The organism is Paenibacillus piri (assembly GCF_004354045.1).
In the GTDB taxonomy this organism is placed as follows: domain Bacteria; phylum Bacillota; class Bacilli; order Paenibacillales; family NBRC-103111; genus Paenibacillus_S; species Paenibacillus_S piri.
In genome coordinates this window covers 57672-114711 of record NZ_SMRT01000002.1, presented here as the reverse complement: position 1 = coordinate 114711, position 57040 = coordinate 57672, and the positions used below count along the sequence as shown (strand labels likewise).

At 52.9% G+C, this 57040-nt stretch carries 62 protein-coding genes (2 of these 62 only partly in view); 9 read left to right on the top strand and 53 right to left on the bottom strand.

Features of this window, described 5'->3' with window-relative positions:
* The 4 genes from E1757_RS05320 to E1757_RS05305 all read right to left on the bottom strand — a co-directional run.
* Window positions 1-445: the start of a hypothetical protein gene (locus tag E1757_RS05320; protein WP_133225819.1), read on the bottom strand. It extends 740 nt beyond the left edge of the window; 445 of the gene's 1185 nt are visible here — the first part of the coding sequence; it begins with the start codon at window positions 443-445; its stop codon lies off the left edge, out of view.
* Window positions 446-465: 20 nt separating this feature from the next.
* Window positions 466-1341 (bottom strand): carbohydrate ABC transporter permease, encoded by an 876-nt coding sequence (locus tag E1757_RS05315; protein WP_246079032.1) that lies wholly within the window; start codon window positions 1339-1341, stop codon window positions 466-468.
* A gap of 32 nt (window positions 1342-1373) precedes the next feature.
* Entirely contained in the window at window positions 1374-2318 is a 945-nt protein-coding gene (locus E1757_RS05310; RefSeq protein WP_246079031.1) for an ABC transporter permease, read from the bottom strand.
* 91 nt (window positions 2319-2409) lie between these two features.
* Window positions 2410-4059: an extracellular solute-binding protein gene (locus E1757_RS05305; RefSeq protein WP_133225818.1), complete on the bottom strand. Its 1650-nt coding sequence runs from the start codon at window positions 4057-4059 to the stop codon at window positions 2410-2412.
* Window positions 4060-4315: 256 nt separating this feature from the next.
* Between E1757_RS05305 and E1757_RS05300 the strand changes: the two genes are divergently transcribed.
* Both E1757_RS05300 and corA read left to right on the top strand, forming a co-directional pair.
* Window positions 4316-5122, top strand: coding sequence for a helix-turn-helix transcriptional regulator (locus E1757_RS05300; RefSeq protein ID WP_133225817.1), 807 nt, complete (start codon window positions 4316-4318; stop codon window positions 5120-5122).
* A 26-nt stretch (window positions 5123-5148) separates the two neighbouring features.
* Entirely contained in the window at window positions 5149-6102 is a 954-nt protein-coding gene (gene corA, locus E1757_RS05295; protein WP_133225816.1) for a magnesium/cobalt transporter CorA, read from the top strand.
* Window positions 6103-6221: 119 nt separating this feature from the next.
* Here corA and E1757_RS05290 read toward each other — a convergent pair whose 3' ends face one another.
* The 8 genes from E1757_RS05290 to ald form a co-directional block, all read right to left on the bottom strand.
* A complete protein-coding gene (locus E1757_RS05290; RefSeq protein WP_133225815.1) occupies window positions 6222-6596 on the bottom strand; it encodes a cupredoxin domain-containing protein in 375 nt (124 codons plus the stop codon).
* A gap of 207 nt (window positions 6597-6803) precedes the next feature.
* Window positions 6804-7205: a flagellar protein gene (locus E1757_RS05285; protein ID WP_133225814.1), complete on the bottom strand. Its 402-nt coding sequence runs from the start codon at window positions 7203-7205 to the stop codon at window positions 6804-6806.
* A 571-nt stretch (window positions 7206-7776) separates the two neighbouring features.
* Entirely contained in the window at window positions 7777-8625 is an 849-nt protein-coding gene (locus tag E1757_RS05280) for a purine-nucleoside phosphorylase (protein ID WP_133225813.1), read from the bottom strand.
* A gap of 36 nt (window positions 8626-8661) precedes the next feature.
* Window positions 8662-9489, bottom strand: a complete 828-nt coding sequence (locus E1757_RS05275; RefSeq protein ID WP_133225812.1) for a purine-nucleoside phosphorylase — start codon at window positions 9487-9489, stop codon at window positions 8662-8664.
* Between the two features lie 49 nt (window positions 9490-9538).
* Window positions 9539-10711, bottom strand: a complete 1173-nt coding sequence (gene deoB / locus E1757_RS05270) for a phosphopentomutase (protein WP_133225811.1) — start codon at window positions 10709-10711, stop codon at window positions 9539-9541.
* Between the two features lie 204 nt (window positions 10712-10915).
* Complete coding sequence (gene xerD / locus E1757_RS05265; RefSeq protein ID WP_133225810.1) at window positions 10916-11815, bottom strand: site-specific tyrosine recombinase XerD; 900 nt, start codon at window positions 11813-11815, stop codon at window positions 10916-10918.
* A 112-nt stretch (window positions 11816-11927) separates the two neighbouring features.
* Window positions 11928-12161, bottom strand: a complete 234-nt coding sequence (locus E1757_RS05260; RefSeq protein WP_133225809.1) for a DUF4227 family protein — start codon at window positions 12159-12161, stop codon at window positions 11928-11930.
* Between the two features lie 454 nt (window positions 12162-12615).
* Window positions 12616-13749: an alanine dehydrogenase gene (gene ald / locus E1757_RS05255; protein WP_133225808.1), complete on the bottom strand. Its 1134-nt coding sequence runs from the start codon at window positions 13747-13749 to the stop codon at window positions 12616-12618.
* Between the two features lie 208 nt (window positions 13750-13957).
* Here ald and lepB point away from each other — a divergent pair, with 208 nt between their 5' ends.
* The gene (lepB, locus tag E1757_RS05250; protein ID WP_133225807.1) at window positions 13958-14512 is read left to right on the top strand and encodes a signal peptidase I; all 555 of its coding nucleotides are present in this window, start codon (window positions 13958-13960) and stop codon (window positions 14510-14512) included.
* 205 nt (window positions 14513-14717) lie between these two features.
* On the opposite strand, the gene fur is transcribed toward lepB, so the two are convergent.
* From fur to E1757_RS05230, 4 genes are all read right to left on the bottom strand, one after another.
* Window positions 14718-15167 carry a ferric iron uptake transcriptional regulator gene (gene fur / locus E1757_RS05245; RefSeq protein ID WP_133225806.1) on the bottom strand — a complete coding sequence of 150 codons (450 nt, stop codon included), beginning with the start codon at window positions 15165-15167 and terminating at the stop codon, window positions 14718-14720.
* A gap of 330 nt (window positions 15168-15497) precedes the next feature.
* Complete coding sequence (spoIIM, locus tag E1757_RS05240; protein WP_133225805.1) at window positions 15498-16139, bottom strand: stage II sporulation protein M; 642 nt, start codon at window positions 16137-16139, stop codon at window positions 15498-15500.
* 62 nt (window positions 16140-16201) lie between these two features.
* Window positions 16202-17389, bottom strand: coding sequence for an endonuclease Q family protein (locus E1757_RS05235; protein WP_133225804.1), 1188 nt, complete (start codon window positions 17387-17389; stop codon window positions 16202-16204).
* Between the two features lie 3 nt (window positions 17390-17392).
* Complete coding sequence (locus E1757_RS05230; RefSeq protein WP_133225803.1) at window positions 17393-17953, bottom strand: NUDIX hydrolase; 561 nt, start codon at window positions 17951-17953, stop codon at window positions 17393-17395.
* Between the two features lie 252 nt (window positions 17954-18205).
* Between E1757_RS05230 and mciZ the strand changes: the two genes are divergently transcribed.
* The gene (mciZ, locus tag E1757_RS05225) at window positions 18206-18493 is read left to right on the top strand and encodes a Z-ring formation inhibitor MciZ (protein ID WP_133225802.1); all 288 of its coding nucleotides are present in this window, start codon (window positions 18206-18208) and stop codon (window positions 18491-18493) included.
* Here the strand turns inward: mciZ and E1757_RS05220 are convergent.
* Both E1757_RS05220 and E1757_RS05215 read right to left on the bottom strand, forming a co-directional pair.
* Complete coding sequence (locus tag E1757_RS05220) at window positions 18390-19724, bottom strand: DUF3866 family protein (protein WP_133225801.1); 1335 nt, start codon at window positions 19722-19724, stop codon at window positions 18390-18392. The two genes, mciZ and E1757_RS05220, sit on opposite strands and share 104 nt — an antisense overlap.
* Window positions 19725-19917: 193 nt before the next feature.
* Window positions 19918-21051: a M20/M25/M40 family metallo-hydrolase gene (locus E1757_RS05215; RefSeq protein ID WP_133225800.1), complete on the bottom strand. Its 1134-nt coding sequence runs from the start codon at window positions 21049-21051 to the stop codon at window positions 19918-19920.
* Window positions 21052-21127: 76 nt separating this feature from the next.
* Between E1757_RS05215 and prli42 the strand changes: the two genes are divergently transcribed.
* The gene (gene prli42, locus E1757_RS35670; protein ID WP_165971970.1) at window positions 21128-21223 is read left to right on the top strand and encodes a stressosome-associated protein Prli42; all 96 of its coding nucleotides are present in this window, start codon (window positions 21128-21130) and stop codon (window positions 21221-21223) included.
* Between the two features lie 9 nt (window positions 21224-21232).
* Here prli42 and E1757_RS05210 read toward each other — a convergent pair whose 3' ends face one another.
* From E1757_RS05210 to lpdA, 4 genes are all read right to left on the bottom strand, one after another.
* Window positions 21233-22633 carry a dihydrolipoamide acetyltransferase family protein gene (locus tag E1757_RS05210; RefSeq protein ID WP_133225799.1) on the bottom strand — a complete coding sequence of 467 codons (1401 nt, stop codon included), beginning with the start codon at window positions 22631-22633 and terminating at the stop codon, window positions 21233-21235.
* Window positions 22634-22805: 172 nt separating this feature from the next.
* Complete coding sequence (locus tag E1757_RS05205; protein WP_133225798.1) at window positions 22806-23786, bottom strand: alpha-ketoacid dehydrogenase subunit beta; 981 nt, start codon at window positions 23784-23786, stop codon at window positions 22806-22808.
* Complete coding sequence (locus E1757_RS05200; protein ID WP_133225797.1) at window positions 23786-24799, bottom strand: thiamine pyrophosphate-dependent dehydrogenase E1 component subunit alpha; 1014 nt, start codon at window positions 24797-24799, stop codon at window positions 23786-23788. Before E1757_RS05200 ends, E1757_RS05205 begins: the two co-directional genes overlap by 1 nt.
* A 158-nt stretch (window positions 24800-24957) precedes the next feature.
* On the bottom strand, window positions 24958-26379 hold the full coding sequence (lpdA, locus tag E1757_RS05195; protein ID WP_133225796.1) for a dihydrolipoyl dehydrogenase: 1422 nt from the start codon (window positions 26377-26379) through the stop codon (window positions 24958-24960).
* Window positions 26380-26536: 157 nt separating this feature from the next.
* Between lpdA and E1757_RS05190 the strand changes: the two genes are divergently transcribed.
* Window positions 26537-26806, top strand: coding sequence for a DUF2627 domain-containing protein (locus E1757_RS05190; protein ID WP_133225795.1), 270 nt, complete (start codon window positions 26537-26539; stop codon window positions 26804-26806).
* A gap of 322 nt (window positions 26807-27128) precedes the next feature.
* Here the strand turns inward: E1757_RS05190 and E1757_RS05185 are convergent, their stop codons facing one another.
* The 30 genes from E1757_RS05185 to E1757_RS05040 form a co-directional block, all read right to left on the bottom strand.
* Window positions 27129-28055, bottom strand: a complete 927-nt coding sequence (locus E1757_RS05185) for a hypothetical protein (RefSeq protein ID WP_133225794.1) — start codon at window positions 28053-28055, stop codon at window positions 27129-27131.
* Window positions 28049-28744, bottom strand: coding sequence for a glycosyltransferase family 2 protein (locus E1757_RS05180; protein WP_133225793.1), 696 nt, complete (start codon window positions 28742-28744; stop codon window positions 28049-28051). The genes E1757_RS05185 and E1757_RS05180 overlap by 7 nt, the downstream gene beginning before the upstream one ends.
* Before the next feature lie 16 nt (window positions 28745-28760).
* Window positions 28761-29993, bottom strand: coding sequence for a putative cytokinetic ring protein SteA (gene steA / locus E1757_RS05175; RefSeq protein ID WP_133225792.1), 1233 nt, complete (start codon window positions 29991-29993; stop codon window positions 28761-28763).
* Between the two features lie 117 nt (window positions 29994-30110).
* Window positions 30111-30389: a hypothetical protein gene (locus tag E1757_RS05170; RefSeq protein WP_133225791.1), complete on the bottom strand. Its 279-nt coding sequence runs from the start codon at window positions 30387-30389 to the stop codon at window positions 30111-30113.
* Window positions 30390-30676: 287 nt separating this feature from the next.
* Entirely contained in the window at window positions 30677-31480 is an 804-nt protein-coding gene (spo0A, locus tag E1757_RS05165) for a sporulation transcription factor Spo0A (protein ID WP_133225790.1), read from the bottom strand.
* A 295-nt stretch (window positions 31481-31775) separates the two neighbouring features.
* Window positions 31776-33116, bottom strand: a complete 1341-nt coding sequence (gene spoIVB / locus E1757_RS05160; protein WP_133225789.1) for a SpoIVB peptidase — start codon at window positions 33114-33116, stop codon at window positions 31776-31778.
* 117 nt (window positions 33117-33233) lie between these two features.
* Complete coding sequence (gene recN, locus E1757_RS05155) at window positions 33234-34928, bottom strand: DNA repair protein RecN (RefSeq protein ID WP_133225788.1); 1695 nt, start codon at window positions 34926-34928, stop codon at window positions 33234-33236.
* Window positions 34929-34942: 14 nt separating this feature from the next.
* Complete coding sequence (gene ahrC / locus E1757_RS05150) at window positions 34943-35392, bottom strand: transcriptional regulator AhrC/ArgR (protein WP_133225787.1); 450 nt, start codon at window positions 35390-35392, stop codon at window positions 34943-34945.
* An 84-nt stretch (window positions 35393-35476) separates the two neighbouring features.
* Window positions 35477-35953 carry a hypothetical protein gene (locus tag E1757_RS05145; RefSeq protein ID WP_181956614.1) on the bottom strand — a complete coding sequence of 159 codons (477 nt, stop codon included), beginning with the start codon at window positions 35951-35953 and terminating at the stop codon, window positions 35477-35479.
* A gap of 102 nt (window positions 35954-36055) precedes the next feature.
* Complete coding sequence (locus E1757_RS05140) at window positions 36056-36889, bottom strand: TlyA family RNA methyltransferase (protein WP_133225786.1); 834 nt, start codon at window positions 36887-36889, stop codon at window positions 36056-36058.
* A 38-nt stretch (window positions 36890-36927) separates the two neighbouring features.
* Complete coding sequence (gene dxs / locus E1757_RS05135) at window positions 36928-38814, bottom strand: 1-deoxy-D-xylulose-5-phosphate synthase (RefSeq protein ID WP_133226570.1); 1887 nt, start codon at window positions 38812-38814, stop codon at window positions 36928-36930.
* Between the two features lie 259 nt (window positions 38815-39073).
* Entirely contained in the window at window positions 39074-39979 is a 906-nt protein-coding gene (locus E1757_RS05130) for a polyprenyl synthetase family protein (RefSeq protein ID WP_133225785.1), read from the bottom strand.
* Complete coding sequence (xseB, locus tag E1757_RS05125) at window positions 39976-40233, bottom strand: exodeoxyribonuclease VII small subunit (RefSeq protein ID WP_133225784.1); 258 nt, start codon at window positions 40231-40233, stop codon at window positions 39976-39978. The genes E1757_RS05130 and xseB overlap by 4 nt, the downstream gene beginning before the upstream one ends.
* The gene (gene xseA, locus E1757_RS05120; RefSeq protein WP_133225783.1) at window positions 40208-41584 is read right to left on the bottom strand and encodes an exodeoxyribonuclease VII large subunit; all 1377 of its coding nucleotides are present in this window, start codon (window positions 41582-41584) and stop codon (window positions 40208-40210) included. The genes xseB and xseA overlap by 26 nt, the downstream gene beginning before the upstream one ends.
* A 3-nt stretch (window positions 41585-41587) precedes the next feature.
* The gene (folD, locus tag E1757_RS05115) at window positions 41588-42463 is read right to left on the bottom strand and encodes a bifunctional methylenetetrahydrofolate dehydrogenase/methenyltetrahydrofolate cyclohydrolase FolD (protein WP_133225782.1); all 876 of its coding nucleotides are present in this window, start codon (window positions 42461-42463) and stop codon (window positions 41588-41590) included.
* Between the two features lie 20 nt (window positions 42464-42483).
* Complete coding sequence (gene nusB / locus E1757_RS05110) at window positions 42484-42939, bottom strand: transcription antitermination factor NusB (RefSeq protein WP_133225781.1); 456 nt, start codon at window positions 42937-42939, stop codon at window positions 42484-42486.
* A gap of 94 nt (window positions 42940-43033) precedes the next feature.
* Window positions 43034-43273 carry a DUF2273 domain-containing protein gene (locus E1757_RS05105; protein ID WP_133225780.1) on the bottom strand — a complete coding sequence of 80 codons (240 nt, stop codon included), beginning with the start codon at window positions 43271-43273 and terminating at the stop codon, window positions 43034-43036.
* Window positions 43274-43287: 14 nt separating this feature from the next.
* Entirely contained in the window at window positions 43288-43851 is a 564-nt protein-coding gene (gene amaP / locus E1757_RS05100) for an alkaline shock response membrane anchor protein AmaP (RefSeq protein ID WP_133225779.1), read from the bottom strand.
* 168 nt (window positions 43852-44019) lie between these two features.
* Window positions 44020-44433 (bottom strand): Asp23/Gls24 family envelope stress response protein, encoded by a 414-nt coding sequence (locus tag E1757_RS05095; protein ID WP_133225778.1) that lies wholly within the window; start codon window positions 44431-44433, stop codon window positions 44020-44022.
* Window positions 44434-44578: 145 nt separating this feature from the next.
* Window positions 44579-45937, bottom strand: coding sequence for an acetyl-CoA carboxylase biotin carboxylase subunit (gene accC, locus E1757_RS05090; protein ID WP_133225777.1), 1359 nt, complete (start codon window positions 45935-45937; stop codon window positions 44579-44581).
* Window positions 45938-46162: 225 nt separating this feature from the next.
* On the bottom strand, window positions 46163-46666 hold the full coding sequence (gene accB, locus E1757_RS05085) for an acetyl-CoA carboxylase biotin carboxyl carrier protein (protein WP_133225776.1): 504 nt from the start codon (window positions 46664-46666) through the stop codon (window positions 46163-46165).
* 122 nt (window positions 46667-46788) lie between these two features.
* Window positions 46789-47694 (bottom strand): SpoIIIAH-like family protein, encoded by a 906-nt coding sequence (locus E1757_RS05080; RefSeq protein WP_133225775.1) that lies wholly within the window; start codon window positions 47692-47694, stop codon window positions 46789-46791.
* 40 nt (window positions 47695-47734) lie between these two features.
* Window positions 47735-48367 (bottom strand): stage III sporulation protein AG, encoded by a 633-nt coding sequence (spoIIIAG, locus tag E1757_RS05075; protein WP_133225774.1) that lies wholly within the window; start codon window positions 48365-48367, stop codon window positions 47735-47737.
* A gap of 31 nt (window positions 48368-48398) precedes the next feature.
* On the bottom strand, window positions 48399-49181 hold the full coding sequence (gene spoIIIAF, locus E1757_RS05070) for a stage III sporulation protein AF (protein ID WP_133225773.1): 783 nt from the start codon (window positions 49179-49181) through the stop codon (window positions 48399-48401).
* Between the two features lie 57 nt (window positions 49182-49238).
* The gene (gene spoIIIAE, locus E1757_RS05065; protein WP_133226568.1) at window positions 49239-50420 is read right to left on the bottom strand and encodes a stage III sporulation protein AE; all 1182 of its coding nucleotides are present in this window, start codon (window positions 50418-50420) and stop codon (window positions 49239-49241) included.
* A 164-nt stretch (window positions 50421-50584) separates the two neighbouring features.
* A complete protein-coding gene (gene spoIIIAD / locus E1757_RS05060; protein WP_133226566.1) occupies window positions 50585-50974 on the bottom strand; it encodes a stage III sporulation protein AD in 390 nt (129 codons plus the stop codon).
* 153 nt (window positions 50975-51127) lie between these two features.
* Window positions 51128-51331, bottom strand: coding sequence for a stage III sporulation protein AC (gene spoIIIAC / locus E1757_RS05055; protein WP_133225772.1), 204 nt, complete (start codon window positions 51329-51331; stop codon window positions 51128-51130).
* A gap of 88 nt (window positions 51332-51419) precedes the next feature.
* On the bottom strand, window positions 51420-51938 hold the full coding sequence (gene spoIIIAB, locus E1757_RS05050; protein WP_133225771.1) for a stage III sporulation protein SpoIIIAB: 519 nt from the start codon (window positions 51936-51938) through the stop codon (window positions 51420-51422).
* Window positions 51935-53047, bottom strand: a complete 1113-nt coding sequence (gene spoIIIAA, locus E1757_RS05045; protein WP_133225770.1) for a stage III sporulation protein AA — start codon at window positions 53045-53047, stop codon at window positions 51935-51937. The genes spoIIIAB and spoIIIAA overlap by 4 nt, the downstream gene beginning before the upstream one ends.
* An 86-nt stretch (window positions 53048-53133) precedes the next feature.
* On the bottom strand, window positions 53134-53400 hold the full coding sequence (locus E1757_RS05040) for a YqhV family protein (protein WP_133225769.1): 267 nt from the start codon (window positions 53398-53400) through the stop codon (window positions 53134-53136).
* Between the two features lie 170 nt (window positions 53401-53570).
* Between E1757_RS05040 and comA the strand changes: the two genes are divergently transcribed.
* The 3 genes from comA (at window position 53571) to E1757_RS05025 (ending at window position 55759) form a co-directional block, all read left to right on the top strand.
* A complete protein-coding gene (gene comA, locus E1757_RS05035; RefSeq protein WP_133225768.1) occupies window positions 53571-54401 on the top strand; it encodes a phosphosulfolactate synthase in 831 nt (276 codons plus the stop codon).
* Window positions 54402-54489: 88 nt separating this feature from the next.
* Window positions 54490-55227 carry a 2-phosphosulfolactate phosphatase gene (locus E1757_RS05030; RefSeq protein WP_133225767.1) on the top strand — a complete coding sequence of 246 codons (738 nt, stop codon included), beginning with the start codon at window positions 54490-54492 and terminating at the stop codon, window positions 55225-55227.
* A gap of 67 nt (window positions 55228-55294) precedes the next feature.
* Window positions 55295-55759, top strand: a complete 465-nt coding sequence (locus E1757_RS05025) for a DUF441 domain-containing protein (protein ID WP_133225766.1) — start codon at window positions 55295-55297, stop codon at window positions 55757-55759.
* 28 nt (window positions 55760-55787) lie between these two features.
* On the opposite strand, the gene E1757_RS05020 is transcribed toward E1757_RS05025, so the two are convergent.
* A protein-coding gene (locus E1757_RS05020) for an aspartate kinase (protein WP_133225765.1) crosses the window boundary here: on the bottom strand, window positions 55788-57040 show its 3' portion. It continues 4 nt past the right edge of the window; 1253 of the gene's 1257 nt are visible here — the last part of the coding sequence; its start codon lies beyond the right edge, outside the window — the gene reads right to left on this strand; it ends in the stop codon at window positions 55788-55790.

Genomic DNA, 57040 nt, shown 5'->3' with positions numbered 1-57040 from the left:
GGAAATCGAACATTCGCGCAAAGTTGACGCTCAGCGCATAGCGCCCGGCAGGATCCACATTCACAACCGGCCGGTCCAGCAGCCGGCGCTCTTTCGTATGCACGTTCATGACGGCTCCGTGCCATTGCCCGCCGCTGCGTGTATTGAAAATAATTTCGCTATCGGGTGCAAGCGGATGCCACTGCAGCATCGCGCCCTGCTGAAAATTCCATGCCGCCGTCTCCGCGAGCGGGACGTATCGCTTCGTCGCGATGTCGATCATCCCCAGCTCCGCTGTATCTCCCGCTTCCTGCAGCCGATCCCAAAACTTCACTTTATGATACAAATGAAAGCGGTCGTTCCCGCTCCAGGCCGGATTGTCGTAATATCCGTAAAACTGGTGGCCGTCGCCGTCCGTCAGCCTTTCGATGTTCACGTTAACCTGTTTTGTTTGTATGATGCCCATGCTCTCCACAACTCCTTGGTCTATTCTTTTAAAGCGCCGATTAACACGCCCTTGACAAAAAACCGCTGCACGAACGGAAATATAATCAGGAGCGGCGCTACGGCGGCAACCATAATCGCAAACTTCAAGGTCAGCGCAACCAGCACCCGATGATCGCTGACGTCTCCCATCATCTCCGTGTTTTGATCCAAGATGAGCATTTCCCGTAAAAACACCTGCAGCGGATACAGGTCTCTTTGCCGGATATAAATCAACGCGTTAAAATACGCATTCCAATGGCCCGAACCGTAAAACAGCGCAATCACGGCGATAATCGGCTTCGATAGCGGGAGTGCGATTTTCGAGAAAAAGGTAAATTCCGACGCTCCGTCCATTTCCGCGGCATCCCGCAGCTCCTGAGGAATGTTCGATTCCAGATACGTCTTCGTGATGAGCAAATTCCAGGTCGTCACCGCGCCGGAGACGATCAATGCCCAGCGCGTGTCGAGCATGCCGAGCGATTTGACAATCAAATACGTAGGAATCATACCGCCGTTAAAAAACAGCGTAATGACGATAAAAAACAGTACGACGTTGCGGCCCGCCAGCTCGGAGCGAGATAAAGCGTAGGCGGCGAGCAATGTCACCGTCACGTTCAAGGAGGTTCCGCTGACTGTGTAAATCAGGCTGTTGTAGTAGCCGAGCCAAATCGTGCCCGTGGACAGCAGCAGCTTGTAGGCGCCGAGATTTGCATCGACGGGATATAACAGCATCGGGTACGTAATGACGGCGGCCGGATCGCTAAAGGAGGCCAGCACGATATAGTAGAACGGGTACACAAACAAGACGGCCGTCAGCATGAGAAGCGTGTAAATCGCATAATCGGCCGCGTTCATTTTAAGCGATGCGCGGTTCATTGTTCCAGATCACCCGCTTTCCATATATTCAGTCACCAGAGCGAATAGCCGCTGAGCCGGCGGGCCAATCGATTGAAGCCGACGATCATGACGAACGTCAGAACGGAGTTGAACAGGCCGACAGCGGAGGCGAAGCTGTACTGCTGCTGCACCAGCCCCGAACGGTAAACGTACGTGCTAAGCACATCGGCCGTCTCGTAGGTGGTTGAATTGTACAGCAGGAACACCTTCTCGAAGCCTACGTCCATCACCCGGCCCAGATCGAGCAGCAAAATCGTAATGATGGTCGGCTTGATGCCGGGCAGGCTGATATGCCATATTTTTTGCCAGCGGCTCGCTCCGTCCATTTCTGCGGCCTCATACAGGCTGGGACTGATGCCGGCCAATGCGGCAAAGTAAATGATCGAGCTCCAGCCCAACGTTTGCCATACGCCCGACGAAACATAGACGGTACGAAACCATCCCGGCTCGCGCAAAAAATCGATTTGGGATCCGCCGAAAAATTGAAGCAGTCCGTTAATAAATCCCGTCGACGGCGAAGTGAATGTAACAATCAGCCCGGCGACTACAACCGTCGAAATAAAATGCGGCAAATAGCTGACCGACTGGATCATTGTGCGGAGCTTGGCATGCTTCACCTCATGCAGCAGCAGAGCGAACAGGATCGGTATCGTAAAGCCGAACAAAATGCTGTAAGCTCCGATCAAAAACGTATTGCGGATGAGCCGGTAAAAATAGATCGAGTTGAAAAAGGCATCGAAATGCTTGAACCCGACCCATGGACTGCCGAGCATACCGCGAAACGGGTTATAGTCTTGAAATGCAATCAGCGTGCCGTACATCGGCGCGTAATGAAACAGCAAATAATAGACGGCGGCAGGCGCCAAAAATAAGTACAAGACGAGGTTGCGCTTCCATTTCATACGCAGCCCCCATTTCGCCTGCTTCGTTTGCGCTTGCGCAGCGATTTGTTGCATGGGATACCCTCCTCAGGGCTTTCCGTAAGGAAAGCCAGCTTCGTAAGCATCTGCTTTGGGCTTTCCGTAAGGAAAGCCGGCTTCGTAAGCGCTATTTCCCCTTCAATACCGCGTTGTACCGTTCATAGGCTTTACTGTACAGCTCGGTCAGCTTATCCGATCCGATTTTTTTAAGCCCCTGTTGGAAAGCGTCGTACTCGCCGAACGGTTTTTTACCGCGTATGAATGCGTTCATGTTTTCATCGATAAACGTATTGATATCTCGCTGCAGAGCCTGCACCTCATTCAATTCCTCCGGGGTGAAATGAAGCGCCGGAACCTTCTTCTTCCCGGCATATTGTACAGCCAGGGCGTTACCTTTCTTGCCTTCGTCGCTCAAGGTCGCCAAATAATGCTCGGGAATTTGTGCGGACGGCCAACCGCTGACAAAGCCGACATACGTGTTCAAATAGCCGAGAATATCGAGCTTAGGATCGTTCACCACTTTATCCGTATAGGTCGGCACCCCGTCTTTCATCGTATACGTGTCGCCCTCCAGTCCGAAATAAAGCAGCATCGCCCCGTCCTTCGAGTAAAAGTAATCCATCAGCTTCGTCAATTCCGCCGCATATTTGGTCGTGCTCGCTATCGATACGCCGCGGCCCGGGTCGATCTCGTTATGTTTGCCGATAATGTTTCGCTCGCCGGTCGGGCCTTTCGGAGGGGCAACCGCGATGAAGCCCGGATTTTTGCTCGCGCCCTTCAGCATCTTGTTGTATTTGGTCAAGTATCCTGCATTGGAGCCGTACATAAAACCGGACGTTTCCTGCATAATTCTCCCGTCGCGCACATCCGCCTTCATTTTTTCGTATTCGGGGTCCAGCAGCCCTTCGCTGTAAAGCTTGTTCAAATATTGCAAAGCATCCTTGTACCGGGAGTCGGTCGGGCCGTACTTGATTTTGCCGTCCTCGATAAAGAAGTCGTCGGTGCTGTTCGGGCCTCTGCTGCCTACGCCGAATGCCCATATAATCGGATTCGGATTATCGGTGAACGGGATTTCGTCCTGCTTCCCGTTTCCGTTCGGATCTTTTTCTTTAAACGCTTTCAAAACCTGGTACAGCTCATCGGTCGTATCCGGTGCCTTCATCCCTACCTTTTCCAGCCAATCCCCCCGTATCATGTAACCGGCGAAAGTTTGCGTGCGCGTATCGAGCAGCAGTCTCGGGAAAAAGTAAATATGTCCGTCGGGCGACGTAATCTGTCCTCGGACTGCGGGGTTGCCGTCCAAAATCTTTTGCAAGTTGGGCGCGTGTTTCTTGATCAAATCCTCAAGCGGCTGCAGCGCGCCTTGTCTGCCGTATTGATCGGCCAACAAAGGATCGATATGCCCGATCAAATCCGGCAGCTTCCCCGACGCCATAATAAGCCCGAGCTGCGACTTGAAATCATCCGAACCCGGTGCGGCTGTCGTCTCCCATTTTACGGAAATGTTCGTTCTTTTTTCGATTTCTTTCCACACGATCTGGTCGCTGTAGCTGGACACCCCCGATGAGCCGGTAGCCGGAATAAAATCGGTCCAGCCGTTGACCGTCAGCGGCTTTTCGGAAATTTTTGCGCCTGCCGCTACGGTTCCTTGGGGGTCCGCAGGTTTATCTGCAGCCGCGCTGCCGCCTCCCCCGCTGTCGGAAGTGCAGCCCGCCGTCACACTTGCGGCGATGAAAAGTACGGATAACGCCAAGGCGGATACGTTTCGTTTGGACATGGTCTTGCCTCCTTAAAAAGAGTAGTTGATAAAATATGATAACGTTTACATATAACTTTGAACGATTCCCTCCTTGTCCCAATTGACGGATAAGCGAACCTTGCCGCCCGTTAATTGTAATTTCTTTTCATCATTGGGCATTTTCGATTCGCTTGTTAATTTGATTATATTCAGCATTCATGCATTCAACCATTGACAATCCGACCAATTATTTGTATATTCTGCTCATAATCTGCTCGAACGGGGGGATACGGCGGTGATTAATGAAAGCGATACCGGATTGTTGACAACGTCTCTGCCTGAGCCCTATTATGAGGTTAACTTTTTCGAAAGACGCCAAAATTGGACGATGGATGCGCATCATCACCCTTACTACCAGTTCATTTTTATGCTCGAAGGCATTTTGCTGCTCACGATTAACGAAGAGGTTTATCCTTTAAAAAGGGGGCAATTATGCATCATCCCGCCGCTGCATGTCCATTCGCTGAAAAGCGTAACCGGCTATTATCAGTTCGGGATCAATCTTCAGCCGGAAAAAGACCGCAAAGGGCTCGTTTCGCTGCTGGAGGCGTATATTCACGACTTTACCGTCATTGAGCATAACGAGGCGCTGGACCATATGCCTGCCATTAAACAAGGCTGTATGGAACTGACCAAGCTTTCCAAAATCAGAACGTCCAACCGGATCGATGAATTTATTGCTTCCGCCGTCGAGAAAGCGATCCATGGCACCGGGCTTGATTTTAAAAATCATTTGTTGACTTATTTAAACAAAAGTTTAAGCCGGAAAATTACGCTAAGCGAAGTGGCGCGCGAGCTGACGATCAGCCCATCCCATCTGGAGCGTCTTGTAAACAAAGAATTCGGATGCGGTGTCATCGAGCTGTTTAATCATTTGAGAATCAACAAAGCGCGCTCGCTGCTGATTAATTCGAGCTACAGCATCGAGACGATTTCAGAGCATCTCGGCTTCTACGATACATCGCACTTCTCCCATTTTTTCAAGCAAAAAATTAATATGAATCCAACCCAATACAGAAAGCTTAAAAATTGGACAAAATGACGTGATGAACTCTAAGGAGGGACCCCATGATCCGAATCATGGCAATCAACGAACAATTTGAAATCATACCCGCTCCATCCCTCCGGGACTTAAAAGAGCTTCCGAATTTGCTGTGGTACTGGGTCGATTTCAGCGAGCCGACGGAGGAGGAGGCCGCACATTTGGAGAGTCATTTCCACTTCCACCCGCTGGCGATCGAGGACTGCTTTCATTTGCTGCAGAGGCCAAAGGTGGATCATTACGAGGATGTCCATTTTTTTGTGCTGCACGCGATGAACCCGGCCACATTAGCCGCCGAGGAGGTGGATATGTTCTGGGGCCGCAATTTCATCGTCACCTTCCATCTGTTCCCGTCCGGCGAAATTGACGAGGCCTGGAAACGGATGACGGACAGCCGCGACTACCGGGGAATTGGACATGTGTATGCGGCCTACCTGGTGATGGATACTCTCGTGGACGAATATTTTCCAAGCGTGTATCAGATTGAGGATCAGTTGAATGACTTCGACTCCAATGTTAAAGGGGATTCGATTCAAGAGCTGATGAACGAAATGTTTGAGATCCGTACCCGTCTGTTGAAGCTGCGCAAAACGATTGTACCGATGCGCGACCTGTTCTACCGAATCATCAGCACGGATAAAATCGAAGGCATCAAACAGCAAATGTTTTATTTTACGGACATTCACGACCATTTGCTCAAGCTTTCGGAAATTATTGAATCGAACCGCGAGATGACGGCCGACATACGGGACAGCTACATCTCATTGAACTCATACCGGATGAATAACATTATGAAGACATTGACGGTGATCACGACGATTTTCATGCCGCTCACCTTCCTGGCGGGGATCTATGGAATGAACTTTCATTTTATGCCGGAGCTGGAGTGGCGTTGGAGCTATTTTGTTTGCCTGCTGGTTATGTTTTTAATCGGATTCGGCATGTACAGGTGGTTCCGGAAAAACGGCTGGTTCGACTGACATGGGTTCCCCATTCGAATGGTGCGGCCGCCGTATCAAATAACATGAAAAAACTGTTGAGAGCAGCTCTCAACAGTTTTTCATTGTGCTCAGCCGTTTCCGGCTCTATTCAGATCGTATTATTGAACGACCAATTTCGATTTCATATCCGCATGCCCTGGTCCGCAAGGCAAAATGCAGTGAACCTCATACGTGCCCGGCTTATCGAAAGTAACCTCGGCCGATTTGGTGTTGTTGTCCAGCTTTACATTCAAACCTACGATTTCCAACGCGTGGAGGCCCTCTTTATTTTGAAGAGAGACGGTAAGCTTTTCGCCAGCTTTCACTGTATATTCAGGCTTGTCAAACTGAAAGTTCGAGGCCACGAATTTCAATTGCGGTCCGGCCTTGGCTTCTGCCGCTTGTTCGGCTTGGCGCTCCGAAATGTTCTGGAACAGCACTCCAGCACCTAACAAACAGGCTACGATAAACAAACTAAACATAATCCACTTCATTCGGAAAATCCCCCTAACTGTTTTGCACATCAGACGTATACCATTATTGTACATAATGAAACGGGCTTTACCTATTCCTTTTTGAGGGCTACAGGTGAAAAGTTTGTGACAGTTTCAGCCGCTTTTTCATTTCCTAAGCCATTTTATCACAGTTGCCGACAAAACCAAAATCCCCCCGCCAATTGAGCAGAGGGATACAATATTGCGTTATCGATGCCGCGGCGACAAGCTTCTGAACCCGCTTCCATCGGTCCGCCTCAATTCCTTATCCCGCATCTCCTGAATGTCTCTGGTTAATCGGTTCCGGCATGGCTGGCATAACGATTCTTGACGAATCGGGCCTCCGCAGCTGTTGCAGGGATAAGTCAGGTTAGGATAGTCGATAGCCGACAGCCTTCTGTCCTTGATCCAGGAAAAGATGGTTGATTCTGGCACTCCCGTCGCATGGCTGAGATCGGATGTCGCAGCTTTACGGTTGCTCAGCAAATAACGATAGCACGCTTCGTATTCGTGTTCAAGCTTCTTAACACAATCCATGCACAGATTTCGCAAGTTTTTTTGAAACACTTTGCCGCAACCCGGACAATTGGCTACCATCAAAGCGCACATGCCCATCACTTCCCAACCGCAAATATAGTCCGTTTGACCCAATTATACCATGCGATGATTTAGTTTAAAAGTCCTGTTATCCTTTTTATTGGAAATCCTTCTGCTGACGGCTCCATGCATATACCCGAAAACAGCTTGTCATACTAAAATAGCTTGAAAGCTTTGAGTTGACGCTCAGGAGGTGAGCCTACGATGTCGAAAAAGCAGCAGGGACACGCCAATCAAAACACGACGACCCGCACAAGCGACAAAGGCGCGAAGAAATCGAAATAAACGTTGAAAAACGAACGACGGTCTGCCCCTTCAATACCGGGACAGACCGTCATTGTATTTCGCGACAAGCAGCCTCCGCTTCAAATACAATCGCTTTTTACAGCTGCTCAAGAAAGCTTTGGATAACAAGGAACGGAATCGCGCCAATCGAGATAAAAGCGAAGAAGAAGCCTTTAAGAAAACTTTTGAAGCTATTCATACGGCCCACCACTCTCCCAACTTTTTGTCTAAACTGTGACTTTACGTTCATTATACGCCTCGACTTCTTGTCCATTATTAAAATCTTATGAATCTTACATTAAATCTTCACTTCTTTTACAAAATTCCGCACCAGTTCAATGAACATCGGCTTCGTTTTATTCGCAACCGCGACAACCTGCTCATGCGTCAGCGGCTCGAGCTCCTCGCCGATCGCCATGTCGGTGATGCAGGAAATGCCGAGCACATCAAGCCCGGCGTGTCGGGCTGCGATTACTTCGCCGACGGTGGACATGCCCACGGCGTCTCCGCCGAGCCGCGCCAGCATCGTAAGCTCCGCCGGAGGCAAATAGCTGGGACCGCTGATCCCGCTGTAGACGCCCTCCTGCAGCCGGATCGGCGTGCCGGCGCCGCGCATTTGCTCGGCGATGCGCTTCGCCAATACGCGGTAGCCGCGATTGTACGCTTCCGACATATCCGGGAAGCGTACCCCCAGCTCGGCGTGGTTAACGCCGATGAGCGGATTGCTGCCGGTCATGTTCAAATGATCGGAGATCAGCATCAGATCGCCCGCCTGAAAGCTGCGGTTCATCCCGCCCGCCGCGTTTGTAATGACCAGCGAGCGGACGCCCAGCGCCTTCATGACATAAACGGGAAATACGACCTTTTTCATGGAGTAGCCTTCATAGTAATGAAAGCGGCCCTGCATGACGATAACCGGCTTCCCTTCCAGCTTCCCGATAACGAATTGTCCGGCATGCCCTTCAACGGTCGATACCGGGAAATGAGGGATTTGATCGTAGGCAATCGTGATCGGATTGTCAACCTGCCCGGCCATATCGCCCAAGCCCGAGCCGAGGATCAGCCCGATCTGCGGTGTTGTATGCTGCAGCCGCTGCCGAATCCATTGCGCGGCTTCTTGAATATGTTGCAGGTAATTCGTTTCCAAAACGATTCGTCCCCTTCCGCTTACGGAATATGATGATCACAGCTTCGCGACAATGCCAACAATCAGCTTTAAAAATTTCGGCTTCACGCGTTCGGTCGTTTCCATCACTTCCGCATGGGATAACGGCTGATCGAGAATACCCGCCGCCATATTGCTAATGCAGGAGAAGCCGAGCACCTCGATGCCGGCATGCCGGGCTGCGATCACCTCTGCCACTGTCGACATGCCGACGGCGTCCGCTCCCAGCGTGCGAATCATCCGGATTTCGGCCGGCGTCTCATAAGATGGACCCAGCATGCCGAGGTAAACGCCCTCTTTAAGCTTGAGTCCTTGTCCGGATGCCACCTCATGCGCCGTTTGCCGCAGTCCGCGGTTATAAGCCTCGGACATGTCCGGGAAACGGACGCCCAGCTCGTTATGATTCGGCCCGATCAGCGGATTGCGGAACGTGAAATTAATGTGGTCCTTAATCAGCATCAGATCGCCCACTTCAAACGACGTATTGACGCCGCCGGCCGCATTCGTGACGATAAGCGTCTTGACGCCCAGCTCCTTCATAACGCGAACCGGAAACGATACGACATCCACTCCGTAGCCCTCGTACAGATGGAAGCGTCCTTTCATCAGCAGCACATGCTTGCCGCTTATCGTCCCCAGCAGCAGCTCGCCTGCATGCCCTTCGACAGTAGAAACGGGAAAATGGGGAATGTCCCGGTACGCAATCACCGTCGCCCGCTCGACCAGATCGGCGATAACGCCCAGCCCCGAGCCGAGAATCAGGCCGATTTCCGGCGCTTCCGCATATTGGCCGCGTATGTAGGCCGCCGCTTCTTTAATTTGTTGTAGAACCGATGTATCGTCCATCTTGCTTCCTCCTGTTCGAAATGTAAAGTTTAGAAGACTTCACCGGACTTTATAGCCGGCTTAAAAAACTGCTCCCAATGCCCGTACCCGCGACGCCGAAATTGTCGGCAACGGTAGCGCCGAGATCCGCGAACGTATCCCGGATGCCTATAAATTGGCCCTCCTTCAGACTCGGGCCGTACACGAGCAGCGGTACGTATTCCCGGGTATGATCCGTTCCGGGATGGATCGGATCATTGCCATGATCTGCCGTCAAAATCAACAGATCGTCCGGTCCGATTTCATCCATCATTCGCGGAAGCCATTCGTCGAACTGCCCAAGCGCCCCGGCATAGCCCTCCGGATCGCGGCGGTGGCCGTATAGCGAGTCGAAATCGACCAGATTCGTAAACAGCAGCCCGTGAAAAGGCTTTTTCAAATAATCGATGGTCGCCTGTATGCCGTCCAGATTGCTTTTCGTCGGGCGCGCCTCGGTTACCCCTTCGCCCGAAAAAATATCGTTGATTTTACCGACGGCAATACAATCCAGACCTGCGTCCTTCAAATAGTTCATGACCGTCGGCTCCGGCGGCTTCACCGCATAATCGTGACGGTTCGGCGTCCGCTTGAACGCCCCGGGCTGCCCGACATACGGCCTCGCTATAACCCTGCCGACCGCGTAAGGATCTTCGAGTGTCAGCCTGCGGGCAATTTCACAGCCGCGGTACAGCTCCTCCAGCGGGATAATTTCTTCATGCGCCGCCAACTGAAACACGCTGTCAGCCGATGTATACACGATCCAGGCGCCGGATTTCATCTGCTCCTCGCCAAGCTCATCCAATATTTCCGTGCCGGATGCCGGCTTATTGCCGATCACCTTGCGACCCGTCTCATGCTCGAAACGCTCAATGAGCTCCTGCGGAAAACCGTCCGGAAATACGTTGAACGGAATTGTAATGCGGAGTCCCATAATTTCCCAATGGCCGGTCATCGTATCTTTGCCGACCGAAGCCTCGGCCATTTTCCCATAGGCGGCGAGCGGCCTCTCAGCCGGTTCAATTCCGTTAAGCGGCGCGATATTCCCCAATCCCAGCCGCTGCATATTCGGCAGCGTAAATCCCGGCACGCGCTCGGCGATATGTCCCAGCGTATGCGAGCCGGCATCCCCGAACTTCGCCGCATCCGGAAGCTCTCCGATTCCCACACTATCCAAAACGATCAGGCATATACGACGAAAACCCATTCGAGCCACCTCCTGTCAGGTAATAGTTGTATTATCGCAAAACGCCCGCCCGTTTGCAAAACGATTTTCATAAATATGGAAGGATGTCCTCCATTCCGCGGCAGATCAGACAACTGGTATCGAGGCAATAAAAAGCCCGCTCCTTAAAGCAAAGGAACGAGCCTTCTGTATGCTTTTTACACTCCGAAACCATCGGGACAGATTCTACGGCCGCTTCGCTCTCGGGTGCGTCCGGTCGTACACTTCCTTCATTTTGCCGCGCGTGACCTGCGCATAGATTTGCGTCGTTGAAATATCCGCATGTCCCAGCATCTCCTGCACGGAGCGCAGATCGGCGCCGTTCTCCAGCAGATGGGCGGCAAAGGAATGACGCAGCGTATGCGGGGTAATTTCCTTGACGATGCGCGCTTCGGCCGCATAGCGTTTAATAATTTTCCAGAAGCCTTGGCGTGTGATCCGCGTACCCAAATGGTTGATGAACAACGCCTGCTCCGCCTCCGTCTGCTTCAACAGCCGGGGACGCATCGTTTTCTGATACGAGCCGACATACTCGGCCGCAAAGCCGCCCAGCGGAATGATCCGCTCCTTCAACGCCGTACCGACGCAGCGCACAAACCCCAGCTCCAGATTCACATTGTCGACGTTCAGCGAGATCAGCTCGGAAACGCGGATACCCGTCGCATACAGCACTTCAAGCATCGCTTTATCCCGCATGCCGATCGCTGTTTCCGTTCGCGGCGCTTCCAGCAAAGCCTCCACTTCGCCGATGGTCATTACGTTGGGCAGCTTTTTTTCCAGCTTGGGCGTCTCCATATGGAGGGTCGGATCATGCTCCATGACGCGTTCGCGAACCAAATACTGATAAAATGCCCGAATGGAAACGATATTGCGCGATTGCGTAGCCGCAGCTCTGCCCAACTGCTTCAATCGCATTAAATAGTTGGCGATCTGGTATGTATTCGTATCCTGGAGCGAGTGAATGTCATGCTCGCGCAAATATTCTAGATATTGATGAACATCCCTCTCGTAGGATTCCACCGTATTTTTGGCAAGCCCCCGCTCATCGGTCAAAAATTCGATGAATGATTGCAATTCGTTGTTCATGCTGATGTCCCTTCCAATGTAAATGCCAAGGATTATCGATTCAAGGTAATCCTTAAGTACATTCAACAAGAAAGGGCAGAATCCTCCTTGAGCGAGAAAGCTTATTCCTTTCTCATTCTCCCATCCAGTAAAACAGCTTTAACCGATCCGCCATAGAGCCTTGGTCGGAAATCGCACCATGGTCTTGAAATACTTTGACCGCACGCCCGACCGGTTCCTTGTAGCGCTGCGTCGGCTCCAGCCACTGGGCAACCGCCGACAAAATATGGTAGAGAACAAACGTGAACAAACAAAACATGAGTACAAATTTGCCTCGTTCCAGCCACTTGCGGACATGAAGGATCATGGCCTGTCCCCCTCGAGCGAATATCATTCCGGAAACCGGGCGATGCATGGGCAGGTTCACCCGATTGCCCCCATTTCTCCCGATTGCGGTGAAACATCTGTAATTGTCTGAAAAATATCCGGATAACCGCGAAGCGTTAATTTTTCCGGATCACGGATTGTCCATTGCGACAGCACGAGACCCGCGGCATGTACAAACGGCATACGCGCCCATAACCATGATATGACCGCGGAGCATGGATTATGATGGAGTCAGCCGGACAAATCATGCGTTGCAACAACAAAGTCCCCCAAAAGTGACGTGAAGCTCCGAAGCCAATTCCTATTACTTTTGGGGGAGCCCCCGGTTATCCTCAGAAATTTGCTGCGCATAATTTCCTAAACAACAAAAAAAGCTCCTGTACAAGCTTCGCAGCGAAGCTTGCGCAGGAGCCGGTGGTTCCGGCCAAAGCCATTCACAAAATCAACAGCTCCTCCAGCTTCCGGTAAGGCAAACCTACCGATTCGGCAACGGCTGCATGGGTAACATGGCCTTGGTACGTATTGACGCCTAGCCGCAGCTCCGCAAAGCTGCGGATGGCTGGCACAATGCCTTTGTCAGCCAGTTCCAAAGCGTAGGTTAGCGTAACATTCGTCAGCGCCAGCGTCGATGTGCGCGGAACCGCACCCGGCATGTTGGCGACGGCATAGTGAAGCACTCCGTGCTTTTCGTAAACCGGATTGCTGTGCGTCGTTACCCGGTCGATCGTAGCGATGGAGCCGCCCTGATCGACGGCCACATCGACGATGACCGAGCCCTGTTTCATCTGCTTCACCATGTCCTCCGTCACCAGCTTCGGCGCTCTTGCGCCGGGTATGAGCACGGCGCCGATCAACAGATCGGCACGCTGCACGGCGCTTGCGATATTGAACGGATTGGACATCAGCGTCCGGATTTGTCCGTGAAACACATCGTCCAAATAACGCAGTCTGTCCGCGCTCCGGTCGATGATCATCACGTTCGCGCCCAGCCCGAACGCCATCTTGGCCGCATTCGTTCCGACAATGCCTCCGCCCAAAATAATGACGTCCGCCGGCGGAACGCCCGGCACGCCGCCCAGCAAAATTCCCCGCCCGCCGTAAAATTTTTCGAGAAACTGCGCACCGACCTGCACCGACATACGGCCCGCCACCTCGCTCATCGGCGTCAGCAGCGGCAAGCTGCCGTTCGGGAGCTGAATCGTCTCATAGGCGATGCCGGTCACCTTACTGCGGACAAGCGCATGGGTCAGATCGCTCTCCGCCGCCAGGTGAAGATAAGTAAAAATCGTCAGATTTTCCCGGAAATAACCGTACTCGGACGGCAGCGGCTCCTTTACCTTCATGATCATATCGGCCCGCGCCCATACTTCAGCCGCTTTTTCCAGCACTGACGCGCCTTCCCCCGCATAATCGCTATCGGCAAAACCGCTTCCTTCCCCGGCTCCGGCCTCGACTATAACCTGATGTCCGTGCTGCCGCAGCAGTCCTGCGCCTCCGGGTGTAAGGGCAACCCGGTTCTCGTTGTTTTTCAACTCTTTAGGAACGCCGATTACAAACGGATTGGTCATAATGCGGTCCCCTTTCCTACATAATGTCCCTGCGGATAAAATTGCCGCACATCGCAACAATGGTAATTTTCCCAAAAGCGCTAACCATTAACCCGTCGGATCGATTGCAGCGCGGATCGCCGCCCGTTCTGCCCATCTTTTGAAAAGAACCGTCGGGACATGCTATACTTTGAAATGCAACGACCGCTTTAGGAATGGGGGAATTCGGATGAAAAAAATAGCTTCGGAAATCCGCAGCTGGGTAAGTTCTATCGGTGTCGCATTTATTTGCGCGCTGCTGATCGGGGTATTTATTATTCAGCCAACCAACGTGCTGGGGCATTCCATGGATCCGACTTTGCATGACGAGCAGCGCATTTTCGTATCCAAAATTCCCCATACGTTTCATATCGTGCCCAACTACGGAGATATCGTTATTATCGACAGCCGGGTCGACCGAAGCCGCGGCCTGCTCGACGATCTGCTCGAGCATCCGCTGATTACGCTGTTTACGAGCAAGGATGACCGCAGCTTCTATATCAAGCGCGTCATCGGCAAACCGGGCGATGTGCTCGAGTTTAAAGACCACCGGGTTGTGCGCAATGGCGATCCGCTGGAAGAGCCTTACTTGAGCGAGCAAATGAACTATACGTCCACGCAAAAAGTCACCGTTCCCGACGGGCATCTTTACGTGATGGGCGACAATCGGAACAACAGCAAAGACAGCCGCAATATCGGATTTATTCCATTGGATCATGTGCTCGGCGTTAAGATCGGCAAATAATGCCCCCGGATAGACTGCCAGGATAAAAGGCTTCGTCGTCCTTAGGGGACGAGCGTCTGCCAACCAAGGATAAACGGCTCCGCCGTCCTTAAAGGACAGGCGCGTTAGTCAAGGTTGTGAAAAGCAAAGTATAAAACTTATACTTTCTATTCAACTGACAAAAAACCTTCAAACTTGATGAAACAAGCTGAAGGTTTTGTTTGTTTTATGGTTTATTTTTGTCGATACAGCGATGGCAGATGCCTTGAAAATCAAGCCGGTGATCCAACACCTTGAAACGGTATTCCTTTTCCAACCGCTCCTCCAGGTCCCCCAGCCAATCTTCCATAATTTCATCCACCGCTCCGCACTGTACGCAGATCAAGTGATGATGATGATGATGAGTACTGTCATTCCGCAGATCGTAACGGGCCACGCCGTCTCCGAAATTCATCTTTTCCACGACATGAAGCTCGCTTAGCAGCTCCAGTGTCCGGTACACGGTGGCAAGACCGATCTCTGGAGCCTTGTCCTTTACCAGCATAAACACATCTTCCGCGCTTAAATGATCCTCTTCGTTCTCCAGCAGCACACGGACGGTAGCTTCGCGCTGAGGAGTCAATTTATAGCCCTGCGATTGAAGCTGCTGCTTTATTTTTTCGATGCGAGATTCCATGTTCCTCCCCCTACGGGTTTTGCGGTGAACAAAACCTGCTACGTAAGCCTATGCCCGAACGGCAATAAAAATCGAGACTAATTGCCGGGCTTCATCTTACATTATAGGTGGTGGTCGGCCGGAAAGTCAAACATAATCAGTTGAGGCGGTTGAATCAAAATGCTCATGTTTTTGCAGCCATGCTCATTTTTTCAGACAAGCAGAGGCGTTAGCACCGCAAGAAAACGCTTGTCGGCTGCCGGCTGCGGATGTGCGGCTTCCAAACGTACTTGGGCGACTGCATTTCATAATACAAACGCTCCAGCTGCGTACCGAGCCTTCATCTTCGGCTTATTGCGCCATCGTAATGAGCATGGGCGTGACCCATTTCATCATGACCGGCGACATGTACGCCTCGAACAACGCTACTCCCGCAAGCAAAGCGCCGGAGAGCAGTATAGTACCCGAATAGCGCATGAACGGCTCATAAAAAGCGCCTTTCCGCGTCATAAATCGATGTTTCACCAGATGAATCGAAAATGCCATCGCCGTTACACTGCATATGAGCAGCGCAGGAATGACGATCAAATTTTGCGGCACTATCGACACGAGTGCGAACAGCAGCCCTTTCCACGACAGCTGGCCTACCAGGTAGCCCACGCTGAATCCGATCAGCACTCCTTTTAGAAAATCGAGTATTAATATCAACGGAAGTCCGATAACCGACATGCCAAGCACCCAAATTATCAAAATCCATTTGATATGGAGCGCAAACGACTGCTGAAACGAAGCATTGACATCGGTGAAATCTCCCTGCTCGACCGATGAGAAAAAGTTGCCCAAGAAGCGCATAATCTCCTGCTTTTGCTCAAGCGATAATGCATTTACCATCACGGTGCCGAATACGACTCCAGTGACAAAAATAACCCCCACGAAAATGTACAGCGACAAATGCTCCTTCAAATAATTCTGCAGCGAACGGTTACGATTCATGACGGCGTCCTCCCTTGCACAATTAGTACAAGCATATGAGCCGTCCTGCCATAATATGACCGTTATTTGCCGGTTACTTTGCCGTATTTGCCGCCGGCGCCGACCGTCAGCGTCAGCTTGTCCTCACGGGCTTGCACGATATAAGCCGCAATCTCCGGCCCTGCGACCTGTTCGAGCTCCTCGTACGAGACGCGGTGCAGCAAATTCATTTCCGTGCCGAACCGGTCGAGCAGCATTTGCAGCTTCTTCGGCCCCAGGCCGGGTATATACTCGAGCGGAATCTGGAAATGATAGGTCGGCCTGTCCGCAGGCACATACGGCTGCCCGTGCGGCCTGTCCGCGATATCGCGAATGCGGTCCATGACGCCGCGGACAATTTTGGCGCTGCCGCAGTACGGGCACCGTTCGGCTGCCATCTCCCCGCTATCCGGAACGGAATCGCAATTCGCGCAATAGGTGCGGTGATATTTGCCGAGGCGCGGGTTCAGTCCGTAATTGGCAACGATTTCTCTGCCGTCCTGCTTCCCGAGCGCCTTGCGGAGCTCGGCAAAGCTGGGCTCGGCCAAATGAAGCTTATTGTACTCCCGGCCGATTTTCGCCAAGGAATGCGCGTCGGAGTTCGTCAGGAAGGCATAGCGGTCCAGCTCGGAAATATAACCGGCCATTTCCGAATCCGCGCTTAATCCCAGCTCGACGGCAGCGATTCGGTCAATATCGAGCAGCGATTCCATCCGGAACGCGGCACTGCCGTAGACGCTTTTATGCGGCGTAAAAATATGCGCCGGAATAAGCAGCCCGCCGCGGTCGGTCACCTCCTGCTGGAGCACTCTGGCCGGAACGTAGATGCGCTGCGAGCTGAGGCCGACATTTTTCATATGCTTGCCCAGCCAGCCGGTAAACTGCTGCATGGCGCTTAAATCGGGCATATAGGCCAGCAAATGGGCCGCCCCCATGCCCGGATCGCGAACCTCAATCTCGCTGCCCAATATGATCGTCGTCCGGTGGTAGCGGATGCCGCCGCCCGCAAGCTCCTCCATTTCGCCCTTGTCCAGGTAAACTTGCATCTCACGCTGCACGGCAGGAGACTGGCAATCGATAATTCCCACCATATCGATTCCTTTCCGTTCGGACGCTTCCTTGGCAATATGGTAAAACGTCAAATTTTGGGCGCCGCTTATTTTTACGGGTTGTCCTTGTTCGGTCCGTCCGATATGAATGTGCAGGTCTGCGTAAAACGGCCGCAGGTCCATCGTTTAAAAGCCCCCTGTCAGTTTGTAAAGCTGCCATGCATATACGGCCGTTATTGTTTTCGCATCGCCAATCCGCCCCTCGCGAATGTACTGCTGAGCCTGCTCCAGCGTAATGCTCATGCAATCGAGAAATTCATCCTCGTCCAGCTGAGCCCGGCCTTTTTCCAACTCGTCGGCGACGTAAATATACAGCAGCTCATCGGCGAAGCCCGGAGAAGTATAAAACGAACATAGCGGCTTCAGCGTTTTGCAGCGGTAGCCTGTTTCCTCCTCCAGCTCGCGTTGGGCCGCTTCCACCGGGTCCTCCCCCGGCTCCAGCTTCCCGGCCGGAATTTCGATCAATGTCTTGTCCATCGGCTTGCGGTATTGCTCCACGACCAGCAGGCGGTCGTCAACCAAGGCGAGCACCGCCACCGCTCCGGGATGCTTGACGATTTCACGGGTAGCCGTCTGCCCGTTCGGCAGCGTGACGGTATCGACCTGCAGCGAAATGACCTTCCCTTGAAAAATCGGTTGGCTGGACACGGTTGTTTCTGCATATTTGTCAGGAACGGATTTACTCATGTTGGATTCCTCCCAGAAATGTTTGCTATATAAGTTGAACCGATAAAGCATGTCCATTGCATTCCAAAAAGGATGTTCTTTGTTCAAATTATATAGAACGATGCTCCGATTGAAGCTCAGTTTATTTCGACGCGCTCTATTATATCATAAATGGTTCGATCGCTATTTTTATAGCGGGCTTGTCATAACTTTTTTACGCAGCGCATAGGGTGTATCAAAACAGATTGACACCGGAAAGAGGGAGAGCTGTCTATGAAAACGTATATGAGTGAAGAAGCCGTCCGGCTCGTAGGGCGCGTGTGGGAGATTCGCAGATTTTTAAAGCAGGCGCAGCAGCGCACGACGACCGATATCACCCTGCTTGAATATTTGTCCAAGCAAACCGGCTACAATCATGGCAGACAGCCGGCACACCGGTTTCAGCTTGACGGAGCGGCTACCGCTTATCCGTCAGCCAACGGCTCCAACCCGCCGACACCGCAGCTTCAATGCCCGCAAAAAACGCAGGATCGTCGCGTAATCCCCTTCCCATCGAAGTAATAGGCAGCGGGTATGTGTGAAATACCGTCTCCAGCTCGGCAGCGGAGCTTACCTTGATCCATTCCAGATGATGTCGGAGCGCGATTCCGCTCTGTTCCGCCTGAAGCCGCAAACGGTCGCCCGCTCCCCCTTCCAGCTCAGGCAACGGCGTCAATACGCCCGGCTGTGCGATCAGCCGCAGCACCGTCAATGTATGATGGCTAATACCAAAGTGCCGTTCCCGCCGTTCGGTCGTACTGAGCCGCGGTATGATGACGGGCTGACCTTGCAGCGCAATGACCGCGTTCAATATTTCGCCGGTCTCCAACCCGCTGAACCCAAGCCGCGTACTTGTCCCCACGCTGCCCGGTCCCATTGCGACGATCGTCATATCCGCATGCAGAATGTGCTTGGCGGCGAGCAGTGCCGTGTATTTATTTACGGTTTCCAGGTCGCCTCCATAAGCGTGACCATAAGTGATGGTGCCGGCCAGCCACCCGAGCTTGCCCAACGCTGCCGCATGCCTGCTGAATGCAATTGGCAGCGACCCGCCGTCGGACATCACATAGGCGATTCGGCACGGATGTTCCCGCCCGCTGCGCTCCTGTAGCCTCCTTATCATACATACTGCCGCAGGAAGCATACTGTGCAGCTCGCCGACGAATACCGGCATACCGTCCAAAGCTTGCGGTTCCGAGCGGAAAAATGCATGATGCGGGCTGACGGGTTCTTCGGCCGCCAGCACGGCTCTCTGCAGCGAAGTATATCGAAGCTTCATGATATGCCCTCCTTGCGGATCGATCCGCTGATTGACATGGATACGCTCGAGCGATTTTTGATATCCGCCGGAATTGTCGGGCACCGGCAAAACCGCATGCACAAAATGAACGCCGCCCGAGCCTAATCGGAGCGTTTCCGCTGTCGTATTGAGCATGACCCAATCGCCAGCTGCGAGGCAAGGGTATAGGTCCGTCTCATAAACGGCGGCGGCAGCGGAGCCGTCCGCAAGCTGCACATCCGCCCACCGCAGGCGGCCAGCCGCGCGTGCCCCATCTTCATGGCTGCCTTGCAAACGACTGACTTCTCCGTGACTCTCTCCCGTAATAACATCTTCCGCACAATCGCCTTCCGCGACACTCTCCCCTATAGGATCGCCATCCAAGCTGTTGGCCTCCGCTGATTCTGCTCCTCTAATATCGCTTTCCTCCGATTCCCGGATGCGCCGGACGACTCCAAGCTTCCATTCGATCATGTTTGTCCCCCATTCATCTTTCCGTTCTTTAACATGAATGTATGCGAGGAACTCCGGCTACTTTCCGATAAGTACAAAACGGTCGGCTGGCGTTAATCGTGGAGCGAAATGGAATCTGGAAAAAAGAATAAGTCCCGCTACGGGGACTTATTGCAGGGAGAGCTATTCGGGTGCGTTTCATCAGGATGCCCGATCAGGCTCCGGCAACTTCCTTGACGATTTGCACGACCGCCTCGGTCACTTTAACAAGGTCCTTTATGGCGATCTGCTCTTGAGTCGTATGAATATGCTCATAGCCGACAGCCAGATTAACGGTCGGAACGCCCATGCCGTTAAATACGTTGGCGTCGCTGCCGCCGCCGGAATGGAACGTTCTCGGCTTGCAGCCCAATTTGCTCAGCGCTTGGACAGCCAGCTTGACGACCGGCGCTTCCAGATCGTACATATAAGCCGGATAGATCACCTCGCTCTGGAAATCGACCTGCGCCCCCATTTCGGACGCCGCGGCCTGACATGCCTGACGCATCGATTCCACCTGGCGGTCCAGCTTATCCTGGGATATGCTTCTCGCTTCCGCTTCAAGCTCGACACGGTCGACCACGATATTCGTGGCGCCGTTGACGCCCCCTGCGAACCGGCCGATATTGGCCGTCGTTTCTTTGTCGATCCGTCCCAGCGACATACGGGAGATCGCTTTGCTCGCGACCGTAATCGCGCTCACTCCCGATTCCGGGTTCACTCCGGCATGCGCGGACCGGCCCGTGAATACGATATTGATTTTGGCTTGAGTTGGCGCCGCGACTGCGATATCGCCGATTTCGCCATTCGAATCGAGTGCGTAGCCGAAATCGGCTTGCAGCCGCTTGGCGTCCATCGCCCGCGAGCCTTTAAGTCCGGCTTCTTCGCCGGCAGTAATGACAAATTGAATTTGACCGTGCTTAATATTTTGTTCCTTCAATACGCGGATCGCTTCCAGCATAGCTGCCAATCCGGCTTTGTCGTCGCTGCCCAGAATGGTTGTGCCGTCGCTGCGAATGATGCCGTCGTCGCCGATAATCGGCATAATTCCTTTGCCGGGTGTCACCGTATCCATATGCGAGGTGAAAAAGAGCCGCGGTACCGGAGCTTTCGTGGTCGCCGCCAATGTACAAATCAGATTGCCGGAGCCGTGTCCGATTTTTTGCGCTGCATCGTCTTCCTCGACCGACAAGCCCAGTCCGCCAAACTTCTGCTTAAGCACCCTGCTGATTTCCTGCTCGTGACGGGTCTCGCTGTCCACCTGCACCAACTCGATAAATTCGCTTACCAATCGTTTTTCCTGTATCATCTCTTTCCTCCTATACCCGATTTAAGTTAAAATAGGAATACGTGAAACCGAAATGTTGTAAAGGGAGTTGAATTGAATGCGAAACAAGCTGATGTTTAAAATTATTATTTACACAATGATCGCTTCCATGCTGCTGTCCACCTTATTGTTTACCGTTAATTTATTTATGTGACACAGGCGTTTAATATAACTTCGTATCCATGCTGTAGGATTCCATATTTTCTTTGACGCGCTGCAGGAACCGCCCGCAGATGACGCCGTCCAAAATACGGTGATCCAAGGACAAGCAGAGGTTGGCCATCGAGCGGACCGCGATCATATCCTGGATTACAACCGGTTTTTTAACAATCGATTCGAAGGTTAATATCGCCGCCTGCGGGTAGTTGATAATCGGATACGAGGCAATCGAACCGAATGAACCGGTGTTGTTTACCGTAAAGGTTCCGCCCTGCATATCGGCAAGCGATAGCTTGCCGGCTCTCGCCTTCCGCGAATAGTCATCGATTTCCCGGGCGAGACCGGCGATATTTTTTTGATCCGCCCTCTTGATGACCGGCGTAATGACGGAATCCTCGGTACCTACCGCTAGCGATATATTGATATCCCGCTTCACGATAATTTTATCGACCGCCCAGACGGAGTTCATGATGGGATAATCTTTTATCGCGCTGACCACCGCTTTAAGCATAAACGACAAATACGTCAGGTTTACGCCTTCCTCGCGCCGGAAATCATCCTTCAGCTTGTTGCGGAGCAGAACCATATTCGTTACGTCCACCTCGATCATCGTCCAGGCATGAGGGATTTCCGTTACGCTCTGGCGCATTCTGCTGGCGATCGCATTGCGGATCGGGGTTACGTCGATCAAATATTCGCCGCGTCCTTCAAGCGGCTGCCCTTCCACATCGATTTTCGGCAGCGGCGGATTTTCCGACAAGTGAATACCTGTCGATCTTACAGGGCCTTTCGGCTGGCTCGGGATAAACATTCCCCCGCTGTCGGAAACCATCGCGCCGCGCGATAGTTCAGCCGCCGATGGGGCGGCCGGTGAAGGAGCGGCAGTCGGTGCCGCCGCATACTTATCGTTATTCCCTGCTCCCGCCTGACTGCCGGCAGCGACGAACGCCTCGACATCTTTGCGGGTAATCCGTCCTCCCAGACCGCTGCCACGCACATCCTCCAGCCGGATGCCGCGCTCGGCCGCCAGCTTCAACACCGATGGCGAATAACGGTTGCGCATGCTCTCGTCAGCACCCGCTTGCGATGAAGAGCCGTCCGCATGGTTTCTCAATGCGGGTGCATCTGGCGCATCCCCCGTCATGCTGCCAACCGCCACTTCAATGATGCAAATCGCCTCGCCGACCGCAGCGGTGACGCCTTCATCGACCAGCAGCCGGGTCAGCCTGCCGGCAACCGGGGATGGCATCTCCGTCGTCACCTTGTCCGTAATCAGCTCGCATATTGCATCATATTCCTCTATATAATCGCCAGGCTGCTTAAGCCACTTGCCTATCGTCGCCGAGACGAGGCTTTCCGCCAAATGCGGTACGGTCACTTCCGTTTCCCGTATATTTCGCGTCATTTGATTTCCTCCTTTTTCCACGTCGAAACTGTCTTGGCCCGCGCGGCCTCAATCCAGTTTCGGCGAATGCTCAGTCAGCTTCACCTGGAACGATTACCTGTCCGAAAATCCGGTGAATAGCTGCCGGTATGCGGACGGATCCCGCCCGCTTCGCTTCTTAATTTTCAGACTTCTAAAATTCCGCCAGCTCGCGCATCGCATCCCGAATTTTGTCCGGACTCAGCAGGAAAAACTTCTCCATCGGCGGATTCATCCCTACAGCCGGCACATCGGGAGCGCACAGCCTGCGGATGGGCGCATCGAGCTCGAACAGCAGCTCTTCGGCAATAATGGCCGACACTTCGCCGCCGACGCCGCCGGTCTTGTTATCCTCGTGAACAATGAGCACTTTGCCGGTTTTGGCGGCCGCCTCAAGAATCGCTTCCTTGTCAAGCGGCTGAATCGTGCGCAAATCCAAAATATGCGCGCTAATTCCCTCTTTCGCCAACGCTTCGGCCGCTTGTAAAGCATACTGTACCGTAATCCCATAGGAAATAACGGTTATATCCGTCCCTTCCCGCTTTACATCGGCTTTGCCAATCTCGATCACGTAATCATCCTCGGGCACCTCGCCGCTTATGCCGAGATAACATTTTTTATGCTCAAAATAAAGCACCGGGTCTGCGTCGCGGATTGCCGCCTTCATTAAGCCTTTGGCATCGTACGGGTTGGAAGGCGCGACCAGCTTCAAGCCCGGCGTTCCGAAAAATACCGATTCCGGACATTGGGAATGATATAACGCTCCTCCCCCGGTCGCGCCGTACGGAGCCCGGACGACGATCGGGCAGCTCCAGTCGTTGTTGGAGCGGTAGCGGACGCGCGCCGCCTCGCTAATGATCTGGTTGGTCGCCGGAAAAATAAAATCGGCAAATTGCATTTCCGCGATCGGCTTCATGCCGTACATCGCCGCGCCGATGGCAACCCCGGCGATGGCCGATTCGGCCAAAGGCGTATCCATGACCCGGGCTTCGCCGAATTTGTCACGCAATCCTTTGGTCGCGTTCAACACGCCGCCCTTGCCGACATCCTCGCCCAGCACGAATACATTCTCGTCCCTTTCCATCTCTTCATACATGGCGGAACGGATAGCTTCCAAATATGTAATGACCGCCATTAGCGCACCTCCCCGTCTTCGGCGAACACATGTCTGAGCGTATCTTCCGGCAGCGGAAACGGTGCCTGATCCGCATACTGGGTAGCTTCATTAATTTCCTGCTTCAGCCGCTCTTCCAGCTCGGCCTCCTGCTCGTCGCTCCATAAACCGCAGTCGATTAAATATTGACGATATTTCGGCAGTCCGTCTTTGGAACGGTTCGCGTCCACTTCTTCCTTTGTCCGGTACAGCATATCGTTGTCTGAAGTAGAATGCGGCGAAATCCGGTACATGACGGCTTCGATCAGCGTCGGCCCGTCGCCGCGGACGGCGCGTTCGCGCGCTTCCTTCATCACGCGGTAAACTTCCAGGACATCGTTGCCGTCAACCTTGATTCCCGGGAAGCCGTAACCGGCCGCGCGCTCGGCGATGCTGCCGGCGATCTGCTTGTGCAGCGGAACGGAAATCGCATACTGGTTATTTTCACACATGAAAATGGCGGGCAGTTGATGCACGCCGGCAAAATTGCAGCCCTCATGGAAATCGCCCTGGTTGCTCGAGCCTTCACCGAATGTTGCAAAGGCAACGAAATCCTGCCGTTTCAGCTTCGCCGCCAAGGCAAAGCCGACGGCATGCGGCACCTGCGTGGTGACCGGAGAGGACCCCGTCACAATATGATGTTTTTTATGACTGAAGTGGCCGGGCATTTGGCGCCCCCCGCTGTTCGGATCTTCAGCCTTGGCGAATACCGACAGCATCAAATCTGTGATCGTCATGCCTACGGAAAGTACAAAACCGTAATCGCGGTAATAGGGTAAAAAATAGTCCTTGCCTTTCTCCAAAGCAAAGGCGGCGGCGACCTGAGCAGCCTCCTGTCCGATGCCGGAAACGTGGAATGCAATTTTTCCGGCACGCTGCAGCAAAAAGCAGCGCTCGTCAAACTTCCGGGCTTTCTGCATCGTTTTATACATGTCAACGGCTTGCTCATCCGACAACCCAAGCTTGCGGTGCTTCATCATTTGTCCAATAGACATGGGTGCAGCCCCTTTCGGCTTTCGAAATTATTACTAGGTACTAATACTAGCCCCTATAAGTATATTATAAACGGTTTCAATTATGAACACAATTATTGCCCGCAAAAAATTCCGGGCGCATCATTTCAGCCGAAACATGCACCCGTATCTCTCTTCTCTTATATGCCAATCGCGCGTCCGTCGACCGCCAGCATCGCTTCTCCCAACGCCTCCGAAAGCGTCGGATGCGGATGAATCGTTTGCCCGACCTCCCATGGAGTCGCATCCAGCAGCTGAGCCAAAGCCGCTTCGGATATGTAATCCGTCACATGAGCTCCAATCATATGTACGCCAAGAATATCGTTCGTTTGCTTATCGGCAATGACCTTGACAAATCCGCCGGCATCCCCGTTCACAAGCGCTTTGCCCAGTGCGGAAAACGGAAACCGGCCCACCTTGACCTCGTGTCCGCGGTCTGCCGCCTGCTGCTGTGTCCAGCCGATGGATGCAGCTTCCGGCCGGGAATAAGTGCAGCGTGGAACTTGATGCGCCCCGAATGAATGCGGCTTTAAGCCGCAGGCATGCTCGACGGCGACAATCCCTTCATGGCCCGCAACATGGGCTAGCTGCAGCCCGCCGTTTACATCGCCGATTGCGTAAATATGCGATTCGCTCGTTTGCATGAATTCGTTAACGCGAATCGCTCCTTGTTCCAGCTGAATATCGGTGCTTTCGATGCCTATGCCCTCCACATTCGCCTGGCGGCCGACGCACACCATCACCTTTTCCGCTTGGAGCTGCTGTCGCTCTCCTTTGCGCTCCACTTGAACGGTCACCTGGCCGGCTTCCGCACGCACCGCTTCCGGTAAGACCTTGGCGTCGGTCAACACTTGAACACCGCGTTTCTTAAGCGCGCGCTCCATCTCCCTGGAAATATCGGCGTCCTCCGTCGGCAGCAGTCGGGAAGCAAACTCGACGACCGTCACTTTGACGCCAAAATCGCAAAGCATCGACGCCCATTCGACGCCGATCACGCCGCCGCCGACAATGATCATCGACTCCGGCAGCGCTTCAAGCTCCAACGCTTCGTCGCTGCTGATGATGGATTGGCCGTCTTGCTTCAAGCCCGGCAGCTGCTTGGGCCGCGATCCGGTAGCAATGATCAGCTTGTCCGGGACAAGCGTAATAATGTCTCCGTCCTCCTGTTCCACGGAAACCGAGCCGCTGCGGGGCGAAAAGATCGAAGGGCCGATAATGCGGCCGTTGCCGTAAAAAACTTGTATTTTATGCTTGCTCATCAAATATTGAACGCCTTTGTACAGCTGTTCGACGATGCCAAGCTTGCGGGCTTGCACTTTCGTAAAATTCAGTTGCACGGAGGCCGTCTCGATCCCGTACTGCTCGCTTTCCAGCATGTCGGCGTACAGCTCGGCACTGCGCAGCAAAGCCTTGCTCGGAATGCAGCCGCGGTGCAGGCATGTCCCTCCCAGCTTCGAGCGCTCCACGACGGCGACCGACTTGCCCAGCTGCGCTGCCCGGACGGCTGCAATATACCCGCCTGTGCCTCCGCCGAGGATGACTATATCAAAAGCTTGCGTCATGTTAGTTCAACCTCCTAAAAAACTATGATTCTCCTATTGTAACCTTAATTGTTGTGATAAATATAGTACAATTTGCGAAAGATGCATGAAAATCGGGCGATAATATGGTACTTTAAGAAATGGAGTTTTACAGAACGTATGAGAAGAGGAGCAAGCAATGAAAGATACGCTCACACGATTTTTAGCCGTCATGCTGCTGGTCATTCCCGGGGTCATGGCGACATACGGATTTTTGGCCATGAAGGACGCCTGGTTCGCCCAATTCGGCGCAGCCGAGACGGATCCGCACGTCCAGTGGGGAAAGCTCGTTATCGGGCTTGTATTATTTCTGGCCGGCGTCGCATTCATCGGCGGGTGGATTTTTTTCCGCGACCGCAAGCGCAATTATGTCGCTCCCCGCTTCAAGGCAAAGCGCAAAAAGCAATAGGAGCCAGTCCGGAAACGGAGCGGCTCCTTTTTTAGTTGAAAGTATAAGTTTATACTTTGCTTTGCTTTGCACAACCTTGACAAACGCGCCCGTCCTTTTAGGACGGCGGAGCCGTTTGTCCTTGGTTGAAGTATAAAATGCTATACTTTGCTTCGCACCAACTTGATAAACGCGCTCGTCACCTAAGGAGGCGGAGCCGTTTATCCTTGACGATAACCCATTTATACATTTTCAACGGGGCGCAGCAAATTTTAATCCTTTAATACCAAAAATATCTGCTTAACCGCAATCATCCCCGCAAGATTCGAGCGAAGTTTTTTTATTATGTCCCTTTCCCCCGGCCCAGCAGGTCGAACCATAACAGCATCCGGTTGCGTTCAATCAGCCGGCTGAGCGAAGAACGCCAAGATATCAGATGAAGCGCTGCCGTCAACAGCAGCAGCACGGATTGCACCAGCCATCCGGTGGTGACGATCAGCCAACAGCCCAAGGCAAAGCCGAGCAGATTCGCCCCCGTATCTCCGAGCATCAGCTCCCCCCGCAAATCCGCACCGAACAACAAACAAGCCCCTGTAAGAACGGGGATCGCCATCGGGAGCAGCTTGGAGTCGAGTAAAAAAACCGGAGCTTCGTTTTCCATCATCACTGCCATATACAAAGCTTCCGTCAAAAGCCATAGGAGAACGATTGAGAAAAAGCTTTTCAACGCCCGGCCCGGACGCAAATCCAATAAATTGAACGTGTTCGTCAGCAGCATCAGCAGCAATATTTGGCAGCAGCCTTGAGCCAACGACTGATCTTCTTGCCGGAGCACGAACACGGCGGCCGCGACGGCCGTTCCCGACGCTTTGACCAGCCCTGTGCTGAGGAGCCGTTGTTCCTTCCATTGCTTCCAATGTCCGCTCAGCCCCTTAATATGCTTCTGCCCGGCCGCATCGTCGATAAAGCCGAGCAGCGCGACTGCGCCCAGGCTCACCGAATAGCTCATGAACAGGGCGGAATACGGATGCGCAACGCCGAAGCCCGCACCGGTTAAGGCCGGCCAGCCGATCTTGTCGGTCAACGCAACCGCCATGTTCTCCAGCAGCACCAGCAGCCACAGCAGCAGGCCGCAGGCGGTCGGAATCGTCTCGCCGCGATAATTGCGGTCGCATAACCGATGGGCGGCAAGAAATTGAAGCATTTGCGGCAGCAGCCAGCGTCCTGCCGCGAACAGCAGGGCGGCGTGCAGCAGAGCGATCGTCAGCATATCGGCCGCACCCAGCGGCGCCATAGCGCTGCGCTGACCGCGCACAGCTGCCGGAAGCGGTGCAGCCAGCTTTGCAGGTCTCTCCCGCTCTCTCTATGAGCGAACGGAACCTCCACTTCCTGCACCCTGTAGCCCAGCTTGACCGCATCAATCGTCAGGCCGACCTCGACGCCGAAGCCGTCGGCAATACGGCCGATCCGCTCCAGCACCTCCCGCCGTACCGCCCGCTGGCCAGACAGCGGAGCGGCGCAGCGAAAGCCGGTCAAGCGAATGATGCCTTGCCCGGCCAGCAGCTTCACGAGCCCGAAGCCGCCCGGTCTGACTGCCGCCGGCAAGCGGGCGACCGTCATATCGGCCTTTCCTTCGTCAAGCGGCTTCAGCAGCGAAAGAAACGATTGCGCCGTCACACCCAGATCGGCATCGAGAAAAACGAGCGCTTGGCCTTGCGATACGATTTTGCCCGTCTGCATGGCCGCTCCTTTACCGCGGCGGACCGGATGGCGGACAATGCTATCCGCCCATGGGACGGCCAACGCATAGGTGGCGTCATCGCTGCCGTCATCGACGACGATCAGCTCGATCGCATATTTGTCCGCCGCGGCTTGACGAACGGCCTGCAGCGTGCCGGCAATGAACGCCGCTTCATTCCAGGCCGGAATTATGACCGATACTTCCGGAATTTGTTTCATCTCACAGCCCTTCCCTTCAATGCATATTCGCCAACGTTCGCAACGCTCTTCCAACGCGGCCAATCAGCCTTCCTCCCAAGGCGCTCCAGTCAAAGCCTCGATTTCCGGCCTCCGCTTGAACATTCGGAACTGAACTGCTCGGAACGCCCGCCAGTTTGGCAAAGCCTTTGGCGTCGATCAGCTTGTCGCCCACTTTCATTAAGACCAGCTGCGTGCTGCCCATCCCCTGTCTGCCTTTTTCCAAAAAATCGTACATATGGGTGTGCAGTCCGACGGTTACGATTTGTTTGCATTGATGATCATGCGCCAGCAAGAGCGCCATGTCCTCGCTCGTGCCGCAGGCCGCCAGAACGATCGCCTTGAGCCCCAGCGAACGGAGCCTGTCCAATCCCGGAGCAGAGCCGTTATGGTAAGCGTGCACAATCAGCTCGGCTCCGCAGTGCAGCGCCGTATCCGACACGCTGTCCATATCGCCGACGATCAAATCCGGCGTATAGCCGAATTCCAGCAGCGCGTCCGCTCCCCCGTCCACGCCGACCAGCACGGGTCTGCAGCGCCTTATATAGCTTTCGAGCGCGGCCAAATCCTGCTTATACGCGTTGCCGCGCACCACAATCAAAACATGGCGCCCTTCTATTACGGTTTTCATTTTATCGCATCTCAGCGGTTGAAGAATCGCGTCCTGCTCCGCCTGTGCAAACGTCAGCGTATTGGCGATAAACGCTTTAAGCTGTTCATGAAGCGAATGCTTCGCAAGCTGATGAAGCTCGAGCCAGCTTTGCGCGGTAAACGCGCGGCAAGGAATGACAAGACCTTCATCGGCTATAATTCGATCGTCCGTTATTCGCAGCTCCTTGGCGTGCTGCAGCGACGGAAACCAGACCGGATCGATCTCCACAATTGGAATGCCGTACTCCAGCAGCAGAAGCGGTCCACGACCAGGTATTTTTCCCGTCATCGTCCGTCCTGCGTTGATCACGGCCCGTACGCCGGCTTGCATTAATCCTTCCGCCGCCAATTCATCCATATCATCATGATCAATGACGGCAATACTGCCCGGCAATATGCGCCGAATCAGCCTTTTGGTTACCCGGTCCGCTTGGACCCGTCCTTCCGCAACGGTATGCTGAGCTGATCGCTCCTTGTTTTTGCTTACAGCCATCGATGAGCACTTCGCTTTCTTCTGCCGTTCCGCCCCGGAATCTGTGCACCAAGCCTGACCGGCTTCCACGAATTGCGGCACTGGCACTAATATGACTCTTCTTTATCTTCTGTTTCGATTGAACATCTCATGCATCAACCAATCGTTTTAATCACAAAAAAAAGCAACCGGAGGCCGTTCACGCCGCGATTGCTGTGACTTGCTTCAGACTATTCTTAACTCGCCCTCGTACCAACCGGCATACGCCGACGAAGGTATAACCTCTGCCGCATACGCCAGGACCGCTTCGGCCTCTTCGGCTTTAAACGTATAGCTGCAATCATGCCCGTTAAAATAAAGCGTAAGCTTCCGAACAGTTCCGTCCTGGAGCGTGTTCAGATGGATCACATACAGCTCGTCGGGTTCATCCTCAAACCGGCAGCCTGTTATAACGGTCAGACGGCCTTCCTCCGTTTTTTCGAATTCGCAATAATCAAAAATCATCCTGTCACCCTACAATCGTGATCGATTCCGCAAACAATAAAAAGGTCACTTTATACCACCAATTATTGTTGGCTATAATTAATATATCTTAGTGCATGGAGCAGGGTCAATGCCAAACAGATGATCAAAAAATAGTCCTTGTTCAGAATGGCCGGATCATGCTGCCCTAAGCGGCAAGCGCATATTCCTACAGTTCCTGATTAACTGAAACAGCGCAGACATCGTGGTCTGCGCTGTTTTGCCGCTGCATATTCAGTTTGGTGCAGGATTCAGTTTGGCGAATCCTTTCACGACACTTTATGCTCGATTCTCAGCTTATCCGCCACCATCGCGATAAATTCGCTATTCGTCGGCTTCGCTTTCGATATATTAATCGTGTAGCCGAACAGATGGCTGATGCTGTCGATGTTGCCGCGCGTCCAAGCGACTTCGATCGCATGGCGGATCGCACGTTCGACGCGGCTCGGAGTTGTTTTGTATTTTTCGGCAATGGCCGGATACAAGGTTTTGGTTATGGCGCCGAGAATTTCGATATTGTTATACACCATTGTTATCGCTTCGCGCAAATATTGATAACCTTTAATATGCGCCGGAACGCCGATTTCATGAATAATTGTCGTAATGTTGGCATCCAGATTTTTACCTTTTGGCAGCTGTACGATGTTCGCTCTAGAAAAGGTGGAGGACGACATCAAGGAATTGGTTTGATTATTGGATACCAGTTGACGAATCCGGTTCGTTAATATTTCCATATCAAACGGTTTCAAAATATAGTAGGAAGCTCCGAGCTGAACCGCTTTTTGCGTAATGTTTTCTTGACCGAATGCAGTCAGCATAATGATTTTGGGCTGCGGGTTCAGATCCATTTCCCTTAGTTTTTCCAGCACGCCCAGACCGTCCAAATGCGGCATAATAATGTCGAGTATCAAAACATCGGGAACGCGGTTGCTTTGCTCGATCAAGCGAAGCACATCGTTACCGTTATAAGCTACTCCAGCGACATGCATGTCATCTTGTTCATCAATAAATTCGGAAAGCAGGTTCGTAAATTCTCGGTTATCATCGGCTAATAAAACTTCAATCATTTGCAACGTTTCTTCCTCCTTCAGATGGCAACAAAATAGGATTAAGCATGTTTCCTTATAGTATAATTTCGACACGCTCCATAAAATTCCTTCTGTCGAAAATTATTTTTATGGATTTTTTTTTATTTTTATTTTATAATAATAATTTTAATTCAAATAATTACATTTTTCGACAAAACCAGTGATAAATTAACATTTTTGTATTATCTCGACTGCCTTGATCCTTGGATAATCGGCTTCGCCGTCCTTCAAGAACGAGCTCATTTATCAAGATTGGTACAGCAAAAAAAGAGCCGGGCAATTAGCTTGCCTTCAGCTCTTCGTTTTTTGCGGATGGCGATGGACGGAGCATGATGCCCGCATCCTGCAGCATCCATTCGATATAGCATCCATAGCCGCTCGCAGGATCATTAACGAACACATGCGTTACGGCGCCTATTACTTTACCGTTTTGTATAATCGGACTGCCGCTCATTCCTTGAACGATTCCTCCGGTTTTGTCCAGCAAGCGCGGGTCGGTTATTTTTATGACCATTCCTTTGGTCGCCGGAAAATCTTGCTTCGCTACATGAACCACTTCAATATCGAACTTTTCAACCTTTTGACCGTTCACTACCGTATAAATTTGCGCAGGCCCCTGCTTCACTTCCTCTGCAAACGCGACAGGCAATGCTTCCTTCGTTATGCCATGGTCGGGCAACTGGCTCATTTTGCCGAAAATGCCAAAGGGTGTGTTTTTTTCAATATTGCCGAGAATTTTGCTTTCTTTTGAAAATTGAGCTCTTTTTTCACCGGGCTCTCCGTTTTGGCTTTTCGAAATCGAGGTGACATTGGAGTGCACAATTTCGCCGGAGCCTACCGTAATCGGTGTTTGGGTGTCCATATCCGTTATAACATGACCTAACGCTCCGTAAACCCCTTGGTCGGGTGCGTAGAAGGTCAGCGTTCCTACTCCCGCGGCAGAATCCCGGATGTACAGACCCAGACGATACGTTTTATCCACGACATCGTAAGTCGGCTGAATTTGAAGCTCGATATTTTCATTGTTGCGGGTAATCGTCAATGTCAGCGGCTTGTTGCTTTCACCCGCCGACGCCACGAGCTCGGATACTTTGGATACATCGGTTAGCGGCTTTCCGTTAATTTTGACAATCAGATCGCCGAGGTGAATTTTGGCGTCCTCGCCGGGAGAAATTTTTTTGTCTCCGGCAATCGTCACGAGATGATGACCGACAACGAGCACGCCCGCCGACTTTAATTTGACGCCGATCGTATGACCGCCAGGTATAACTTTTAAATCGGGAACTACATTCACCTTGACTGTTTTCAGAGGAATTGCACCAAAGAGTTTAAGTTTCATTTCAGCTTGACCGGCTTTGTAGGATTCCAAAGAAATCGGATTATGGAGATCTACTTGAAATGAGTGCTTGGCAGAGCCGTTAACTTTTACAATTTCCGGATCGTTCACCGTCACTTGGGCGCTGACAGGCATAGCCAGCTGAAGACTTGCTTGTTGACCGGTGAACAGCCGCAGTTCTTCGGGAAATGAAGCAAAGCTTTGGAAAGGTGTGGATAAGCTTCCCAGACAAACGAAGAAGACGAGCATCAAGCCAATCAATTTCTTTCTATGGTTGGAACTCATGGTGTCACGCTCCCTTGCTTCCTTTGCTACCACGGCAGTGCGTTTTGCCGTTTTGCGTACCTTTAAGGTATCCCCACACCATTCGTTTTATAACTGAAAATGATGCCACACCTGACTTTACATCCTTGATTTCTTGTCATTTGCCAAATCGAGCATTTCTTGCGCATGCTGCAATGTGGTGCCCGTCACTTCCACGCCTCCCAGCATACGGGCAAGCTCATGAATTCGTCCGTCCGCATTCAAATCGTCAACCTGCGTATAGGTTCGTTCGCCGTCGGTCGTTTTGTGAATCCGGTAATGCGCGTCGGCCATGCAGGCCACTTGTGGCAGATGGGTAATCGAAAATACTTGGCAGCCGCGCGACAGCCGGGACATCTTCTCGGCAATCGCCTGCGCGGCCCGGCCGCTCACTCCGGTATCCACCTCGTCAAATACAAGCACCGGAATGCGGTCGACGCGAGCGAATATCGATTTTAAAGCCAGCATCACCCTTGAAATTTCCCCGCCCGAAGCGATTTTGCTCAATGCTCGGAGCGGCTCGCCGGGATTGGCGGAAATCAAGAACTCGACCTGATCCGCGCCGTCCGAACCCCATGCGTCGTCATGGAATGAGATTTGCACTTTAAATTGTGTTTTTTCCATATGTAAATCGCGGAGCTCGGCAACAATTTCACCGGCCAACCGTTCGGCAACCTGCTGCCTGCAGTCCGATAATTGTCGCGCCAGCAAGCGGACCCGGGACAGCGCGGCCTGTTCCTGCTTTTGCAGCTCCTGCAGCTTTTCGTCCTTGTTTTCAATCAAGTCCAGCTCCTGCTGAATTTGCGTCACATAATTTAAAATATCGGCGACAGTCTCCCCGTATTTTCTGCGCAGCGAAGCGATTGTATCCAGCCGCTGCTCGATAAAATCGAGGCGGGCCGGATTGAATTCGATATCGTCGCGGTAATCGCGGATTTGATAGGCGGCATCTTCCAGCTGGTAAAATGCATTTTGCGCCTGCTCCCAGATCGGCTGCAGCTTGTCCGGATCAAGCGGCAAAATGTCCTGAAGCTTTTGCACCGCTTTACCGATCGAATCCAATCCCTTACTGCTGCCGTACACCAAATCGTAAGCGTCGGCGGAATGCTGAAACAATTTTTCCGCATTGGCTAGTTTGCGCTTTTCTTCTAATAATGATTCATCTTCGCCCGATTTTAATTGCGCCGAGGTGATTTCCTCGACCTGAAAACGGTACAGATCGAGCATTTGCAGCGATTGCTTGCTTGTTTCCTCCAGCTCTTTGACACTTTTGCGAATCCGCGTATACGCTTGGAAAGCTTGCTCGTATTCGCGTTTGACCGGACCGATCTCCGTTTCGCCGAACAAATCGAGCCAGCGGATATGCTCGTCCACATGGAACAACGATTGATGCTCGTGCTGACCGTGAATGTTAACCAGCCACTCCCCGACCGACTTCAGACCGGATAAATTTACAAGCTGGCCGTTTATTCGACTGGTGCTTTTCCCTTGCGAAGTTATTTCGCGACGGATAATGAGATGCTCCTCCGGATCGGCTTCGATCCCAAGCTCCTCCAGCGAGCTCCATACCGGATGCCCCGCTTCGATCTGAAACAACGCTTCGATGGAAGCTTTCTCGCTTCCGTACCGGACCAGCTCGGCCGAGCTTCTGCCGCCTGCCACAAGGGTCAGGGCATCGATAATAATCGATTTCCCGGCTCCGGTTTCCCCTGTAAGCACATGAAACCCTTTTCGAAAATGCAGATGAACCGACTCAATAACCGCTAAATTGCGTATCGACATTTCAAGCAGCATCGTAATCTCTCCCGTTAACTTAACATGGATAAAATCTGATTAACCACCATCGCGCTCTGGTCTTTGCTCCGGCATATAATTAATATCGTATCGTCCCCGCAAATAGTTCCCATAATTTCGTTCCACTCCAAGCTGTCGATCAAGGCGCCGATTGCATTGGCCGTTCCCGGCAAGCTTTTCATCACGACCAGGTTGTCGGTATAGTCAATGTGAACGAAATGGTCGTTTAGCGCGCGCTTCAAACGGTGCATCGGATTGTAGCGCTGATCCGCCGGCACCGAATACTTGTATCGCCCGTCATCCAGCGGCACTTTGATCAGATGCAGTTCTTTGATGTCGCGCGATATTGTAGCCTGCGTGACCGGAAAACCGGCCGTGCGGAGCTGGTCTACCAGCTCGTCCTGCGTTTCAATCTCGTTATTCGTAATAATCTCGCGAATTTTTATATGCCTCTGGCCTTTCATCGCTTACCTCCTGGAAGTCCGATAGTTACGGTCCGCTTCGGCAGACAGATTCTTCGTCAAGCCGATAGCATGAAGACGTCCCGGTCATCCGGCGTCTTCGTCGATATCCAGCTCAAATACGATTAAGCTGACTTTGTGCAGCCCGGGCTCCACATACAGCACGCCCGACGTTTGCGGATAGACGAGCTGATATACAAGCAGCCGGTCCCGCACCGCACTGCCTCTCATTTCGAGCGGCTTGCGGTCCTTGGCTAATTTTACCGTGTAGTAATGACCGTCTTTTTCCGCAAAATAATCAATATACAGCCTGCTCTGCAAAGGCTCTTCCTCATCGTTGACCAAAATTTGAATCGGTATGCGCTGTTTGCCGCTGACAATGGCATAGCCTTCTTCGGCAAGCAGTCGGGTTACCTCATCCTCCGACACCGGCTCGTCATCCTCCGGAATCGGAATATGTCCGGGCCGCACAGTCATTTTCATCCGGCTGCGAACGTACACATAAAGCCATGTTCCCAACGCCAATAAAATCAGGAAAAGAATCCAACCGTCTCCGCTTTTCATCTACGCTTCACCTCGACATTTGATGCGTATTTCAGCATATTTATCTAAAGTATTCGCGACAGCGGAATCATTTCCTCCAGGCGAAGCAAACAAAAAAACTCATCATCCCGATGAGTTTTGAAGCTTTCCGGCATCGTCAACCGCCAGCCGGATCCATTCCTCCGTCTGCTCCTGGGAAGGTGCGGTCTGATCCGTATTGCAGACCATATAGGCTAAAAACTCCACATTGCCTTCTCCGCCGCGGATCGGCGAATGGGTCAATCCTTTCAATACAAACCCGGCCTCCGCCGCAAAGCTCAACGTCGTTTGGAGCACATCCGTATGTACGGCCGGCTCGCGCACTACGCCGGTTTTGGGCACCTTTTCCCGTCCGGCCTCAAATTGCGGCTTGATCAGCGCAACGACTTCCCCTTCATTCGCAAGCAGCCCTTTCAATGGCGGCAAAATGAGCTTCAGCGAAATAAACGAAACGTCAATCGATGCGAATGCAGGCGTAGGCCCCTGCAAGTCGTTCGGCTGCATAAAGCGGAAATTGGTCCGCTCCATCACATGCACCCGCGGGTCGTTGCGCAGCGACCAATCGAGCTGATTGTAACCGACGTCGATCGCATATACATAAGCCGCGCCGTTTTGCAGCGCACAGTCGGTAAACCCGCCTGTCGAAGCCCCGATATCCAGCATCGTTACACCTTTTACGTCGATGTTAAAGTAGTGCAACGCTTTCTCCAGCTTCAAGCCGCCACGGCTCACATACGGATGAATCGCCCCTTTGACATGAATCTTGGCCGTTCTCGAAATTTTCGTGCCCGCCTTATCGACAGGCTCGTCATCGACCAGCACCAGTCCGGCCATGATGGAAGCTTTCGCTTTCTCGCGGGTTTCAAAGAAGCCCTGCTCCAGCAATAAAATATCCAATCGTTCTTTATCGGCTGCCATTGTTTGTTATTGCTCCTATAGTCATCTGCGAAAACGGGTTACGCATGCTGCCGTTTCCGCGGCATCAATGCTTTAACCTCGGCCATCAGCCGCTCCGCCGTCAAACCCGTTTCTTTGCGCTGCTCCGGCACCGAGCCATGCTCGACAAAGTAATCCGGAATTCCGAGTATTTTGATCTGCAGACCATGCATGTCATGTGAGGCAAAATACTCCAGCACGCTGCCGCCGAAGCCGCCCGCCTGGGCGCCTTCTTCCATTGTAATGATCGGGACGTTCTCCTTCGCCAGCTGCTGCAGCATCGCCTCATCCAGCGGTTTGATGAATCTGGCGTTTACGACACGCAGCTGCAGGCCTTCCTTGGCCAGCTGCTCCGCAGCTTCCATCGCCTCCTGAACCATCGGCCCGACGGCAAGCACGACGGCGCTGTCCCCTGACCGCAGCACTTCCCAGGTGCCAATCGGGATGGCGCGGTACGGCTCTTCCATGGAAACCCCGAGACCGCTGATCCGCGGATAGCGGACGGCAATCGGCCCCGCGTCATAGTCGACGGCCGTTTTCATCATATGGCGCAGCTCGTTCTCATCCTTCGGCATCATCAGCACCATATTGGGAATGCTGCGCAGGAAGGCGATATCGTATACGCCCTGATGCGTTTCGCCGTCCGGACCGACATAGCCTGCGCGGTCGATGGCGAAGATCACATTCAGGTTAGCGCGGCAAATGTCGTGCACAACCTGGTCGTATGCCCGCTGTAAAAATGTGGAATATACCGCATAAACCGGTTTAAGGCCTTCGCCGGCCAGCGCCGCGCATAATGTAGCCGCATGCTGCTCGGCGATGCCGACATCGAACATGCGGTCCGGAAATTCGGCGGCAAATTTCAAGAGCCCCGAGCCGCCGGGCATCGCCGGCGTAATCGCAACAATCCGCGAATCTTCCCGGGCCAGCTCGATCAGCGATTTGCCGAACACTTCGGTGTACATCGGAGGCCCGACCGCCTTGAGCATTTGGCCGGACTCGATTTTATAAGGGCTTGCTCCATGCCATGCATGGGAATCCGCTTCGGCCGGCGAGTAGCCTTTTCCCTTCAACGTAACGACATGAAGCATTACCGGTCCTTCTATCTTCTCCGCCTGCTTGATCGTTTCCAGCAGCAGCGGCAGATTGTGGCCGTCAACCGGCCCCAGGTACGTGAAGCCGAGCTCTTCGAATAAAACACCCGGAACAACCATATATTTCAAGCTGTCTTTCAGCTTTTCAATCGTTTTGGCAAGCGTTCCGCCGATGGCGGGAATTTTTTTGATCAAGTACTCGACTTCTTCCTTGACCTTCACATAATGTTTATCCGAGCGAATTTTGCCCAAATAATTATGAAGCGCTCCGACGTTCGGTGCAATGGACATTTCGTTGTCGTTAAGAATAACCATCAAATTCTTTTTTTCATGGCCGATATGGTTCATCGCTTCCAGCGCCATGCCGCCGGTTAATGCGCCGTCGCCGATAATCGCTACGACCCGGTTATGCTCGCCCTTCAAATCCCGGGCAATCGCCATGCCCATGGCAGCCGACAAAGAGGTGCTGCTGTGCCCGGCTTCCCATACATCGTGCTCGCTTTCCGATCGTTTCACGAATCCGCACAGGCCTTTATATTTGCGCAGCGTGTCGAACTTATCCATACGCCCGGTAAACATCTTGTGCACGTACGACTGATGACCTACGTCAAAAATGAATTTATCGTAGGGACTATTGAACAAATAATGAAGCGCAATGGTCAGCTCAACAACACCAAGGTTAGACGAGAGGTGTCCGCCGGTGATCGAAAGCTTTTCAACAAGAAACTGCCGGGTTTCCGTAGCCAGTTGTTCCAGTTGCTCTATGGACAGTTGTTTCAAGTCTTTGGGCTGTTTGATATGTTCGAGCAGCACGCTTGTTTCCCCGCTTTCCTTGTTGGGATAAAAGAAAACTCCATTATCATGGAGTGTTTGGCCGATGTTTTCATCGTTATTCGACAAAAGACCTACGTATCCCATTAAACTTGCACCCATTATAGCATAGTGAAGGAGGTCGCTCAATCTTATGTTCGATACAAAACTGAACAATCCTCTAAAAAGTGAAGCCGTTTCCTTGAAGCTTATTCCGATTGCTTCGGAAGGGAGCCTCCGGTTTTTACTATAATGATACTGTTTACCGGTCTCTTTGCGTTAAAAAATCGGCCAGCTCAAGCAGCCTGTCCGAGTACGGAAAATGCGCGTCGATAATGGCCCGCTTGCCTTGCTCGGTCAGCTCGCGCACCTTGTCCTTCGAAGCCTCGATACCTAGAAAATAAGGATAGGTCACCTTCTGCTGCTTTTCATCGCTTTTGACCGGCTTGCCTAGGACGCTTTCATCCCCGATGACATCGAGAATATCGTCCTGAATTTGAAAGGCGAGACCGATCTTATAGCCGAACTTCTCCAGCGCCTGCTGCTGCTTCGCGGTCGCGCCGGCCAAATGGCCGCCAGCCTTCAGTGAAAATACGACCAAATCGCTCGTCTTGTGAAGGTGGATATATTCCAGCTCCTCGAGCTTTGTGATGCCCTGCTCGCCCTGCATGTCGGCCGCCTGGCCGCCGACCATGCCGGATGCGCCTGCAAGCCTGGACAGATCCTCGATGATGTCGACAATCCGCTCGGCCGGAACCTCGTAAGCTCGGTATGCCTGCACGATCGAGTAGAAGGCATGCGTCAGCAGCGCATCGCCGGCCAAAATCGCCATTGCTTCGCCATACACCTTATGATTCGTCAGCTTGCCGCGGCGGTAATCGTCGTTATCCATCGCCGGCAGGTCGTCGTGAATGAGCGAATACGTGTGGATCATTTCGATCGCGCAGGCGACCGGCATCGCCGCCTCCGTGCTGCCTCTCAGCGCTTCCACCGTTGCCAGCACCAGCATCGGACGCAGCCGCTTGCCGCCGGCCATCAAGGAATACATCATCGATTCCCTTAACGTTTCCGGGATGCCCCAAATGCCCGGCAGCGATTCCAGCAGTTCCGCTTCGATTCTCGCCGCATTTTCCTCTATGTAGTGTTTGATTGTCAGCCCGGCATTCATTTAGCCTCACCTTTCTCGTCGGTTGCGGGGTTGAACGGCTTCTTGACAAGTCCGCCCTCTTGCTCCATTAAAATTTCGATTTTGCGTTCGACCTGCTCGAGCTTTTGGCCGCACAGCTGGGACAGCCTCATCCCTTCCTGAAACAGCTCAATTGCCTGCTCCAACGGGACGTCCCCGCTTTCCAGCTGCGCCACGATTTGCTCCAGCTTGTCCATCGCCTGCTCAAAGCTAGGCGTCGCTTCCTGTTTTGTCATTTTGCTTCTCCTCCATTGACCACACATGACAATCCACATTGCCGTCGATTAACCTAAGCTTCAATACATCTCCGAGCTGAACCTGCCCGATCGACTTGATCAGCTGTTTTTCCTTTTCGTCGTAGACGAGGCTGTAGCCCCGCTGCATCACCTTCAAAGGGCTGAGCGCATCCAACTGGCGAATGGCGGCGAGCATATGCTGCTGCTTGTCCTTCTTCGCCGTCTGCATCGCCTGCTGCAGCTGACGTACAGCCGTTCCGAGCCGGCGCCTGGCGAAAGCCGCCTGATCCTTCGGGTTAAACGAAGAGATTCTGCGGTCGAGCCGCATCCGGCGCTCCTGCAGCTTGGCGAGCCGTCCGCGCAGCCTGTAGGCGAGCTGCTCCTTCGTCCGGTCCAGACGCTCCATCGGCTGGACCAGCAGCTGCCGGCGAGGGTTGGTCAGCACCGGCGATCTTTGCGCCCGGCGCAGCCGTTCGCGGCTTCTGTCCAGTTGATTGGACAGTCCGGAGTAAAGCTGCTGCTTCAAGTAGCCGAGCTGCTGCTTCAGCTCCTGGAAATGCGGAACCGCAAGCTCGGCCGCCGCTGTCGGCGTCGCCGCTCGCAGGTCGGCGACAAAGTCGGCGATCGTAAAGTCGGTTTCGTGGCCGACGGCGGAAATGACCGGGATGCCCGAGGCAAATATGGAACGGGCAACCGCCTCCTCATTGAATGCCCATAGCTCTTCCAGGGAGCCGCCGCCCCGGCCGACGATGAGCACATCGACCTCGTTCATCGTATTCATCGTTTCGATCGCTTTGACGATCGAAGGAGCCGCTTGCGTTCCCTGAACGAGCACCGGATACAGCAGCACCGGAACGAGCGGGTAACGGCGCTGCAGCGTTATGATAATGTCCCGCACAGCCGCACCTGTCGGCGAGGTGATGACGCCGATCGCCTTCGGATAACGGGGGATCGGCTTTTTGCGGGCGGGAGCGAACAAGCCCTCGCCTTCCAGCTTTTTTTTCAGCTGCTCGAATGCGAGGTACAGACTGCCTATCCCGTCAGGCTGCATCTGCGTCGCGTAAAACTGGTACTGCCCGTCCCGTTCATAGACGGAAATATTGCCGCAGGCCAGCACCTTCGTTCCCTCTTTCGGGATAAAGCCGAGACGCTGATTATAGGAAGCGAACATAATGCATTTCAATCGGCTGTCCGCATCCTTCAGCGTAAAATACATATGTCCGCTTGAATGATGGGTAAAATTCGATATTTCCCCGCGCACCCATACGTCCTGAAGCACGTTGTCGGTCTCCAGGCGCATTTTGATATACCGGTTGATATCTTTGATCGAAAAAATACGCTGCTCCTTCATGGCTTATCGGTTCGAAGCGGACTGCTGCATTGCCGCCGTTCGCTTCGCCGCCTCAAGCGTGTTTCTCAGCAGCACGGTAATCGTCATCGGGCCGACGCAGCCTGGAACCGGTGTAATATAGCCGGCAACGTCCAGCACATCGTCAAAATCGACGTCGCCGGCCAGCTTGCCGGTATCGAGCCGGTTGATGCCGACATCCACCACGACCGCGCCGGGCTTCACATGCTCGCGCTTGATCATTTTCGGCTTGCCGACAGCCGCGATCAATATATCGGCCTGGCGTGTTATTTCCGCCATATTCGCCGTCCGCGAATGGCACACCGTAACAGTCGCGTTCTCGCGCAGCAGCAGGATCGCCATCGGCTTGCCGACGATGTTGCTGCGTCCGACCACAACGGCGTGCTTGCCGGCGATGTTCACGCCGACCTTCTTCAGAATGTCGATAACACCCGCGGGCGTACATGGAGCGGGACCGTCCTTGCCGATCATCAGGTTGCCGACATTGACCGGGTGGAAGCAATCCGCGTCCTTCTTCACGGCAATCGCTTCAACGATTTTTTCTTCGGAAATGTGCTTGGGCAGAGGCGATTGAACCAAAATGCCGTGGATTTTAGGATCGTTGTTCAAACGATCGATCAATTCCAGCACTTCGTCTTCCGAGGTGGCGGCTTCCAGCGTATGCACCTCGGAATAAATGCCGGCTTCTCCGCACGCTTTCGCCTTATTGCGGACATAAACCTGGGAAGCCGGGTCATCGCCAACGAGAACAACGGCCAATCCGGGCTGGACGCCTTGACGAGTCAAATTTTCGACTTCTTCCTTAATTCGGGCGCGGTAGGCGCTGACAATTTCTTTTCCGTTGATAACTTGAGCTGGCATGAATAGATCCCCTTTCCGTTCTATTGAACGCTTTTGTTTTTAATCGATTCGAGCTCCTTAATCATTTTGCCGAGAACGCCGTTGACGAATTTGCCCGATTCCTCCGTTCCGAAGTGCTTCGCCAGTTCGATTGCTTCGTTCACGACAACCTTGGGCGGCACATCGTCGCGGTATACCATTTCATAAGCCGCCAGCCGCAGCACTTCGCGGTCGACTCTCGACAGCCTGTCCATCTGCCACCCTTTTAAATAATCCGAAAGCAGGTCGTCGATTTTCGCTTTATTCGCTGCCGTGCCTTCGACAAGCTCGCGGATTTCCTCCGGTGCGATCGTGTCCTTCTTATGGATCAATTGAGCTTCATCGTCAGTCTGCGCTTCTTCCACGACGGCAGCGATGGCTACCCCCGCGTCCGCACCGTTCATTTCCATCTGGTACAGACTTTGAACCGCCAGTTCCCTTGCCAATCTTCTTCTCATTCGCTAACGTTTCCTCCTAGTTACTTACAGGGATCCCCTGCCGCACATCATTTCCTAAAAACAATAAAAAAATCCTTGGTTCGAACCAGGGATTTCATCTAAACAATCTCCATTTGTCCATGAACCAACGCCATACCTGTTCAATGGGAAAAGGGGTATCCCCGCGTTCGACTCGTTTCCCTATATAATAACAAGTATATACGATAAGGGCAAAAATTAACATATCCCAGAAGCCGCAAATCAAATAGAGGATTCCAAGCAGAACACCCGCGGCGCCGCCCAACGTTTTGCCCCTGTGCCGTTCCCATAGATGTTCCCACAGCCGATTCCACATGTTGGAGCTCACCTCTATTCCACTCGACTTTTAAAGGTTGGGGCAGCTTGCTGATGAATATTGGCGACGAATACCGTAACTACCGCAACCGGAATGCCGGTAATTTCTTCAATATGGCTTTTTACGCCGGATTGCATCTCTTCGGTAAGCTGCGGGATCGGAATGTCGCCGTCGACGATCACCCGGATTATAATTTCCAAGCCAGCGGGACTTACACGCACGCGAGCTTTCAAATCTTTTACGCCGCGAGTTCGTCTGGCCGCCTTCAACGACAGGTTCTCGACCGTCTCCATTGAAATTCGGATGTCCCCGTAGTCGGTGCGCTGATCGATGGAAGGCACGCTGGATTTGCCTCTCCGGACGGATATGTACAATAAGCGGATGCTGATTAATGCAGCGATGGCCGTAATCGAAATGAACGGAATGGCCGTATGCATATCAAAATAAACATGCTGGGCGAAATTGCCCGCCCGATCTATCGAAATCCAGCCGAATGCGCAAACTAACAAAACGCAAGCGGCTATCAAAACAACGAGACTCAAAATAAACAGCAGCAATCTGTCTACGACTTTTACCACGAAACCGGACTCCTTCCTAATTAGAGGAAACCCCCTTGCGTTGAAGGGGGTTAGCCAAACATGTATTTAGCTGATAAGAAGGCAGCCTCCATGTGCACTTTCTTCACATCAACCATGACTAGCGCTCACGCTTTGGAATAAAGACACCGCCCCGCGTTACCGTTGCATCTACTTCACCCGATTGGGCGCCGTTTCGGCAGGTTCCTCCACTTTTTCAGCCGCTTTAAAGATTACATCATGAATATGCACATTGACTTGAACGACATGAAGTCCCGTCATCGATTCGATGGCATGCTTCACATTGGCCTGCACTCCGGATGCGACCTCCGGAATTCGGGTGCCGAATTCAATCACAATCGAAACATCGATTGACGCTTCGCGCTGTCCGACGTCTACCTTGACGCCTTTGGACATGTTCTTGCGTCCGAGCAGTTCAGCTATACCGCCGGCGAAACCGCCGCTCATCCCGGCTACGCCCGGTACTTCAATGGTAGCCATTCCTGCAATGATCTCGATGACTTCGGGCGCAATCTGAATCGTTCCGATGTCCGTTTTCTCATAATCCGCAGCAATGATCGTCATAATTGGAGCCTCCTTGGAAGTTTTACGACCGCAAAGCATAGTTTCTTATACATCGTCTGTCACTATTATGCATATGCGCGAGTCACGTAAAACTTGTCTTAGTCTATACTATATCACTATCATAAAATGTTGACAAATTGCCGGATTACGAGTTTGGATCGTTCACGTCATGCTCTTCGAGAAACTTAATGTCAAAGTCGCCGGCTACAAATTTTTTATGCTCCAGCAGCTTCAAGTGGAACGGAATGGTAGAAAAGATGCCGTCGATGGCAAATTCGGCCAGCGCGCGCTTCATCCGCTCAATCGCATCACCGCGGTCTTTGCCCCAGACGATCAGCTTGGCGATCATTGAATCGTAATGCGGCGAAATCGTATAGCCCGGATAGGCCGCGCTGTCCACCCGTACGCCAAACCCGCCCGGCGGCAGGTAAAATTGGATTTGGCCTGCGGACGGCATAAAATTGCGGTCAGGGTCTTCGGCGTTGATTCTGCACTCGATCGCCCATCCGTCAATCCGGACATCCTCCTGACGGAACGAAAGCGGATCGCCCTCGGCAATGCGAATCATTTCTTTGATAATATCGATTCCCGTAACCAGCTCCGTAACCGGGTGCTCAACCTGAATCCGGGTGTTCATTTCCATAAAATAAAACTGTCCGTCCGAACCGAGCAAAAATTCCAGCGTACCGGCTCCCGAATAATTGACCGCTTTCGCCGCGCGAACCGCAGCTTCGCCCATGCGCGTCCGGATCTCCTGCGTTAAAATCGGACAAGGCGCTTCTTCCACCAGCTTTTGGCGTCTGCGCTGCACCGAGCAGTCCCGCTCTCCCAGGTGAACGACATTGCCGTGCTTGTCGGCCAGTATTTGAATTTCCACGTGCTTCATGCCCGTCAAATATTTTTCCAGATAAACGCCTGCGTTGCCGAAGGCGTTTTGCGCTTCCTGCTGGGCGGTCGTAATTTGCTGGATCAGCATCTCTTCGTTTTCGGCGATCCGGATTCCTTTGCCGCCGCCGCCGGCGGTCGCTTTAATAATAAGCGGATAGCCGATTTCCCGTCCGAGACGGACCGCATCTTCCATATCTTCGACAAGCCCGTCCGAGCCCGGAATAACGGGAACGTTCGCTTCCTGCATCGTCTGTTTCGCTACCGACTTGTCCCCCATGCGGCTGATCGCATCCGGCGACGGTCCGATGAACGTTATATTGCAGCTCTCGCAGATTTCCGCGAAATCGGCGTTTTCGGCCAAAAATCCGTAGCCGGGATGAATCGCGTCCGTATCCGTTAATGTCGCGACGCTCATAATATTCGTCAAATTCAAATAGCTGTCTTTGGATGAGGTCGGGCCGATACAATAAGCTTCGTCGGCCAGGCGCACATGGAGCGCTTCTCTATCGGCTTCCGAATATATCGCAACGGTGGAAATGCCTAATTCGCGGCATGCGCGAATGATTCGTACGGCGATCTCACCGCGGTTGGCTATCAGAACTTTTTGAAACTTCAATGGGTATTCCTCCTAAAAGTTTTCGCGTTAGCGAAAACTGACTTCGTAAGCGCAGACCGGATTTTCGCGTTAGCGAAAACTGGCTTCGTAAGCGCAGACCGGATTTTCGCGTTAGCGAAAACTGGCTTCGATAAGCGTAAACCGAGTTTTTGCGATGGAAAAAACTGGCATTTCATGCATAACCGAGTTTTTGCGATAGCAAAAACTGACTTCGTTATACGGGCATTACTCAGGCTTTACCAGAAACAGCGGCTGGCCGTATTCAACCAGCTGGCCGTTTTCTACCAGCACTTCAACGATTTCGCCCTTGATTTCGGCTTCGATCTCATTCATCAGCTTCATGGCTTCGATGATGCAAACGACTGATTTCTCTTTCACGCTGCTTCCGCTGGAAACAAAGGACGGGGCGCCTGGCGACGGAGCTTCATAGAAAGTTCCTACCATAGGTGATACGATTCTATGTAAGTTGGCATCCTGATCGGACGGCTTGTCACCGGCCGCCAATGCCGGGGCGGACTGTAATGCTTGTCCTGCTGCCGGTATGGCTGCAGGCTGGGAAACGACCGATTGAAACGCGTTTTGCTGAGGCGCAGCGCTGACAACGACCGTTTCCGTTTTATTAGGTTTGCGGATCGCAAGACGCGAGCCTTCGCTCTCAATTTCCAACTCTTGCAAAGAGGTTTGATCCACTAATTTAATTAATTCCTTGATTTCGCTAAGTTTAAACACATGATTCACTCCTTCAACGATGGTGAAACAATAACGTTGTTATTATATCACATAGATAAGAAATGGAAAGAGTCCAGTTGACCCGGACTCTTTTTTTCTGCTTTCGTATTTAGCTGTTCGGTTTAAGGCACATATTGGACGACAATTTTTTCGGGACCGACGCTCATTTCGTTCATCACTTTTTCGACGATGCTGACAGCCTGGCTTTTTTCGAGCTTATTGCTTTGCACAGTAATTCTCCACTTGCTCGAATCCTCCGTAATGACGGCTTGCGGGAACTCTTTCATCAGCGTTTCTTCCAGGCTGCTAACTTTCGCTTCGTTATCCTGGATTTTTCTAAGCTCGGCTTCCGCATTGGCGGCAGCCTCCGGCGTTTGCTTCGTATCGGAGATGATGGTCATCAGCTTTTCCGTTTTCTTCGCCAAGTCTTCATTGCGCTTCAAGCCTAGCGCCGTAAAATAATCGGTTCCGGATTTGGCTTGTGTCGAAACCTGTTGCAACACCTTTGCGTCCGCTGCGCTTACCTGGCTGTCTGCTTTGGCATCCGGCTGCGTCGTTTTGGCGTCGGCCGCCGCAGTGCTTTTCCCATCCGTTGGCGATTTCTTCGCATCGGCCGCCGCACTCCCTTTGGCGTCGGGCTGGGCTGCTTTGGCATCGGTTTTGGCACCCGGTTGGGATGCGTTGGACTGCTCGTTTGCCGCACCGGGCGTTTTGGTGCTGCTTTCCTTTTGCTCGGGCTTCGATTTGTCCGCAGCAGGCTGCTTCCCTTCAGGCGTTGCGGCCGCACTCGTTTTTTTGTCGGTTGGAGCGCTTGCCGGAGGAACGACATTCAGGTCGTTGGTGTTGACGACGACTTCTTTCACATTGGTGCCTGTCGTGCCTGTGCCGGATGTGCCGTTAGCCGGGCTGGCGCCGGTTGAAGTAAACTTCAGATTATTCACATCCTCGGTAAAGAGGTAGTAGGCGGACAGCACAACCATCAGACTAAGCATGGAAACCAGCCAAATTGTTTGTCTTTTCGAATTCATGATTTCATTTCCTCCTTGAATTTGGATTTATATGGTTGACTTATTGTTTTCGCGGAAGGATGGAGATCCGGTTCGCCGGTACATCCAAGCCGCGTTCAACCGCTTCGGTGATCATCTTTTTGACTGTCAGGTTCTCAGCACCTTTCGCAACAACTAGAACCCCCCTGATTTTCGGCTTGATCGTCTTCAGCACCAAAGGCTGCTTGCCTCCCGATACTTCATACAACACAACCTCCCCGCTCCGTGAAACGTCCGTAATATGGCGGGTTGCCCCATGCTGGTCTTTTTCATTGGTTACTTGCTGCGTATCCTTCGTGTTATGTTCCACCATAATTTCTTCCGTCGATTCAATCGTAACCAGTACTTCCACCTCGCCGACGCCGACGATTTTCGTTAAAATCTCTTTCAGCTGCGTCTGATACGCTTCTTCGTATTCCTTAAAGGCATGCTGCTCCTTGCTGATCGAACCGCCGATTGCCGGTTTGGCTTCCGGAGGGGACGCTCTTCCCTCGCCGATGGGGTCAACATCCTTCACGGTCACATAGGAGTTGAGTATCATAATCACTGCGCCTGCCAGCCCGAGCAGCAGCAGCCAGCGAAACGTCGCCACGCGCTTCGTTCCGTTCTGCCCTCCACCCAGCCATGATTCCAGCCATTTCATCAAACCGCCCATCAGTTCACCTCCCCGCATCAAATATGGCGATCTAAAATTGCATTTTATCGTCTATCGCAGCTACCTCCACTGAAATACGCTCGACAGGAATTTGCCACTCCTTGTTCAACAGCATCTTGATTTGCGTTTGCAGCTGGGCGGCCGCTGGATCAGTCTGGTTGCCGGATCCGCGTTCTTTCGTTCCGCCGGCGGACATGTCAAGCTTGTCGGCCTTGTCCTGCGAGCCGCCGAAGACGGCTTCAGATTTGGGCGCGATCGTAATAGTTACCGGTTTGACCGGCTCTACCGTCATCGGTTTGACGGAGCCGGACTTTTCCTTATCGAGCTTTTCCGGCGGGACTGCGGCGGCTTGCACGTTGACTTTGCCAATCTGCAGCTGACCGTTGGCGTCCTTGGCCGTTTCTACTTGAATGCCCGTAACTTTCGTCGCGGTGGATTGCTCGATGCTTCGCTGCATCAAATCGCCGACCTGCTGCCGGACCAGCCGTTCGGACTGCTCGGCTTGACGGCTTTTCAGCTGCTCCGCCTGCTGTTCGATGCTGCCGAGCGTCTGCATCGCAGCCGCCCCTCCTTGTTGGGCGCCCAAGCCGGGAGAACCGGAGAACATGGTGTTCGCATCGGCCAGCAGCCGGTCGACCGAGACGTTTTTTTGAAACAGGGAAAATAGCGGTTGAAGCAGGGTCAGCATTATAAACAGGCTCATAACGGTTTTTACATAACGCTGCATCGTTTGATTCGGCAGCAGGATGTCCACAAACGTCGCAAGCAAAATGACAAGGATGATCGATCTCAGCCATTCGCCCAACCAGTCCACTTGTCAACGCTCCTTTCCGTCTGCCCGCTGAGCGTTATCGCCCGCATCGCCTGCAGTTCAACGCATCATGACTGAAAGATTGCCGGCTGTAATCAGGATCGTAATAGCCAGGAAAAACATCAGTCCGACCACGGCCAATGCCGCGAATACGTAGATTAAGCTTTTTCCTATCGTTTCCAGGCAGGCGATCATCGGATTGTCGCCGAGCGGCTGCATGATCGCGGCGGACAAATTATATATCAAGGCCAGCGCCATTATTTTCAAAGCAGGAAATGCGCAAAGCACGATGATGATGACAACGCCGGCCAAGCCAATCGCGTTCTTTACCAGCAAGGATGCCCCGATGACCGTTTCGGACGCATCCGAGAACATTCGCCCCACAACGGGAACGAAATTTCCGGCTATATATTTGGCTGTTCGGATCGTAACTCCGTCGACGACGGCGCTTCCGACTCCCCTGACCGAGATGACGCCGAGAAATACCGTAACGAAAATGCCGAGACAGCCTACGCTTACCGTTCGAAGCAGATTAGCGAGCTGAGTCACCTTGTATTTATCCGATAAGGCGCTGACGATATGGAGCACGGCCGAAAAGAACAGGAGCGGAAACACAATCAAGTAAATCGCAGTCCCGACGGCGTGAATCATGAACACGATCAAGGGGTGGAGCACCGAGACCGATACGACATTGCCCATCGAGGCAAGCAGCGTCAGCAGCAATGGAATGACGGCCACCATGAAATGAATCATGTCCGAAATTGCCGCATTGGCGTAGCTGATCGCCACGCTGAAGCTGTTGATCGCCATAATCATCAGCACCATAAATGCGATTGCATAGGCGACCTTGCTGACCGTATTTTTCTCAAACGAGCTTTGCATCGTTTCCAGCAGCATGCTGAATATCGTCAGGATGACGATGGAAGCGAGCAGTTTGCCGTTATAGAGCAGCTCGTGAAAAAAATAGCGGAATATGCCGGTAAAGATCGAGCTTAGTTTGAACTGCTTGGCTCCCGTCAACAGCTCCATGAAGGTCGGCGTTTTACTGTCGGGAAAATACCCCCCGTACTTCTGCATCAGCTGATTCCAATATTGCTCGACCGGATCGGTCTTGAGCCGTTCGGCCTGCTCCTTGATGATTTGTTCAACCGGAGTTGAGGCGTAAGCCGGGGCGACCGCACCCCCGAATGCATCGCCCGTGCCAAGGCCAAACCCGTATACGGTAAACATCATCAGCAGCATCAGCAATTTCAAGGCATTGTGCCTGGGAGGCTGCGCCGGCACAATCCTTCCCGCCTCTCGGGAAGACGGACGAAAAAGCTTAACGATATTCAGCGGCTTATACGGCATCATAGCGTCATCTCCCGGGTTCCTCCGTCTGCTTCTCTGTACGCCCTGCCTTAGCCTTATGCCGGCAGAAGCTTGACCACCGTTTCGATTATGACCGTGACAATCGGGATCGCCATTACCATAATGAGAATTTTACCGGAGAGCTCGATCTTGGCGGCAATGGACTCCTGTCCGGCGTCCCTGACAATCTGTGCGCCGAATTCGGCAATGTAGGCGATACCGATAATTTTCAAAATCGTTTTCAAAAAAATCATGTTGATGTTGGCCTTGACCGCCAAGTCTTCCAATATTTGAATGACGGCCGAAATTTTACCGATGAGAAACAAAAATATCGTGATGCCTGTAAAAGCTGCGAGCAGGAAGGCGAAGATCGGCTTCTGCTCTTTGATGATCAGAATCAGTATCGTTGCAAGAAGGCCCAAGCCTACAATTTGGATCATTTCCAAGACGATCACCTCTCCTGTAAATACGCAGAATTTACAGGTAATCCGCTGCCCGCGAAACAGATGGACGATCATATTTTTCCTGTACATTCGCTTCGACGATCTTCTGGCTGCCGGCACCCGGAAGCCCGGGCGAACGGTCGCTGCAAGCAGCTGCTACTGGAATAAAAAAATCGTTTTGATTTCCTTGAACAAATTGTCCAGCAGTCTGACGACCATGAACAATACGATGACAAACCCGATCACCGTTACCCAGTGCGCCATATCCTCTTTGCCCATTTGCTTCAGGACGGTATGAATCATCGCGATAATGATGCCAATTCCGGCGATCTGAAATATCGCGTTCACATCTACATTCATTCGCGGCACCTCACCTCCAGCCTCAAAAGCCATTAACCCGCCTGCAGTCGAACCCGGATACCCGCCGCCTTGCAGCATGCGCGAATCGCTAATACATCAGGATGACGATTAGCGCTCCCATCAGCAGTCCCAGGCTTCTCCACATACTCTCGTACCGCTTGCGCTCCTCCTGGGCACTTTCCAGCTCGCCCTGCAGCTGCTGTACAGCCAGCCGCAAATGCTTCACCTGGTCCGCACCGTCCGATAAACCCAACGTATGCCCAAGCTGACGGACGATGTGCTGCTCGTTCGGCTTCATGGAAGTCAGCTTCCAATCGTCCGTAACGACCTGCCGCCATATGTGCTGCACCGAGCGGCCGGCCTCCTTCAGCAATTCCTCGGCCGTATGGCGGAATACCCAATGAACGGGTGCCGGGCAAGCAAGGGCAACCCGCAGCAGCGCGTCCGGCAGCGGTGTCGAGCCGTATACGATTTCCGTTTCCAGTCTCTGCAGCGCCCGGATCAAATCGGCGATCTGTTTCGGACGGCGCGAGTACTGCTGCGCCTGATAGAAGCCGAATAAGGTGGCCGACAGCAGAATGAGCAGCGCACCGAGAAGCTTCATCATGATGTTCCCCTTCCCGGAGCGGATGGCCGCCCCTGATACAGCGCCGGATTTCCCGTCCAATCGATGATATGAGATGAGGGGCTGCCCCGTTCCTCTCTCCAGGCCGCTTGGCCTGCGGCGCTTAAAACCGGTTCGGCGGGAAGCATTACCCGCTTGCCCAGCGCATCGTAAACCCCTTCCAGCGTACCCGCTCCGCCCCGCTGACTTAATACGACAATCCGGTTAAAGACGCGCTCGGCCAGCAGCTCCCTCAGCACCGGCCGCTGTTTGACATCGTCATGGTTCAAGCCGTGCGCGGTCGCAATGACGCGTATGCCCGCATGAACCGCTTCGTGAATCGCCGCCGCATCCTCCGCTCGGCCGATTTCATCGACGATGAGTATTTCCGGAGACATGGAACGGATCAGCATCATCATGCCTTCCGCTTTCGGGCAGGCATCAAGCACGTCCGTGCGGGGACCGAGCTCGAAGCGGGGCACCCCTTTGACGCAGGCGGCGATTTCCGACCGTTCATCTACAATGCCTACCTTGTAGCCGCGCTCCAGACAGCGGCCGCCACTGTCCGCCGGACCGCTGCTGACGATCCGCGCCAAATCGCGGATCAAGGTTGTTTTGCCCTGCAGAGGCGGCGAGACGACCAACGTGTGATGAAGGCTTGCGGCGCCCTGCTTCATGTCCAACAAATAAGGAAGCACTTTGGCGGCCGCGCCTTTGCGCTCCTTGGCGATGCGAATATTGAAGCCGGCAATGTCTTTCAGAAGCTTGACCTTCCCATGCTCAAGCACGGCTCTCCCCGACAGGCCTACCCGGTGTCCGCCTTCCACGGTGATGTAGCCCCGTCGAAGCTCTTCCTCGAACGTATAAAGCGAGTGAAGCGTCAACGTCTCCAGCAATGACGCGCAGTCTTCCCGGGTCGGCTTGTAAGCCGACGCCGGATGATCGCACAAGCCGGATTGGTCGGACACGAATCCGTATTGGCGTCCCCAGCCAATTTCCAGCGGACGCTGCTCGCGAATCCGGATCTCTTGCATTTCCTGCAATATTTGATTTGGTAGAGTTGCTAGTTTTTGCCGCAAAGGGGCAGAAAAAAGCCGGAGCAGCGATTCCATTCCTTTTTATCACCCCAAGCTGTCCAATCTTAAAAACTTGTACTTTATATTCATATGTATGCTTGGACTATTGGAATATGACAAATTTACTTTTTCAAAATCCCGATAAAAATGCAGCTGACACCGGCCAGCACCCAGATCATTTTGCCGAATGAAAGCTTATCCGCCAATCCGACCAACCCGATTGTCGTCGTCGTCAGCAGCACAAGCGGGCCTACCATGGCCAGCCCCGTATTGACGATCAGCGCCTTCTCGATTTGGTTGAACCGCAGCATGATCAGTGCGGCAATAATCTCAATCGTACCGGACATCATTCTAAGCGAGGCCATGCTCAGCACAATCTTGTTCAGCAACGCGTTCTCCTCCTTCAATCCGTCATTCCGTAAATGGAAGCTCTGACAAGCTTCTCTATCAATCTATGCTTAGCCGTCTTATTTTAGGCATGATGGGCACACCGTAAATTCAAAATGCATATGATGACACTGAAACTCATTACAAAAGGAAACAGCGAGGCGATAAGAACATGGAGGTAACGTCACATCTCAAGTGGCATCCGCAGCTCAAAGATCCGTCCAGCAGACGTACGGAAAAGCCGAGACGGCTAGGTAAAACGATGGTAATCGATAAGGGAATGGGCATCCATGCACTCGATGATTTGTTGCAAACCGCGGGCGCTTATGTGGATATGCTAAAAATGGGATTTGGAACGTCCCCTCTTTATAAGACGGATTTGCTGCGAAAAAAAATAGAAATGGCCAAAGCCGGACAAATTCTCGTTTATCCCGGCGGTACTTTTTTGGAGGTAGCCATTCAGCAGAAAAAAGTCGACGCTTATTTTGATATGGTCAGCTATTTGGGATTTGACGGCATGGAAATTTCGGACGGGACGATTCATGTCGACCGCGGGCTGCGCAACGAGCTGATTCAACGGGCGAAGGATTCAGGCTTCACGGTCATTACCGAATACGGAAAAAAATGTTGGGGCTCATCCATCGAAATTGCCGAATTAATAGAAACGGTGATCATCGATGCCGAGATGGGCGCGAGTCTTATTACGATCGAGGGCCGGGAATCGGGCAAGGGCGTGGGCATCTACGATGAAAACGGAGCTTGCAAGGATGATGATATCGAGCAGGTGCTGGAGCAGGTGCCAAGCAGCGACCTGCTGTTATGGGAAGCGCCGCAAAAAGAGCAGCAGGTGCATCTGCTTAACATGCTCGGCTCCAATATCCATCTTGGAAATATCGCCCCACAGGATTTGATCTCGTTGGAGGCGCTGCGCAGAGGACTGCGGTCCGACACGCTGCATTTCGGCGGGGAAGCTGTCGAAGCGGAAGGCGATTGGGAAATTTAGGCTTACGAAGCAGCTTTCCTTACGGAAAGCTTAGCGTATGCTTTCGAAGCAGTTTTTGCTAACGCAAAAACTTGGAGGAGGAACCAAAGTGGAAATAACAGTAATCCCCAGCGTAAACGAAGCGCGCGCAGACGACCTGATCAACAAAACCGTTCTCGTGATCGATGTGCTGCGGGCGACGAGTACGATGCTGACGGCGCTCGCGCATGGCTGCCGGGCGATTTATCCGGTGGAGACGGTATTGCAAGCGAGGCAGCTGCAGCAGCCGGGCTATGTGCTCGGCGGGGAACGCGCGTGCAAAAAAATACCCGGATTCGATTACGGCAATTCCCCGTTCGAATATATGGATGACCGAATCGCCGGCAAGCATTTGATTATTACGACGACCAACGGCACCCGCGCCATTCAAAAATCGTCCAAAGCCTGCACCGTCATCGCGGCCTCGCTGCTGAACGGCAAAGCGTGCGCGCGCGAGGCCGCGGCCTTGAACAAGGACATTGTGATCCTATGCTCGGGCACGCAGGATGTATTCTCGTTCGAGGATGGCATATGCGCCGGTCAACTGGTAGGCGAGCTGCAAAGTTTGCTGAAAGACCGCGGAACGGAGTGGAGCGTCAATGATTTCGGACTCAGTATGCTGTACGCCTTCCAGCAAGTACAGAGCGATATCACCCGGGCGCTTATGAACTGCTCCAACGGAAAACGTTTATGCAAGCTCGGTTTTACCGACGATGTCATTTATTGCTCACGGTTGAATTTGATTCAGATGGCTCCCGTTGTCCGCGGCGGCAAGCTGTCCGCACCCTTGGTGGACCAGCTGACTTAATCCGGTTCTAAAACACGGCTCCCCTCATACAATTAGAGAGAAATCCATGAGACAAGGAGTCCTCCACATGTACGGTGACATTTTGCTCGTCGTTCTCATCATTATCGGACTGATCGGCCGCTCCCATATCATTACGACGGCGGCTTGCGTCCTGCTGATTGTCAAGCTGATTAACCTCGATCGGTATTTGCCGACAATAGAACGCAGGGGACTTGAGCTGGGGCTGCTTTTTTTGACAATGGGGGTATTGGTTCCTTTTGCCAGCGAACGGATTTCGTATAAGCATGTCGTCAGCATTTTTACTTCCTGGCCGGGAATATTGGCTTTATGCGGAGGCGCAATCGCGACTTATATGAACGGCAAGGGGCTGGATTTGTTAAAAATAGACCCACAATTAATTGTGGGTCTTGTCATCGGTTCGATTTTCGGCATTATATTTTTGAAAGGGATTCCCGTTGGCCCGTTGATGGCCGCCGGAATTACCGCATTTTTACTGAAGGTGTTCACCTTCGTCTACGATAAGATCCGCTAAGGGACGAGCCCTGGCGGAATGCCGGCGCTTAACGTCTTTCGGATGGGCCTCCGACGAATGCCTGTTGATCCGTATCCAAACCGTACGCCGTATGCAGCGCTTGAATCACTTCGTTCAAACGGTTGTTTTCGATTACGCAAGACGTTTTGATCTCGGATGTGCTGACCATGTTGATGCTAAGTCCGAGGTCGGAAATCGTTTCGAACATTTTGGCTGCGACGCCCGGCGTGCTGACCATGCCCGCACCCACAATGGAAACCTTTACCAAATTTTGCTGCGAGCTTACTTCGCGGAAGCCGACTTCCGAACGGATGCTTTCGATAACGTCGACAGCCTTCTCCTTGTCGTTCAACGACACGGTAAAGGAGAAATCGGCGAGCCCGTTAAGGACGCCGCTCTGTACAATAATATCCACGTCAATCTGCGCATTGGCGAGAGCCGTGAACACTTTGGCCAGCTGGCCCGGCTTCTCTTCCACTCCGAGAATACTGATTCTGGCTACATTCTTATCGCTCGCAATTCCGCGAACAACGATTCCTTGCTCCATCGCTGCTTCCTCCTTCACATTCGTACCTGCATTATGGTTGAAGCTGGATCTGACGACCAGCGGCACATTATAATTTTTGGCGTATTCGACAGCTCTCGGATGAAGCACGGCCGCACCCAAATTGGCCAGCTCGAGCATTTCATCATAAGTGATCTCAGGAAGCTTGCGCGCGCATTTGACCACCCGCGGATCCGTTGAATAAATGCCGTCCACATCGGTATAAATTTCACACACGTCCGCCTGGATCGCCGCAGCCAAAGCTACGGCCGTCGTATCGGAGCCGCCGCGTCCCAAGGTCGTGATTTCGCCCTCCTGCGTCATCCCCTGGAATCCGGCTACGATAACGACATTTCCCTGCTTCACGGCGTGCAGCACCCGTTCAGGCTTAATATCCGTAATTCGCGCCTTCCCGTGAACGGCTTCGGTATACATCCCGGCCTGCCAGCCCGTAAACGACACGGCCGACTGTCCCAGGCTATGTATAGCCATCGAAAGCAGCGCAACAGATACTTGCTCGCCTGTCGTCAACAGCATATCCATTTCTCTCGCCGGTGGCGTACCGTCGCTAATTTGCTTCGTCAAATCGATCAAATCATCCGTCGTGTCGCCCATGGCGGAAACGACTACCACGCATTGATGACCATTCCGCTGTGTCTCGACGACCCGGTTGGCCACGCGCTTCATCCGCTCCGCATCACCAACGGAACTGCCGCCAAATTTCATAACAATAAGAG

Bases quoted from the DNA above. Each gene is read 5' to 3' on its own strand.
- E1757_RS05315 (WP_246079032.1), bottom strand. From the start codon at position 1,341: ATGAACCGCGCATCGCTTAAAATGAACGCGGCCGATTATGCGATTTAC.
- E1757_RS05310 (WP_246079031.1), bottom strand. From the start codon at position 2,318: ATGCAACAAATCGCTGCGCAAGCGCAAACGAAGCAGGCGAAATGGGGG.
- E1757_RS05305 (WP_133225818.1), bottom strand. From the start codon at position 4,059: ATGTCCAAACGAAACGTATCCGCCTTGGCGTTATCCGTACTTTTCATC.
- corA (WP_133225816.1), top strand. From the start codon at position 5,149: ATGATCCGAATCATGGCAATCAACGAACAATTTGAAATCATACCCGCT.
- E1757_RS05290 (WP_133225815.1), bottom strand. From the start codon at position 6,596: ATGAAGTGGATTATGTTTAGTTTGTTTATCGTAGCCTGTTTGTTAGGT.
- E1757_RS05285 (WP_133225814.1), bottom strand. From the start codon at position 7,205: ATGTGCGCTTTGATGGTAGCCAATTGTCCGGGTTGCGGCAAAGTGTTT.
- E1757_RS05275 (WP_133225812.1), bottom strand. From the start codon at position 9,489: ATGGACGATACATCGGTTCTACAACAAATTAAAGAAGCGGCGGCCTAC.
- deoB (WP_133225811.1), bottom strand. From the start codon at position 10,711: ATGGGTTTTCGTCGTATATGCCTGATCGTTTTGGATAGTGTGGGAATC.
- xerD (WP_133225810.1), bottom strand. From the start codon at position 11,815: ATGAACAACGAATTGCAATCATTCATCGAATTTTTGACCGATGAGCGG.
- E1757_RS05260 (WP_133225809.1), bottom strand. From the start codon at position 12,161: ATGATCCTTCATGTCCGCAAGTGGCTGGAACGAGGCAAATTTGTACTC.
- ald (WP_133225808.1), bottom strand. From the start codon at position 13,749: ATGACCAATCCGTTTGTAATCGGCGTTCCTAAAGAGTTGAAAAACAAC.
- lepB (WP_133225807.1), top strand. From the start codon at position 13,958: ATGAAAAAAATAGCTTCGGAAATCCGCAGCTGGGTAAGTTCTATCGGT.
- fur (WP_133225806.1), bottom strand. From the start codon at position 15,167: ATGGAATCTCGCATCGAAAAAATAAAGCAGCAGCTTCAATCGCAGGGC.
- spoIIM (WP_133225805.1), bottom strand. From the start codon at position 16,139: ATGAATCGTAACCGTTCGCTGCAGAATTATTTGAAGGAGCATTTGTCG.
- E1757_RS05235 (WP_133225804.1), bottom strand. From the start codon at position 17,389: ATGGACCTGCGGCCGTTTTACGCAGACCTGCACATTCATATCGGACGG.
- E1757_RS05230 (WP_133225803.1), bottom strand. From the start codon at position 17,953: ATGAGTAAATCCGTTCCTGACAAATATGCAGAAACAACCGTGTCCAGC.
- mciZ (WP_133225802.1), top strand. From the start codon at position 18,206: ATGAAAACGTATATGAGTGAAGAAGCCGTCCGGCTCGTAGGGCGCGTG.
- E1757_RS05220 (WP_133225801.1), bottom strand. From the start codon at position 19,724: ATGATCGAATGGAAGCTTGGAGTCGTCCGGCGCATCCGGGAATCGGAG.
- E1757_RS05215 (WP_133225800.1), bottom strand. From the start codon at position 21,051: ATGATACAGGAAAAACGATTGGTAAGCGAATTTATCGAGTTGGTGCAG.
- prli42 (WP_165971970.1), top strand. From the start codon at position 21,128: ATGCGAAACAAGCTGATGTTTAAAATTATTATTTACACAATGATCGCT.
- E1757_RS05210 (WP_133225799.1), bottom strand. From the start codon at position 22,633: ATGACGCGAAATATACGGGAAACGGAAGTGACCGTACCGCATTTGGCG.
- E1757_RS05205 (WP_133225798.1), bottom strand. From the start codon at position 23,786: ATGGCGGTCATTACATATTTGGAAGCTATCCGTTCCGCCATGTATGAA.
- E1757_RS05200 (WP_133225797.1), bottom strand. From the start codon at position 24,799: ATGTCTATTGGACAAATGATGAAGCACCGCAAGCTTGGGTTGTCGGAT.
- lpdA (WP_133225796.1), bottom strand. From the start codon at position 26,379: ATGACGCAAGCTTTTGATATAGTCATCCTCGGCGGAGGCACAGGCGGG.
- E1757_RS05190 (WP_133225795.1), top strand. From the start codon at position 26,537: ATGAAAGATACGCTCACACGATTTTTAGCCGTCATGCTGCTGGTCATT.
- E1757_RS05185 (WP_133225794.1), bottom strand. From the start codon at position 28,055: ATGCTGACGATCGCTCTGCTGCACGCCGCCCTGCTGTTCGCGGCAGGA.
- E1757_RS05180 (WP_133225793.1), bottom strand. From the start codon at position 28,744: ATGAAACAAATTCCGGAAGTATCGGTCATAATTCCGGCCTGGAATGAA.
- E1757_RS05170 (WP_133225791.1), bottom strand. From the start codon at position 30,389: ATGATTTTTGATTATTGCGAATTCGAAAAAACGGAGGAAGGCCGTCTG.
- spoIVB (WP_133225789.1), bottom strand. From the start codon at position 33,116: ATGAGTTCCAACCATAGAAAGAAATTGATTGGCTTGATGCTCGTCTTC.
- recN (WP_133225788.1), bottom strand. From the start codon at position 34,928: ATGCTGCTTGAAATGTCGATACGCAATTTAGCGGTTATTGAGTCGGTT.
- ahrC (WP_133225787.1), bottom strand. From the start codon at position 35,392: ATGAAAGGCCAGAGGCATATAAAAATTCGCGAGATTATTACGAATAAC.
- E1757_RS05145 (WP_181956614.1), bottom strand. From the start codon at position 35,953: ATGAAAAGCGGAGACGGTTGGATTCTTTTCCTGATTTTATTGGCGTTG.
- E1757_RS05140 (WP_133225786.1), bottom strand. From the start codon at position 36,889: ATGGCAGCCGATAAAGAACGATTGGATATTTTATTGCTGGAGCAGGGC.
- E1757_RS05130 (WP_133225785.1), bottom strand. From the start codon at position 39,979: ATGAATGCCGGGCTGACAATCAAACACTACATAGAGGAAAATGCGGCG.
- xseB (WP_133225784.1), bottom strand. From the start codon at position 40,233: ATGACAAAACAGGAAGCGACGCCTAGCTTTGAGCAGGCGATGGACAAG.
- xseA (WP_133225783.1), bottom strand. From the start codon at position 41,584: ATGAAGGAGCAGCGTATTTTTTCGATCAAAGATATCAACCGGTATATC.
- folD (WP_133225782.1), bottom strand. From the start codon at position 42,463: ATGCCAGCTCAAGTTATCAACGGAAAAGAAATTGTCAGCGCCTACCGC.
- nusB (WP_133225781.1), bottom strand. From the start codon at position 42,939: ATGAGAAGAAGATTGGCAAGGGAACTGGCGGTTCAAAGTCTGTACCAG.
- E1757_RS05105 (WP_133225780.1), bottom strand. From the start codon at position 43,273: ATGTGGAATCGGCTGTGGGAACATCTATGGGAACGGCACAGGGGCAAA.
- E1757_RS05095 (WP_133225778.1), bottom strand. From the start codon at position 44,433: ATGACGATCATTGCTGCGGATTATGAGAAAACGGACATCGGAACGATT.
- E1757_RS05080 (WP_133225775.1), bottom strand. From the start codon at position 47,694: ATGAATTCGAAAAGACAAACAATTTGGCTGGTTTCCATGCTTAGTCTG.
- spoIIIAG (WP_133225774.1), bottom strand. From the start codon at position 48,367: ATGGGCGGTTTGATGAAATGGCTGGAATCATGGCTGGGTGGAGGGCAG.
- spoIIIAE (WP_133226568.1), bottom strand. From the start codon at position 50,420: ATGCTGCTGATGATGTTTACCGTATACGGGTTTGGCCTTGGCACGGGC.
- spoIIIAC (WP_133225772.1), bottom strand. From the start codon at position 51,331: ATGAATGTAGATGTGAACGCGATATTTCAGATCGCCGGAATTGGCATC.
- spoIIIAB (WP_133225771.1), bottom strand. From the start codon at position 51,938: ATGATGAAGCTTCTCGGTGCGCTGCTCATTCTGCTGTCGGCCACCTTA.
- spoIIIAA (WP_133225770.1), bottom strand. From the start codon at position 53,047: ATGGAATCGCTGCTCCGGCTTTTTTCTGCCCCTTTGCGGCAAAAACTA.
- comA (WP_133225768.1), top strand. From the start codon at position 53,571: ATGGAGGTAACGTCACATCTCAAGTGGCATCCGCAGCTCAAAGATCCG.
- E1757_RS05025 (WP_133225766.1), top strand. From the start codon at position 55,295: ATGTACGGTGACATTTTGCTCGTCGTTCTCATCATTATCGGACTGATC.